Source organism: Micromonospora sp. NPDC051925 (genome assembly GCF_044548625.1).
Lineage (GTDB): Bacteria > Actinomycetota > Actinomycetes > Mycobacteriales > Micromonosporaceae > Micromonospora.
In genome coordinates this window covers 1-57,671 of record NZ_JBIUCH010000007.1, presented here as the reverse complement: position 1 = coordinate 57,671, position 57,671 = coordinate 1, and the positions used below count along the sequence as shown (strand labels likewise).

The 57,671-nt window shown below is 70.9% G+C and carries 43 protein-coding genes; 22 read left to right on the top strand and 21 right to left on the bottom strand.

Going from position 1 to position 57,671, the window contains the following annotated elements:
- The first annotated feature begins 97 nt into the window (after nucleotides 1–97).
- Nucleotides 98–4,189 carry an ATP-dependent RNA helicase HrpA gene (gene hrpA, locus ACIG87_RS11035; RefSeq protein ID WP_396850220.1) on the top strand — a complete coding sequence of 1,364 codons (4,092 nt, stop codon included), beginning with the start codon at nucleotides 98–100 and terminating at the stop codon, nucleotides 4,187–4,189.
- Between the two features lie 90 nt (nucleotides 4,190–4,279).
- Here hrpA and ACIG87_RS11030 read toward each other — a convergent pair whose 3' ends face one another.
- Nucleotides 4,280–5,212 carry a LysR family transcriptional regulator gene (locus tag ACIG87_RS11030; protein WP_396850218.1) on the bottom strand — a complete coding sequence of 311 codons (933 nt, stop codon included), beginning with the start codon at nucleotides 5,210–5,212 and terminating at the stop codon, nucleotides 4,280–4,282.
- A gap of 83 nt (nucleotides 5,213–5,295) precedes the next feature.
- On the opposite strand from ACIG87_RS11030, the gene ACIG87_RS11025 reads away from it, so the two are divergent.
- The 5 genes from ACIG87_RS11025 to ACIG87_RS11005 all read left to right on the top strand — a co-directional run bounded on the left by ACIG87_RS11025 (nucleotide 5,296) and on the right by ACIG87_RS11005 (nucleotide 11,275).
- The gene (locus ACIG87_RS11025) at nucleotides 5,296–5,979 is read left to right on the top strand and encodes a succinate dehydrogenase cytochrome b subunit (protein WP_396850554.1); all 684 of its coding nucleotides are present in this window, start codon (nucleotides 5,296–5,298) and stop codon (nucleotides 5,977–5,979) included.
- A 1-nt stretch (nucleotide 5,980) separates the two neighbouring features.
- Nucleotides 5,981–7,918 (top strand): fumarate reductase/succinate dehydrogenase flavoprotein subunit, encoded by a 1,938-nt coding sequence (locus ACIG87_RS11020; protein ID WP_396850217.1) that lies wholly within the window; start codon nucleotides 5,981–5,983, stop codon nucleotides 7,916–7,918.
- Nucleotides 7,915–8,676: a succinate dehydrogenase/fumarate reductase iron-sulfur subunit gene (locus ACIG87_RS11015; RefSeq protein WP_396850215.1), complete on the top strand. Its 762-nt coding sequence runs from the start codon at nucleotides 7,915–7,917 to the stop codon at nucleotides 8,674–8,676. Before ACIG87_RS11020 ends, ACIG87_RS11015 begins: the two co-directional genes overlap by 4 nt.
- 297 nt (nucleotides 8,677–8,973) lie before the next feature.
- Nucleotides 8,974–9,996, top strand: coding sequence for a serine hydrolase (locus ACIG87_RS11010; protein ID WP_396850213.1), 1,023 nt, complete (start codon nucleotides 8,974–8,976; stop codon nucleotides 9,994–9,996).
- A gap of 190 nt (nucleotides 9,997–10,186) precedes the next feature.
- Nucleotides 10,187–11,275, top strand: coding sequence for an MBL fold metallo-hydrolase (locus ACIG87_RS11005; protein ID WP_396850553.1), 1,089 nt, complete (start codon nucleotides 10,187–10,189; stop codon nucleotides 11,273–11,275).
- 132 nt (nucleotides 11,276–11,407) lie between these two features.
- On the opposite strand, the gene ACIG87_RS11000 is transcribed toward ACIG87_RS11005, so the two are convergent.
- Nucleotides 11,408–12,919: a deoxyguanosinetriphosphate triphosphohydrolase family protein gene (locus ACIG87_RS11000; protein WP_396850211.1), complete on the bottom strand. Its 1,512-nt coding sequence runs from the start codon at nucleotides 12,917–12,919 to the stop codon at nucleotides 11,408–11,410.
- A 214-nt stretch (nucleotides 12,920–13,133) separates the two neighbouring features.
- On the opposite strand from ACIG87_RS11000, the gene ACIG87_RS10995 reads away from it, so the two are divergent.
- Nucleotides 13,134–15,509, top strand: coding sequence for a Tex family protein (locus tag ACIG87_RS10995; protein WP_396850209.1), 2,376 nt, complete (start codon nucleotides 13,134–13,136; stop codon nucleotides 15,507–15,509).
- 191 nt (nucleotides 15,510–15,700) lie between these two features.
- Nucleotides 15,701–16,135, top strand: coding sequence for a hypothetical protein (locus ACIG87_RS10990; protein WP_396850207.1), 435 nt, complete (start codon nucleotides 15,701–15,703; stop codon nucleotides 16,133–16,135).
- On the opposite strand, the gene ACIG87_RS10985 is transcribed toward ACIG87_RS10990, so the two are convergent.
- Genes ACIG87_RS10985 through ACIG87_RS10975 form a run of 3 tightly spaced genes read right to left on the bottom strand, consistent with a single transcriptional unit; the run spans nucleotide 16,110 to nucleotide 19,047 of the window.
- Nucleotides 16,110–17,369: a glycosyltransferase family 4 protein gene (locus tag ACIG87_RS10985; RefSeq protein WP_396850205.1), complete on the bottom strand. Its 1,260-nt coding sequence runs from the start codon at nucleotides 17,367–17,369 to the stop codon at nucleotides 16,110–16,112. The two genes, ACIG87_RS10990 and ACIG87_RS10985, sit on opposite strands and share 26 nt — an antisense overlap.
- A gap of 5 nt (nucleotides 17,370–17,374) precedes the next feature.
- Nucleotides 17,375–18,301: an NAD-dependent epimerase/dehydratase family protein gene (locus tag ACIG87_RS10980; protein WP_396850203.1), complete on the bottom strand. Its 927-nt coding sequence runs from the start codon at nucleotides 18,299–18,301 to the stop codon at nucleotides 17,375–17,377.
- Complete coding sequence (locus ACIG87_RS10975) at nucleotides 18,298–19,047, bottom strand: sugar transferase (protein WP_396850201.1); 750 nt, start codon at nucleotides 19,045–19,047, stop codon at nucleotides 18,298–18,300. The genes ACIG87_RS10980 and ACIG87_RS10975 overlap by 4 nt, the downstream gene beginning before the upstream one ends.
- A gap of 223 nt (nucleotides 19,048–19,270) precedes the next feature.
- Between ACIG87_RS10975 and ACIG87_RS10970 the strand changes: the two genes are divergently transcribed.
- The 3 genes from ACIG87_RS10970 to ACIG87_RS10960 are packed head-to-tail and all read left to right on the top strand — an operon-like array spanning nucleotide 19,271 to nucleotide 22,851.
- Nucleotides 19,271–20,314, top strand: a complete 1,044-nt coding sequence (locus ACIG87_RS10970) for a polysaccharide biosynthesis protein (RefSeq protein ID WP_396850199.1) — start codon at nucleotides 19,271–19,273, stop codon at nucleotides 20,312–20,314.
- On the top strand, nucleotides 20,311–21,324 hold the full coding sequence (locus ACIG87_RS10965) for a dTDP-4-dehydrorhamnose reductase family protein (RefSeq protein ID WP_396850197.1): 1,014 nt from the start codon (nucleotides 20,311–20,313) through the stop codon (nucleotides 21,322–21,324). Before ACIG87_RS10970 ends, ACIG87_RS10965 begins: the two co-directional genes overlap by 4 nt.
- Before the next feature lie 54 nt (nucleotides 21,325–21,378).
- Nucleotides 21,379–22,851: an O-antigen ligase family protein gene (locus ACIG87_RS10960; RefSeq protein WP_396850196.1), complete on the top strand. Its 1,473-nt coding sequence runs from the start codon at nucleotides 21,379–21,381 to the stop codon at nucleotides 22,849–22,851.
- A 47-nt stretch (nucleotides 22,852–22,898) separates the two neighbouring features.
- On the opposite strand, the gene ACIG87_RS10955 is transcribed toward ACIG87_RS10960, so the two are convergent.
- The 4 genes from ACIG87_RS10955 to ACIG87_RS10940 form a co-directional block, all read right to left on the bottom strand.
- A complete protein-coding gene (locus ACIG87_RS10955; protein WP_396850194.1) occupies nucleotides 22,899–24,152 on the bottom strand; it encodes a glycosyltransferase in 1,254 nt (417 codons plus the stop codon).
- 5 nt (nucleotides 24,153–24,157) lie between these two features.
- The gene (locus tag ACIG87_RS10950; protein WP_396850192.1) at nucleotides 24,158–25,357 is read right to left on the bottom strand and encodes a glycosyltransferase; all 1,200 of its coding nucleotides are present in this window, start codon (nucleotides 25,355–25,357) and stop codon (nucleotides 24,158–24,160) included.
- Entirely contained in the window at nucleotides 25,354–26,661 is a 1,308-nt protein-coding gene (locus ACIG87_RS10945) for a lipopolysaccharide biosynthesis protein (RefSeq protein WP_396850191.1), read from the bottom strand. Before ACIG87_RS10945 ends, ACIG87_RS10950 begins: the two co-directional genes overlap by 4 nt.
- Before the next feature lie 89 nt (nucleotides 26,662–26,750).
- Nucleotides 26,751–27,707, bottom strand: coding sequence for an NAD-dependent epimerase/dehydratase family protein (locus ACIG87_RS10940; protein ID WP_396850189.1), 957 nt, complete (start codon nucleotides 27,705–27,707; stop codon nucleotides 26,751–26,753).
- A gap of 233 nt (nucleotides 27,708–27,940) precedes the next feature.
- On the opposite strand from ACIG87_RS10940, the gene ACIG87_RS10935 reads away from it, so the two are divergent.
- A complete protein-coding gene (locus ACIG87_RS10935) occupies nucleotides 27,941–29,971 on the top strand; it encodes a hypothetical protein (RefSeq protein WP_396850187.1) in 2,031 nt (676 codons plus the stop codon).
- A gap of 27 nt (nucleotides 29,972–29,998) precedes the next feature.
- Here the strand turns inward: ACIG87_RS10935 and ACIG87_RS10930 are convergent, their stop codons facing one another.
- Together ACIG87_RS10930 and ACIG87_RS10925 are read right to left on the bottom strand one after the other, a co-directional pair.
- On the bottom strand, nucleotides 29,999–30,517 hold the full coding sequence (locus tag ACIG87_RS10930) for an acyltransferase (protein ID WP_396850185.1): 519 nt from the start codon (nucleotides 30,515–30,517) through the stop codon (nucleotides 29,999–30,001).
- A gap of 138 nt (nucleotides 30,518–30,655) precedes the next feature.
- The gene (locus ACIG87_RS10925) at nucleotides 30,656–31,882 is read right to left on the bottom strand and encodes a glycosyltransferase (protein WP_396850183.1); all 1,227 of its coding nucleotides are present in this window, start codon (nucleotides 31,880–31,882) and stop codon (nucleotides 30,656–30,658) included.
- 236 nt (nucleotides 31,883–32,118) lie between these two features.
- Here ACIG87_RS10925 and ACIG87_RS10920 point away from each other — a divergent pair, with 236 nt between their 5' ends.
- Entirely contained in the window at nucleotides 32,119–32,850 is a 732-nt protein-coding gene (locus ACIG87_RS10920) for an acetyltransferase (RefSeq protein WP_396850182.1), read from the top strand.
- On the opposite strand, the gene wecB is transcribed toward ACIG87_RS10920, so the two are convergent.
- Nucleotides 32,779–33,903: a non-hydrolyzing UDP-N-acetylglucosamine 2-epimerase gene (gene wecB, locus ACIG87_RS10915; protein WP_396850180.1), complete on the bottom strand. Its 1,125-nt coding sequence runs from the start codon at nucleotides 33,901–33,903 to the stop codon at nucleotides 32,779–32,781. The two genes, ACIG87_RS10920 and wecB, sit on opposite strands and share 72 nt — an antisense overlap.
- A 48-nt stretch (nucleotides 33,904–33,951) precedes the next feature.
- The gene (locus ACIG87_RS10910) at nucleotides 33,952–35,142 is read right to left on the bottom strand and encodes a glycosyltransferase (RefSeq protein ID WP_396850178.1); all 1,191 of its coding nucleotides are present in this window, start codon (nucleotides 35,140–35,142) and stop codon (nucleotides 33,952–33,954) included.
- A gap of 232 nt (nucleotides 35,143–35,374) precedes the next feature.
- On the opposite strand from ACIG87_RS10910, the gene gmd reads away from it, so the two are divergent.
- The 3 genes from gmd to ACIG87_RS10895 are packed head-to-tail and all read left to right on the top strand — an operon-like array spanning nucleotide 35,375 to nucleotide 38,708.
- A complete protein-coding gene (gene gmd, locus ACIG87_RS10905) occupies nucleotides 35,375–36,388 on the top strand; it encodes a GDP-mannose 4,6-dehydratase (RefSeq protein WP_396850176.1) in 1,014 nt (337 codons plus the stop codon).
- Nucleotides 36,385–37,587, top strand: a complete 1,203-nt coding sequence (locus ACIG87_RS10900; protein WP_396850174.1) for a glycosyltransferase — start codon at nucleotides 36,385–36,387, stop codon at nucleotides 37,585–37,587. The genes gmd and ACIG87_RS10900 overlap by 4 nt, the downstream gene beginning before the upstream one ends.
- The gene (locus ACIG87_RS10895; protein WP_396850173.1) at nucleotides 37,584–38,708 is read left to right on the top strand and encodes a DegT/DnrJ/EryC1/StrS family aminotransferase; all 1,125 of its coding nucleotides are present in this window, start codon (nucleotides 37,584–37,586) and stop codon (nucleotides 38,706–38,708) included. Before ACIG87_RS10900 ends, ACIG87_RS10895 begins: the two co-directional genes overlap by 4 nt.
- Before the next feature lie 45 nt (nucleotides 38,709–38,753).
- Here ACIG87_RS10895 and ACIG87_RS10890 read toward each other — a convergent pair whose 3' ends face one another.
- The 4 genes from ACIG87_RS10890 to glgC all read right to left on the bottom strand — a co-directional run bounded on the left by ACIG87_RS10890 (nucleotide 38,754) and on the right by glgC (nucleotide 44,435).
- Complete coding sequence (locus ACIG87_RS10890) at nucleotides 38,754–39,926, bottom strand: hypothetical protein (RefSeq protein ID WP_396850171.1); 1,173 nt, start codon at nucleotides 39,924–39,926, stop codon at nucleotides 38,754–38,756.
- Between the two features lie 140 nt (nucleotides 39,927–40,066).
- Nucleotides 40,067–41,344 carry a hypothetical protein gene (locus ACIG87_RS10885; RefSeq protein ID WP_396850170.1) on the bottom strand — a complete coding sequence of 426 codons (1,278 nt, stop codon included), beginning with the start codon at nucleotides 41,342–41,344 and terminating at the stop codon, nucleotides 40,067–40,069.
- A 153-nt stretch (nucleotides 41,345–41,497) separates the two neighbouring features.
- Nucleotides 41,498–43,135 carry a phosphoglucomutase (alpha-D-glucose-1,6-bisphosphate-dependent) gene (gene pgm, locus ACIG87_RS10880; RefSeq protein ID WP_396850168.1) on the bottom strand — a complete coding sequence of 546 codons (1,638 nt, stop codon included), beginning with the start codon at nucleotides 43,133–43,135 and terminating at the stop codon, nucleotides 41,498–41,500.
- A 67-nt stretch (nucleotides 43,136–43,202) separates the two neighbouring features.
- Nucleotides 43,203–44,435 carry a glucose-1-phosphate adenylyltransferase gene (gene glgC, locus ACIG87_RS10875; protein WP_396850167.1) on the bottom strand — a complete coding sequence of 411 codons (1,233 nt, stop codon included), beginning with the start codon at nucleotides 44,433–44,435 and terminating at the stop codon, nucleotides 43,203–43,205.
- Nucleotides 44,436–44,530: 95 nt separating this feature from the next.
- Here glgC and glgA point away from each other — a divergent pair, with 95 nt between their 5' ends.
- The gene (gene glgA, locus ACIG87_RS10870; RefSeq protein WP_396850165.1) at nucleotides 44,531–45,733 is read left to right on the top strand and encodes a glycogen synthase; all 1,203 of its coding nucleotides are present in this window, start codon (nucleotides 44,531–44,533) and stop codon (nucleotides 45,731–45,733) included.
- Between the two features lie 109 nt (nucleotides 45,734–45,842).
- On the opposite strand, the gene ACIG87_RS10865 is transcribed toward glgA, so the two are convergent.
- Entirely contained in the window at nucleotides 45,843–47,003 is a 1,161-nt protein-coding gene (locus tag ACIG87_RS10865; protein WP_396850164.1) for a helix-turn-helix domain-containing protein, read from the bottom strand.
- Between the two features lie 16 nt (nucleotides 47,004–47,019).
- Nucleotides 47,020–47,217, bottom strand: a complete 198-nt coding sequence (locus ACIG87_RS10860) for a hypothetical protein (RefSeq protein ID WP_396850162.1) — start codon at nucleotides 47,215–47,217, stop codon at nucleotides 47,020–47,022.
- 201 nt (nucleotides 47,218–47,418) lie between these two features.
- Here ACIG87_RS10860 and ACIG87_RS10855 point away from each other — a divergent pair, with 201 nt between their 5' ends.
- Nucleotides 47,419–47,646, top strand: coding sequence for a winged helix-turn-helix domain-containing protein (locus tag ACIG87_RS10855; protein WP_396850160.1), 228 nt, complete (start codon nucleotides 47,419–47,421; stop codon nucleotides 47,644–47,646).
- Between the two features lie 507 nt (nucleotides 47,647–48,153).
- Here the strand turns inward: ACIG87_RS10855 and ACIG87_RS10850 are convergent.
- Nucleotides 48,154–48,609, bottom strand: a complete 456-nt coding sequence (locus tag ACIG87_RS10850; RefSeq protein ID WP_396850159.1) for a type II toxin-antitoxin system VapC family toxin — start codon at nucleotides 48,607–48,609, stop codon at nucleotides 48,154–48,156.
- Nucleotides 48,599–48,838 (bottom strand): AbrB/MazE/SpoVT family DNA-binding domain-containing protein, encoded by a 240-nt coding sequence (locus ACIG87_RS10845; RefSeq protein ID WP_396850157.1) that lies wholly within the window; start codon nucleotides 48,836–48,838, stop codon nucleotides 48,599–48,601. The genes ACIG87_RS10850 and ACIG87_RS10845 overlap by 11 nt, the downstream gene beginning before the upstream one ends.
- A gap of 120 nt (nucleotides 48,839–48,958) precedes the next feature.
- On the opposite strand from ACIG87_RS10845, the gene ACIG87_RS10840 reads away from it, so the two are divergent.
- The 4 genes from ACIG87_RS10840 (at nucleotide 48,959) to ACIG87_RS10825 (ending at nucleotide 57,578) form a co-directional block, all read left to right on the top strand.
- Entirely contained in the window at nucleotides 48,959–51,034 is a 2,076-nt protein-coding gene (locus ACIG87_RS10840; RefSeq protein ID WP_396850155.1) for a maltotransferase domain-containing protein, read from the top strand.
- Nucleotides 51,022–53,124 (top strand): 1,4-alpha-glucan branching protein GlgB, encoded by a 2,103-nt coding sequence (gene glgB / locus ACIG87_RS10835; protein ID WP_396850154.1) that lies wholly within the window; start codon nucleotides 51,022–51,024, stop codon nucleotides 53,122–53,124. The genes ACIG87_RS10840 and glgB overlap by 13 nt, the downstream gene beginning before the upstream one ends.
- A 534-nt stretch (nucleotides 53,125–53,658) precedes the next feature.
- Nucleotides 53,659–54,156: a hypothetical protein gene (locus ACIG87_RS10830; RefSeq protein ID WP_396850152.1), complete on the top strand. Its 498-nt coding sequence runs from the start codon at nucleotides 53,659–53,661 to the stop codon at nucleotides 54,154–54,156.
- 554 nt (nucleotides 54,157–54,710) lie between these two features.
- A complete protein-coding gene (locus ACIG87_RS10825) occupies nucleotides 54,711–57,578 on the top strand; it encodes an ABC transporter permease (RefSeq protein ID WP_396850151.1) in 2,868 nt (955 codons plus the stop codon).
- Nucleotides 57,579–57,671 lie beyond the last annotated feature (93 nt).

Genomic DNA, 57,671 nt, shown 5'->3' with positions numbered 1-57,671 from the left:
TTCCCGGGCAGCGCTCCGGCGCGGTGACCTGCGTGCGGTCTCTCGGGGCGTAACCCGGGAGCGGTCCGGCGGCGGGCTGCCTATCCTTGGCGACGACATGCAGAATCCAGCCGCATCCGATCCCGCCGACGCCGTGACCGCCGACGCCGCATCCGATCCCGCCGCATCCACCGACGCCGTGACCGTCCGTGAGCTGCACCGCCGGCTCATCCCGCTGATGTTCCGCGACCAGCGCCGCCTCCAGCGCCGGCTGGACGGGGTACGCAAGCTGCGGAACCCGCAGCGGCGCGACGCGACGCTGGCCGAGATCGCCGAGGACGTGTCCCGGGCGGAGGCGCGGCTGGCCACCCGGCGGGCCGCCGTGCCGACGATCACGTACCCGGCGCAGTTGCCGGTCAGCGAGCGGCGTGACGACATCGCCGCCGCGATCCGCGACCACCAGGTGGTGATCGTGGCCGGCGAGACCGGCTCCGGCAAGACCACCCAACTGCCCAAGATCTGCCTGGAGCTGGGGCGCGGGATCACCGGGCTGATCGGGCACACCCAGCCGCGCCGGCTCGCCGCCCGGACGGTCGCCGACCGGATCGCCGAGGAGCTGGGCACCGAGCTGGGCGACGTGGTCGGCTACAAGGTGCGCTTCACCGACCAGGTGAGCGACCGCAGCCTGGTCAAGCTGATGACCGACGGCATCCTGCTGGCCGAGTTGCAGACCGACCGGATGCTGCGCCAGTACGACACGTTGATCATCGACGAGGCGCACGAGCGCAGCCTCAACATCGACTTCATCCTCGGCTACCTGCGGCAGCTACTCCCCCGCCGTCCCGACCTCAAGGTGATCATCACCTCGGCGACCATCGAGACCGGCCGGTTCGCCGAGCACTTCGCCGACGCCGACGGCCGGCCCGCGCCGATCGTCGAGGTCTCCGGGCGGACGTACCCGGTCGAGGTGCGGTACCGGCCGCTGGTCGAGGTCGCCGAGGGTGACGACACCGAGGGTGACGACGAGGAGAACGTCCGCGACCAGATCCAGGCGATCGGCGACGCGGTCGAGGAGCTGGCCGCCGAGGGGCCGGGCGACATCCTGGTCTTCCTCAGCGGCGAACGGGAGATCCGGGACACCGCCGAGGCGCTCGGCAAGCTGACCCAGTCGAAACGTTCCCTGCTCGGCACCGAGATCCTGCCGCTGTACGCCCGGCTCTCCGCCGCCGAGCAGCACCGGGTGTTCGCCGCGCACCCCGGACGCCGGGTGGTGCTGGCCACCAACGTCGCGGAGACCTCGCTCACCGTCCCCGGCATCAAGTACGTGGTGGACCCGGGATCGGCCCGGATCTCCCGCTACTCCAGCCGGCTGAAGGTGCAGCGGCTGCCCATCGAGCCGGTCTCCCAGGCGTCGGCCAACCAGCGCAAGGGCCGCTGCGGCCGGACCTCGGACGGCATCTGCATCCGGCTCTACGACGAGTCCGACTTCCTGTCCCGGCCGGAGTTCACCGACCCGGAGATCCTGCGTACGAACCTCGCCTCGGTCATCCTCCAGATGACCTCGATCGGGCTCGGTGACCTCGCCGCGTTCCCGTTCATCGACCCGCCGGACCGGCGCAACATCACCGACGGGGTCAACCTGCTGCACGAGCTGGGCGCGTTGGACCCGACCGAGGCCGACCCGGCCAAGCGGCTCACCCCGCTCGGCCGCCGGCTGGCCCAGCTCCCGGTCGACCCCCGGCTGGCCCGGATGGTGCTGGAGGGCGAACGCAACGGCTGCGCCACCGAGGTGCTGGTGATCGCCGCCGCACTGTCGATCCAGGACCCCCGGGAGCGGCCGGCGGAGAAGCAGGCCCAGGCCGACCAGGCGCACGCCCGGTTCGCCGACCGGGAGTCCGACTTCGTGTCGTTCCTCAACCTCTGGCGCTACCTGCGCGAGCAGCAACGGGAGCTGTCGTCCAGCGCGTTCCGCCGGATGTGCAGGGCGGAATACCTCAACTACCTGCGGGTCCGCGAGTGGCAGGACATCGTCGCCCAGCTGCGCCAGGTGCTGCGTACCCCCGAGGGGGGTGACGGGCGGCGGGGTCGGCGCGGCGCGACGGAGGCCCCGGCCGACGGTGGCCGGCGCGGTCCGGCCGCCGACCTGCCGGAGGAGATCGACACCCCGAAGGTGCACCAGTCGCTGCTGCCCGGCCTGCTGTCGCACATCGGGCTCAAGGACGCGCAGAAACACGAGTACCTGGGCGCCCGGGGGGCGAAGTTCGCGGTCTTCCCCGGTTCGGCGCTGTTCCGCAAGCCGCCGCGCTGGGTGATGGCCGCCGAGCTGGTGGAGACCTCCCGGCTGTGGGGGCGGGTCGCCGGGCGGGTCGAGCCGGAGTGGGTGGAGCCGCTGGCCCAGCACCTGGTCAAGCGCAGCTACAGCGAGCCGCACTGGGAGAAGAAGCAGGCCGCCGTGCTGGCCTACGAGAAGGTCACCCTGTACGGCGTCCCGCTGGTCACCTCCCGCAAGGTCAACTTCGGTCGGATCGACCCGGTGCTGAGCCGGGAGCTGTTCATCCGGCACGCCCTGGTCGAGGGTGACTGGCAGACCCACCATCAGTTCTGGCGGGACAACCGCAAGCTGCTCACCGAGATCGAGGAATTGGAGAACCGGGCCCGCCGCCGGGACATCCTGGTCGACGACGAGAGCATCTTCGCCTTCTACGACCAGCGCATCCCCGCCGACGTGGTCTCGGGGCGGCATTTCGACGCCTGGTGGAAGCAGACCCGCCGGGAGCAGCCCGACCTGCTCACCTTCACGAGGGAACTACTGGTCAACGCCGGGCGCGGCGGGGTCGACGAGGCCGACTTCCCGGACGAGTGGCGGGCCGACGGGGTGACCCTGCCGCTGACGTACACCTTCGACCCGACCGCGCCCACCGACGGCGTCACCGTCGACATCCCGCTGCCGTTGCTCAACCAGGTGCCGGCGGAGAGCTTCGACTGGCAGGTGCCGGGCCTGCGCGAGGAGTTGGTGATCGCGCTGATCCGGTCGCTGCCCAAGCCGATCCGGCGCAACTTCGTCCCGGTCCCGGACTACGCCCGTGCCGCCCTGGCGGCGATCACCCCCGGCGAGGAGCCGCTGCTGGACGCGCTGACCCGGCAGCTGCGCCGGATGACCGGGGTGACCGTCCCCCGGGAGGCGTGGGAGCCGGGCCGGCTGCCGCCGCACCTGCGGGTGACGTTCCGGGTGATCGGCGACGCGGACAAACCGGTCGCCGAGGGCAAGGACCTGCCGGCCCTGCAACGCCAGCTCCGCCAGGAGGTACGCCAGGTGGTGGCCGCCGCCGCGCCCGAGGTGGCCCGCGCCGGGCTCACCGAGTGGAGCATCGGCACCCTGCCCCGCACCATCGAACAGGTGCGGGCCGGGTACGCGGTGACCGCGTACCCGGCCCTGGTGGACGAGGGCACGACGGTCGGGGTGAAGGTCTTCGACTCCGAGGCCGAGCAGGCCGCCGCGCACTGGGCGGGCACCCGTCGGCTGCTGCGGTTGACCGTGCCGTCACCGGCGAAGTTCCTCCAGGGGCGGCTGAGCAACGAGGCGAAGCTGGCGTTGAGCCGCAACCCGCACGGCGGGGTGCAGCAGCTCATCGCGGACGCCGCCGGGGCCGCCATCGACAAGCTGATCGCCGACGCGGGCGGCCCCGCCTGGGACGCGGACGGCTTCGCCGCGCTACGCGAACGGGTCCGTGCCGACCTGGTCGACACGGTGGTCGAGGTGATGGGCCGGGTCCGCCAGGTGCTCGCCGCGGCGTACGCGGTGGAGCAGCGACTCGGCGCGACCCGCAACCTGGCCGTGGTGGCCGCCCTCGCCGACCTGCGCCAGCAGCTCACCGGCCTGGTGCACGACGGCTTCGTCACCGAGGCCGGTTACGCCCGCCTGCCCGACCTGCTGCGCTACCTGACCGCGATGGAACGCCGGCTGGACCGGTTGGCCGCCAACCCGCAGCGGGACAAGTCCCAGCAGGACCGGATCGCCACGGTGCAGAAGGAGTACCAGGACCTGCTGGCCGCCCTGCCCCCGGCCCGCCGCGCCTCGGCCCCGGTGCGGCAGATCCGCTGGATGATCGAGGAGCTCCGGGTGAACGTCTTCGCCCAGGCCCTGGGCACCCCCTACCCGGTGTCCGAACAACGCATCTACCGGGCCATGGACGACGCCGAAGCCCGCTGACATCCGCTGCCCTGCCCACCTCGGCGGGTTCGCCCTGACGCCGATCTCGCGGCCCACGGGCGGACGCCGCCGTGCCGACGACCCTGCGGGTCACGGGAGGGGTTCCACACCCGGGGGGAGGTCGCTGGTGGTGGTGGCCGCCTGCACGTAGTCGAGGAGGATGCGGCGCAGCTCGCGGCCGGCGTGGGTGGGGACCACGTCCCGGCGGCGGGCCACCGCGATGGTACGGCGGACGCCGGGCGGGGCGAGTCGGGTGACCCGGATGCCGGGGCGGCGGCTGACCACGATGCCCGGCACCAGGGCGATGCCCAGTCCGGCCTCGACGAAGCTGAGCACCGCGTCCATCTCGCCGCCGTCGACCGAGAAGGTGGGCTCGAAACCGGCCTCCCGACATGCCTGGATGGTGGCGTCGCGCAGGTCGTAGCCCTCGCGGAACATCACCAGCGGTTGATCGCGCAGGTCGGTGATCCGCAGCTCGCCGCTGCCCGACGCGGCGGGCAGCGGGTCCACCGAGGCGACCACCAGGCTCTCCCGCAGGATCGGGTCGACCCGCAGCCCGGGGTCGGCGCCCTGGGCCGGCATGATGATCAGGGCGAGGTCGAGGTCACCGCGCAGCAGGTCACGCACCAGGTCCTGGGAGCCCCCCTCCTCGACCCGCAGGTCGACGGCGGGGTGGGCGTCGCGGAACCGGCGCAGCACCGGCGGGGCCAGCGAGGTGGCCAGGCTGGGGGTGGCCCCGAGCCGGACCCGGCCCCGGCGCAGGCCGACCAGCTCCTGCACCTCCCGGGTGGCGGTCTCGACGTCGGCCAGGATCCGCTTGGCCAGCGGCAGCAGCACCTCACCGGCGGCGGTGAGGGTGATGTTGCCCCTTACCCGCTCGAACAACGGGGCACCGAGGTCGGTCTCCAGGGCGTGAACTTGCTTACTCAACGATGGTTGGGTGATGCCGACGATGTCGGCGGCTTGGGTGAAATGTCGTACTTCGGCCACCGCAACGAAGTACTTCAGCTGATGGAGCTGCATCTACATAGCTTATGGCTATCGAGACTGCGAGGTCGATGCATTGGACGACTGATCAGTGGCCTCCTAGCGTCGGTCAGGTGGTAATCACGAAAACTCGGTCGCCCATCCGCTCGAACGTCGGCCTGAAGGCCGTCATGGCGGTGACGGGCATCCTGCTGGTGCTGTTCCTCGTCGCCCACATGCTCGGCAACCTGAAGATCTTCACCGGCGCCGAGGCGTTCAACCACTACGCGCACTGGCTGCGTGACCTGGGCACGCCGCTGCTGGCCCCCGGCTGGTACCTGTGGCTGCAACGCGGTGTGCTGCTGCTCGCCCTCGTCGGCCACATCTGGGCGGCCACCGTGCTGGCGGTCCGCGCCCGCGCCGCCCGTCCGGTCCGGTACGCCCACCGCAGAAAGGTCCAGGGCAGCTACGCCGCCCGCACCATGCGCTGGGGCGGGGTGATCATCTTTCTCTTCGTGGTCTACCACATCCTGGACCTGACCACCGGTCACCTGAACCCGGTCGGCGACCCGGCCCGGCCGCAGGCCAACGTGGTCGCCGACTTCGCACCGGAGCGCTGGTACGTGACGCTCTTCTACACCCTCGCGGTGGTCGCCCTCGGCTTCCACCTGCGGCACGGGCTGTTCAGCGCCGTGCGCAGCCTCGGCCAGCAGACCCCGGCGGGCGAGCGACGGGCGCGCGGCGTGGCGCTGGTCGGGGCGGTCACGCTGACCGTCGGCTACCTGGTGGTTCCGTTCGCCGTACTCACCGGATTGGTGTCCTGACATGGATCTCTTCACCGAGGGCGACCCGATCGCCGACACGAAGGCACCCGACGGCCCGGTCGAGAAGCGCTGGGAGACCCGCCGCTTCGAGGCCAAGCTGGTCAACCCGGCCAACCGCCGGAAGATGACCGTGATCGTGGTGGGCACCGGCCTGGCCGGCGGCTCCGCCGCCGCCACGCTCGCCGAGCAGGGCTACCAGGTCAGGAGCTACTGCTACCAGGACAGCCCGCGCCGGGCGCACTCGATCGCCGCCCAGGGTGGCATCAACGCCGCCAAGAACTACCGCAACGACGGCGACTCGGTGCACCGGCTCTTCTACGACACGGTCAAGGGCGGCGACTTCCGGTCCCGCGAGTCGAACGTGCACCGGCTGGCCGAGGTGTCGGTCAACATCATCGACCAGTGCGTCGCCCAGGGCGTCCCGTTCGCCCGCGAGTACGGCGGCCTGCTGGACACCCGCTCCTTCGGCGGCGCGCAGGTCCAGCGCACCTTCTACGCCCGGGGCCAGACCGGCCAGCAACTGCTGCTCGGCGCGTACCAGGCGTTGGAGCGGCAGATCGGCCTGGGCAACGTGGAGATGAACACCCGGCACGAGATGCTGGAGCTGGTGATCGTCGACGGCAGGGCCCGGGGCATCGTGGTCCGGGACCTGGTCACCGGCGAGATCAGCACCGAGATGGCCGACGCGGTGGTGCTCGCCTCCGGCGGCTACGGCAACGTCTTCTACCTCTCCACCAACGCCAAGGGCTGCAACGTCACCGCCACCTGGCGGGCGCACCGCAAGGGCGCGTACTTCGCCAACCCCTGCTACACGCAGATCCACCCGACCTGCATCCCGGTCTCCGGCGACCACCAGTCGAAGCTGACCCTGATGAGCGAGTCGCTGCGCAACGACGGCCGGGTCTGGGTGCCGAAGACCAAGGACGACGACCGCGCGCCGCGGGACATTCCCGAGGACGAGCGGGACTACTACCTGGAGCGGATCTACCCCTCCTTCGGCAACCTGGTCCCCCGGGACATCGCCTCCCGGGCGGCCAAGAACGTCTGCGACGAGGGCCGGGGCGTCGGGCCGACCAAGCTCGGCGTCTACCTCGACTTCGCCGACGCGATCGACCGGCTCGGCCGCAAGGCCATCGAGGCCAAGTACGGCAACCTGTTCGAGATGTACGAGCGGATCACCGGTGAGGACCCGTACCAGGTGCCGATGCGGATCTACCCGGCCGTGCACTACACGATGGGTGGCCTCTGGGTCGACTACGACCTCCAGTCGACGATCCCCGGCCTGTTCGTGATCGGCGAGGCGAACTTCTCCGACCACGGCGCGAACCGGCTCGGCGCGTCCGCGCTGATGCAGGGCCTGGCCGACGGCTACTTCGTGCTGCCCAGCACCATCGCCCACTATCTGGCGTCCGGGCCGCTGGAGAAGGTCGACGCCAGCCACCCGGCAGCGGTCGAGGCCCGCCGCGACGTCACCGACCGGATCAACCGGCTGTTGGCGGTCGACGGCGACCGGACGGTGGACTCGTTCCACCGGGAGCTGGGCCAGATCATGTGGGAGCACTGCGGCATGGAGCGCTCCGAGGCCGGGCTACGCAAGGCGATCGACGAGATCCGGGCGCTGCGCGAGCAGTTCTGGCAGCGGGTCAAGGTGCCGGGCGACGGCGAGGGGCTCAACCAGTCGCTGGAGAAGGCCGGCCGGGTGGCCGACTTCTTCGAGCTGGCCGAGCTGATGTGCGTCGACGCCCTGCACCGCGAGGAGTCCTGCGGCGGCCACTTCCGGGCCGAGCACCAGACCCCGGACGGCGAGGCGCAGCGCGACGACGACCGGTTCGCCTACGTGGCGGCCTGGGAGTACACCGGCACCGGTGAGCCGGCCGTGCTGCACAAGGAAGACCTGAAGTTCGAGTACGTCCACCCCACGCAGCGGAGCTACAAGTGAACCTGACCCTGCGCATCTGGCGTCAGTCCGGCCCCCAGGACAAGGGTCGGATGGTGACCTACCCGGTCGACGACGTCTCCCCCGACATGTCGTTCCTGGAGATGCTCGACGTGCTCAACGAGCGGCTGATCCTCGCCGGGGAGGAGCCGGTCGCGTTCGACCACGACTGCCGCGAGGGCATCTGCGGCATGTGCGGTCTGATGATCAACGGGGACGCGCACGGGCCGCAGCGCGGCACCACCGCCTGCCAGCTGCACATGCGGCAGTTCTCCGACGGCGAGACGATCGACATCGAGCCGTGGCGGGCCCGCGCCTTCCCGGTGATCAAGGACCTGGTGGTCAACCGGAACGCCTTCGACCAGATCATCGCGGCCGGTGGCTACATCACCGCGCCGACCGGCAGCGCCCCCGAGGCGCACGCCGCCCCGGTGGCCAAGGCCAACGCCGACGCCGCCTTCGAGTCGGCCGCCTGCATCGGCTGCGGCGCCTGCGTGGCGGCCTGCCCGAACGGCTCGGGGATGCTCTTCACCGCCGCCAAGGTCACCCAGCTCTCGCTGCTGCCGCAGGGGCAGCCGGAGCGCTACACCCGGGTGATCGGCATGGTCGACGCGCACGACGAGGCCGGTTTCGGCGGCTGCACCAACGCCGGTGAGTGCACCGCGGTCTGCCCCAAGGGCATCCCGCTGAACACCATCGGCCGGCTCAACCGGGACTACCTCGCCGCGACCGCCAAGCGCGGCGACACCCCGGGTTCCTGAGACCGCCGTCCCACCCCGACCGTCCGACCGACCGCCGCACCCCCGCCCGGGTCGCGGCGGTCGGCGTCTTTCCGGGTACGCCGACACCCGGCGGCCCCTCCCCGGTGCACCGACGGCGGGTTGCCGCGATCGGGCACGCCGATGGGGATCGACCTGCCGAATCAATCTACGGCTCGGTCCCCGGCGGCAGGCCGAGTGCCTGCGAGCCTGCGGGCGATGAGCAGGCCCACGCGGATCGATCCACTCACCTAGAGTGGTGGGTCGGAGACATTCGGTCCCACCACTCGACGGAGAGACATGACCACCAGGGTGAACCGCAGGACCGCGTTGGGACTCGGAACGGTCGCCACGGCCGGGGCGGCGCTCGTCGGCGGCACACCGGCCGCCGCCGCTGACCGGCCGGGCCGGTCCGCGCCCGCCGCCGCGCGCCCGGAACTCGTCGCCCCGAAGATCGCTGCGGCGTTCCACCGGGAGAAGACGCTCACCGGTGGGAACTGGCAGGCGCACATCAGCCTGGAGAACGGTGCCAGTCCGCTGGTCGCGGTCTCCGAGTCGGCCGACCGGCGGGTCGAGGCGTACAGCGTCAACAAGATCGCGGTGGCCGTGGCGGTGCTCGACAGGATCGACCGTGGGTTGCTCACCCTCGACCAGCGGGTCGACGTCCCCGCCTCGATCGTGGTCCCCGGCGGCGACGGCATCTTCGTCCTGGACACCGCGTACCCCAGTTCGGTGACCCTCGGCCACGTGCTGGCCAACCTGCTCACCGTCTCCGACGACACCGCCTCGCGGCTCTGCGGCCTGGTCTGCCCGGCCGCCGAGATCAACAGGACCCTGGTCGCCAAGGGCTTCCCCAACACCCAGGTGCAGCCGTTGGCCGACCCGAACCGCTTCTACCTCGGCACCAGCACCGCCCGGGAGACCCACGCGCTGCTGCGCGCCCTGGTCGCCGGCACGCTGCTCTCGCCGTCGTCGACCGCCCTCGTGCTCAGGCTGCTGCGCGCCCCGGTCGCGTTCACCGACGGCATCCGGCGCACCATGTCCTCGGCGGAGCGGGCCCGGGTCGCCACCAAGGCGGGCTGGTTCGTCGACGCCCGGCACGAGGCCGGTGTGATCTTCGACGCCGCCGGGGCGGCCGTGCTGACCTACGTGCTCTTCGCCGACGGCCAGGCCGACCCGGACAACTTCGGCGCCACCCACCCGGTGGTGCAGGCCCGCGCCCGGCTCGGTCGGTTCTTCCTGGACGCCACCGCGCAGCTGGGCGGTGCCGCCGACGCCCCCCGCCACCGGGTGGCCCGGCAGCGCCCCAGCAACGGCGGCTGACCACCCCCCCCCTGCCGTCCGCCCGGCCGGTCCGCCGCCCGACGGGCCGAGGGCCGGCATGGGCGGGCCGGCCCGTCGGTGACTACCGTGTACTGCGGGACACCGGCGAGGGGGACGAAGCATGCGGGAACCAGCGGAGCGAACGGTCGAGCGAACGGTCGAGCGGACGCTCGGCGGGCGGCTGTGGCGGATGGCGGGACTGGCCGCGGTCGCCGGCCTGGCGTGGACGGCGCGGGACGTGCCGGCGGCGCTGGGTGGCCGGCTGACCGGGGCACGCGCGGAACGGGCGGCCCGCTCCGCGCAGTTCCGCGACGGCACCTTCCACAACCGGGTCGCGATCCGCACCATGCCGGGCGGCGACTCCGGCCGCAACCTGCTCCGGGAGCTGCTCTTCGGCAAGCAGCGCCGCCGTCCGACCGCTCCGGTCCCGCTGCTGCGGCCGACCGCCGCCCCGGCCACCGGCGTCGCGGATGAGCTGAACATCGTCTGGTACGGCCACGCCTCGGCGCTGATCGAGATCGAGGGGCAGCGGGTCCTGATCGACCCGGTGTGGAGCGACCGCTGCTCCCCGTCCGCCGCCGTCGGGCCGAAGCGGCTGCACGAGCCGCCGGTACGTCTCGACGAGCTGCCCACCGTCGACGCGATCCTGATCTCCCACGACCACTACGACCACCTCGACATGGCCACCGTCCGGGAGCTGGTCCGACGGCAGTCCGCGCCGTTCCTGGTGCCGCTGGGTGTCGGCGCGCACCTCGACCGGTGGGGTGTGCCGGCCGACCGGATCATCGAGCTGGACTGGTCGGAGCGGCACCGGGTCGGCGGCCTGGAGATCATCGCCACCGCCGCCCAGCACTTCTCCGGCCGGGGGCTGCGCCGCGACGGCACGCTCTGGAGCTCCTGGGTGGTCGCCGGGGCGCACCGGAAGGTCTTCTACACCGGCGACTCGGGCTACTTCGACGGGTACGCCGAGATCGGCGCCGAGCACGGGCCGTTCGACGCGACGTTGATGCAGATCGGCGCGTACGACCGGGCTTGGCCGGGCATCCACATGTTCCCGGAGGAGGCGGTCGCGGCCCACCTCGACCTGCGCGGCGACCTCCTCGTCCCGGTGCACTGGGCGACGTTCAACCTGGCCCTGCACGACTGGTCCGAGCCGGTGGACCGGCTCTGGGCCGAGGCCAAGGCCCGCGACGTCCGGCTGGCGGTGCCCCGCCCCGGCGAGCGGGTGGTGGTGGCCGACGCACCACCGGTCGACGGCTGGTGGCAGACGATCGCCTGACCCGCTGCCGGCCGGCCGCGTCCCGTTCGGGCGGCCGGCCGGCCCGCAACCAGCCGCAACCACCCGACCGAACGACCGGCCGCGAAGATCAGCACCCGGTGGCTGTTCATCCCCGGCACCTTCCCCACGCCGTCAGAGGACGAAGGCGTCGGTCCAGAGCGCGCCGGAACGGCCGGAGAGCGCGTCCAGCATCGCCACCGCCTGCCCGTCGGTGAGTTGGGCGACGAAGTCGACGATCGCCCGGCCACGGGCCCGGCCGATCCGGTCCGGGGTGCGCGGATGCAGCTCCGCCTCGGCCAGCTCGACCAGGTCGTGCAACCGGCGTGGCAGCCGGGACTCCTCCTCGGGGTCGAGCAGCCATTCCCACAGCGCCTCGACCAGCGTGCCGAGCAGCCGGGCCTGGCCCCGCTGGTGCAGCGCCAGGTCGGGTCGGGCCAGCACGAACCGGTGGTGGACGAACTTGAGCACCTGCACCTCGTGCCACTGCGCCTTCGCCAGCAGCACGTGGCCGGAGCGCACGTCCGGATCGGCGGTCACCGTGATCGCGTCGACCAGCCGGGTGGTCCACCGGGCCGAGAACCGGGCCACGTACTGCTCGGCCTCGATCGAGCCGTCGAACGGCAGGGCCAGCAGCCCGTCCACCAACTCCTCGCGGACGTGTTCGACGGCGGCGGCGAACGCCTCGTCGTCGGCGATCCAGCCGTCCTTGCGGTGTAGCTGGCGGCGGAGGACCTCGATCGCCGAGCCGGGCCGGCGGGCCGCGCTGGTCAGCGCCGCACCGGTGATCGCCCGCAGGTGCCCGCCCTCGCGCTGCCAGGCCATCAGCTCGGCGGCGACGGCGCCCTGCTGGAGCACCCCGACCCGGTAGAAGTCCTCCACGTCGTGGATGGCGTACGCGATGTCGTCGGCGGTGTCCATCACCGACGCCTCGACGGTCTGCTGCCAGTCGGCGATCCGCCCGGCGAACGGCTCCCGGGCCTGCCGCAGATCGGCCAGCTCGGTGCGGTACGCGCCGAACTTCAGCGAGCCGCTGTCCGGGTCGTCCGGTGGGGCGGCGGCACCCCGAGGTGCCGGGCGCAGGTGCCGGGGGTGTGGATCGGGGTGGTCCAGCCGGGTCCACGGGTACTTCAGCAGGGCCGCCCGCACCGCGGCGGTCAGGTCGAGACCGGTGGTGGCCGCGCCGCGGATCTCGGTGCTGGTGACGATCCGGTACGACTGCGCGTTGCCCTCGAAGCCGTCGGTCAGTCCCAGCCGCTGCCGGGCCAGCCGGTCCAGCACCCGCTCCCCCAGGTGCCCGAAGGGCGGGTGGCCGAGGTCGTGGGCGAGCGCGGCGGCCTCCACCACGTCCGGGTCGCAGCCGCCCAACTTCTCCAGCACGTCCCGGTGCGTGGGATCGGCGGCCAGCCGCTCGGCGATCGCCCGCGCCACCTGGGCGACCTTGAGGCTGTGGGTCAGCCGGTTGTGTACCAGCAACCCGGAACCACCCGGGCTGATCACCTGGGTCACGCCGTTGAGCCGGGAGAAGAAGGGTGAGGCGACGATCCGGTCCCGGTCGGCCCGGAACGGGCTGGCAGCCAGGTCGCCGAGCGCCCGGGCGCTGCCGCCGAAGAGCCGCCGGGCCCGGGGATCAGCTGGTTGTTCCATGATCGCCACGCTAGCGCAGCGGGCCCCCCGACAGCGGCGGCTCGGCCGGCCGACCAGCTCGGCCAGCCAGCCAGCTCGGCCAGCCCGTCAGGTCGCCGGCCCCCCGAGGTCGCCGGTGGGCTGGACCGGGGTCGGCACGGGCGGGGGTGACGAGCGGTGTCGGCCCCGGGCGGCAGAATACAACCGGAACCCACAGCGAAGGCGGATGAAGATCGTGACCCAGTCTGTCCATCAGCGGATCGCCGACGAGCTCGGCGTGGCCGAGCGCCAGGTGCGGGCGGCCGTGGAGCTGCTCGACGGCGGCTCGACCGTGCCGTTCATCGCCCGCTACCGCAAGGAGGCCACCGGCCTGCTCGACGACGCCCAGCTGCGCACCCTGGAGGAGCGGCTGCGTTACCTGCGTGAGCTGGACGAGCGGCGGGCCGCGGTGCTGGAGTCGATCCGCAGCCAGGGCAAGTTGGACGAGGCGTTGGAAGCGCAGATCATGGCGGCCGACTCCAAGTCCCGGTTGGAGGACATCTACCTGCCCTACAAGCCGAAGCGGCGGACCAGGGCGCAGATCGCCCGCGAGGCCGGCTTGGAGCCACTGGCCGAGACGCTGCTCGGCGACCCGACCCGGGAGCCGAAGGAGACCGCCGCCGGGTTCGTCGACGCCGAGCGCGGGGTGGCCGACGCCGCCGCCGCGCTGGAGGGGGCGCGGGCCATCCTCATCGAGCGGTTCGCCGAGGACGCCGACCTGATCGGCACGCTGCGCGAGCAGATGTGGTCGCGGGGCCGGCTGGTCTCCCGGGTACGTGACGGGCAGCAGGCCGCCGGAGCCAAGTTCGCCGACTACTTCGACTTCGCCGAGCCGTACCCGAAGTTGCCCTCGCACCGGATCCTGGCGATGTTCCGGGGCGAGAAGGAGGGTGTGCTCGACCTGACCATGGCCCCGGAGACCGAGGACGTCCCGGATACCGGCCCGACCCGGTACGAGGCGGCCGTCGCCGGCCGGTTCGGCGTCAGCGACCACGGGCGGCCCGCCGACCGGTGGCTGGCCGACACGGTGCGCTGGGCCTGGCGTACCCGGATCCTCATCCACCTCGGCGCGGACCTGCGGATGCGGTTGTGGCAGGCGGCCGAGGAGGAGGCCGTCCGGGTCTTCGCGATGAACCTGCGCGACCTGCTGCTCGCCGCGCCCGCCGGCACCCGGCCCACCATGGGTCTCGACCCGGGCCTGCGGACCGGTGTGAAGGTGGCGGTGGTGGACGCCACCGGCAAGGTGGTCGCCACCGACACGATCTACCCGCACGAGCCGCGCCGGCAGTGGGACGCCTCGATCGACATTCTGGCGAAGCTGGCCGAGGCGCACGGGGTGGAGCTGGTGGCGATCGGCAACGGCACCGCCAGCCGGGAGACCGACAAGCTCGCCGGTGAGCTGATCAAGCGGCACCCGCAGCTCGGCCTGACCAAGGTGATGGTCTCCGAGGCCGGCGCGTCGGTCTACTCGGCGTCCGCGTACGCCTCGCAGGAGCTGCCCGGCCTGGATGTGTCGCTGCGCGGCGCGGTCTCCATCGCCCGCCGCCTCCAGGATCCGCTGGCCGAGCTGGTCAAGATCGATCCACGTTCGATCGGGGTCGGCCAGTACCAGCACGACCTGTCCGAGGTGAAGCTGTCCCGCTCGCTGGACGCGGTGGTGGAAGACTGCGTCAACGGGGTCGGGGTGGACGTGAACACCGCTTCCGCGCCGCTGCTCACCCGGGTCTCCGGCATCGGTGCCGGGCTGGCCGAGAACATCGTGCTGCACCGGGATGCCAACGGGCCGTTCCGCACCCGGGCGGAGCTGAAGAAGGTGGCCCGGCTCGGGCCGAAGGCGTTCGAGCAGTGCGCCGGCTTCCTGCGTATCCCCGGCGGCGCCGACCCGCTCGACTCGTCAAGCGTGCACCCGGAGGCGTACCCGGTGGTGCGCCGGATCCTCGCCAGCACCGGGCAGGATCTGCGCTCGCTGATCGGGAAGTCGGCGATCCTGCGCGGGCTGCGGGCCACCGACTACGTCGACGACACCTTCGGCCTGCCCACCGTCACCGACATCATCGCCGAGCTGGAAAAGCCGGGCCGCGACCCGCGACCGGAGTTCCGGACCGCCACCTTCGTCGAGGGGGTGGAGAAGATCGGCGACCTGACCCCGGGCATGGTGCTGGAGGGCGTGGTCACCAACGTGGCGGCGTTCGGCGCGTTCGTCGACGTCGGGGTGCACCAGGACGGGCTGGTGCACGTCTCGGCGTTGTCGCACACCTTCGTCAAGGATCCGCGCGACGTGGTGAAGTCCGGCGACGTGGTACGGGTCAAGGTGCTCGACGTGGACGTGCCGCGCAAGCGGATCTCGCTGACCCTGCGGCTGGACGACGAGGCGGAGCCAGGTGCCGGGCGCGGCGGTGGCCGTGCCGACACCGACCGGCAGAACCGGGGCGACCAGGGACGAGCCAGCCGGAGCGACCGCGGCCGGGGCGGCCAGGGACGAGGCGGGCAGGGACGTCAGGGTCGCGCCGGCGCGGACAGGCCCGCCGATAGCGCGATGGCCGACGCCCTGCGCCGGGCCGGCCTGCTCTGACGGAATCGCCCGATGCCTGGGGCCTCGGTCCGCCCGGCCCGAGCCTGGTACGGAACGGCACTTCTCAGTGCCGTTCCGTACCAGACGCCTGCTGCTCGTGGTGCCCCGGTCAGGAACCGGCGTGTAGCGAGCGACGCGGCGGGCCTGGGTGGGGTGCCTGATGACGGCCTTGACCGGCGTACCGTCGGGTGATGGTTATGGACGACGGCGCGGACTGGCGCGAGGCGCGACGGCACGCGGTGCACGCGCACGCCGCCGCCGACGAGCGACTCCGGCAGGCGGAACAGGCAGAGGCTGCGGGGCTGGTCCGCGCGTTCGTCGCCGAGGCACAACACCGGGGACTCGCCACCACCCGCCTGGCCGCCCTGTCGTACGACGGGCGGCACCGCTACCGGACCCGACTGCACGGTTGGTACGTCGACCGGGCACAGCGCCGGGCGATCGACCTGGCAGGACGTTTCCACCTGCTGACCGTGCCGGCCAGCCTGCGCTCGTTGCTGTTCGGCGCAACCCCCGAGCCGTCTCCGCCGCCGCTGGTGATCGGCCGTGGTGGCCGTGACGGCGAATCCCTGCCGCTGGAGGTGTTGCTCCGCCGCCGCCTCAGCGCGGGCGACGACTGGCCCTGAACCTGCGGCTCTCCACCATCTCGTGCAGGGCCTGCTCGACCCGGTCGGCACCGGCGGTAACGGAGAAGACCTGGTCGTAGTACGCCCGACCGGCCTGGCCGAGAAGATCCAGCTTCTCCCGGCCAAGGTCGCAGATCTCCCGAAGGGCATCGGCGATCGAGTCGGGGTCACCGGGCCGGGCCGTGATCCCCGCACCGCTGCTGATCGCCACGGCGGCGGCGTCCCCCTCTGCGGCGACCAGCAGCGCACGCCCGGCGGCCAGGGTCGCCTGCACCTTGCTCGGCATCGTGTACGCGGACATGCCACCGCGCCGCAGGCTCACGTAGTGCGCGTCCCCGGTGGCCATCAGCGCGGGCATCCGGTCCCGGGGCAGTTGCCCGAGAAAACGGACACTTGTCGCCCCCACCGCCTCGGCCCGACGGCGCAACCGCTCCTCGGTGGTGCCGGAGCCGGCGATCAGGCAGACCAACCGCGGATCACCGGTACGGGCGCAGGCATCGATCAGCGAGTCGAGCCCCTGCGCCTCACCGAGCGCACCGGCGTACACCAGCACCACCTGGTCCGCGCGGAGACCCAACTCCGCACGCAGGTCCGCAGCGCGGATACGCAGCGTCTCGTCCGCCCACATCGGAATGTGCACGAGCTTCTCCCTCGGCACGCCCCGGCCGGCGAGCAGATCAGCGGCACCGGGTGAGACGTGGGCGACCCGCGCGGCGCTTCGGTACATCGCGCCGCACCAGGCCGCCATCCCCCGCTCGATCGTCCGCGGCACCCGGCCGGTGCCGAGAAAGCCGCTCGCCACCACGCTGTCCGGCCACAGGTCCAGTACGTGCAGCAGCACCGGTACCCGCTGCGCATACCGGGCGAACCACATCGGCAGGGCGACGCTGATCGGCGAGTTCCCGACCCAGAGTGCGTCCAGGCCCCGCAGCGCCGGAGTGCCGGAGACCAGCGCGGAGACCGCGAAGGAGCCGTAGTTCGCCACCCGACCCAGCGCGGAGCGGTCATGGCTGGGATACAGCGCCACCCGGCGGATCCGAGCCGCACCGTCGGTCTCGTCGAAGCAACGGGCCATCCGGTAGCCGGGCACCAGCCGGCCGGTCGGATAGTTCGGGAAACCGGTGAGCACCTGGACCTCGTGCCCTCGGCCGGCGAGAGCCCTGGCGAGCATCCCCGGCAGCGCCGCAGGCCCCGGTTCCGGGTCGAACCACTGGGTGAGCAGGCCGATCCGCATCGCCCTCACCTCGCCGCCACGCCGGCGACCCGGCGAGCGGGCCACTCACCGTCGGCCTGCCACAGCGTGTTCAGCGACTCGTTCAGGTCGTACGCCGGAGCCCAGCCGAGCACCCGGTGAGCACGGTCGATGTCGGCGCACATCCAGGGCACCGCGGCGGATCGGGCGGCGTCCGGCGTGAAGCCTCCGTGCCGGATCTCACCGGTGAAGCCGGCCACGTCGGCCAGCAGTCGGACGACGTCGCGCGTCGCCACCGCTCGTCCGCTACCCACGTTGAAGACCCGCTGCGGACCCGCCGGGCACCGCGCTGCGGCCAGCACCGCCGCCGCGATGTCCCGCACGTCGACGAAGTCCCGATACGTGTCGTGCAGCCCCAGTGCGATGTCGGTCGCGCCGCCGGCCGCCGCCGAGCTGACCATCGCGGTCACCCGAGACAGGATGTTGCCCGGTCGCATCCCCGGTCCGACCGGATTGAAGACCCGCAGCACGATCGTGTCGAGGCGGCCGGCTTCGCCCGCGAACTCCGCCAGGCGGGTCGCGGCGAGGTGACTGAGCCCGTACTCGCTCACGGGTGCGGCCGGTTGCTCCTCCCCGACGGTGAGGCCGTGCGGCACGGCACCGTACTCTGCCGCCGAGCCGATCCGGATCAGCCGCGCCCCGGGGGCGGCGGCGGCCACCGCCTCGATCAGTTTCGCGGTCGTCACGACATGCGCCTGCACGAAGTCTGCGCCGGAACCGACGATCTGCCCCGCCGCGGTCACCACCACGTCCGGCCGCTCCCGGGCGACCAGCGCGATCAGTGCCGGCAGGTCCATCCGGACCAGGTCGCACTCCGCACGGGTGGGCGACCGGACGATGGTGTGGCCGACCAGCACGGAGCGGATATGGCGGCCCAGGAATCCGCCGGCGCCGAGCAGCAGTACCCGGTTCATCGGCGGGGCGCGGCATCCTGGCCGCCCGTCGGCGACGGCACGGGGGGCTGGTCGTTGCCGGTGAACTCGTGCCAGGTGGCCGCGCCGGGGGCCGAGATCCCCTGTCGGCTGAGCACCACCCAGACGGTGGCCAGGAAGATCTTCAGGTCCAGCAAGAAGGATCGTCGGTCGACGTAGTCGACGTCGTACGTGAACTTCGCCTCCCAGCTGAGCGCGTTGCGCCCACGCACCTGGGCAAGCCCGGTGATGCCCGGCCGCACCTCGTGCCGGCGGGCCTGCTCGGGGCTGTAGAGGCCGAGGTAACGCACGAGGTGCGGACGGGGGCCGACCACGCTCATCTCGCCACGCAGCACGTTCCAGAACTCCGGCAGTTCGTCGAGGCTGCTCGCCCTAAGCCACCGCCCCACCCTGGTGAGGCGCTGCGCGTCGGTCACCAGTCCCCGGTCCGGCTCGGGATGGCGCATGGTGCGGAACTTCACCACCTCGAACAGTTCGCCGTGCAGGCCGGGGCGGGTGTGCCGGAACAACACAGGTCGGCCATGCGTCACCAGCACCACCACGGCGACCAGGGCCAACAGGGGTGCCCCGACGGTCAGGACGAAGAGCGCGCCGAGCACGTCGAGGAGCCGCTTCCAGCGGTCGTACGGTCGCCGGGTCGTCGGGGTGGCCGAGGCGGCTCCCCGTCCGGCCGCCGGGCCGGAGGCACCGGCGCGCGTCTGCGCCGTGTGGACAGCAACTTTGGGCATGAAACACACCTATCACCTTTGCGGCGGACGACTCGCGCTTTCACATTCGCCACCCCGGGCGGGTCGACAATGGAGAGCGCGGAGCACCTCGCGGAACGTGAAACGTGACCGTTCCTCCCTTTACCGCAAAGCGCGCACGGTCTCGTTATTGCAACAGTATGGTCACCTTTGACGAGAACGCGATTCCCGAGGATGGTCCGCCGGGAAACAGGCAGGAGGAGATATGCTTTCCTCGCTTTCGGACAGGCGTTTCCTGATCACCGGGGGCACCGGGTCGTTCGGCCAGACGATGGTGTCCCGACTGCTCGACGCCGGTGCCGCCGAGGTGCGGGTCCTCAGCCGTGACGAGTCGAAGCAGGACGCCATGCGGCACCGCCTCGGCAATGACCGGGTCCGCTACTACGTCGGCGACGTCCGGGACTACGACAGCGTGCTGAAGGCCGCTCGGGGAATGGAGTTCGTCTTCCACGCTGCGGCTCTCAAGCAGGTGCCCTCCTGTGAGTTCTTCCCGCTTGAGGCGGTCCGCACCAATGTGCTCGGCAGCGCGAACGTGGTGGACGCCTGCGAGCGTGTCGGCGTGGAGACGCTGGTCCTGCTGAGCACCGACAAGGCCGTCTATCCGGTCAACGCGATGGGCATGACCAAGGCGCTGATGGAGAAGGTGGCGCAGGCGCACTCCCGCAACAACGCGGCGGCCCGGACCCGGGTCTGCTGTGTGCGCTACGGCAATGTGATGTACTCGCGCGGATCGGTGATTCCGCTGTTCATCGACCAGATCCTCCGGGGCGGGCTGCCGACGGTCACCGATCCGTCGATGACCCGTTTCCTGATGTCCCTGCCCGAGTCGGTCGAGCTGGTGGAACACGCGTTCACCTTCGGCCAGCCCGGGGACGTCTTCATCCGCAAGGCCGACGCCTGCACCATCGGCGACCTGGCCACGGCGCTGTGCAACCTGTTCGGAGTGCCGGCGAAGTTCAACGTGCTCGGCATCCGACACGGGGAGAAGCTCTACGAGACCCTGGCCAGTCGTGAGGAACTCGCGTTCGCCGAGGATCTCGGCGACTTCCTCCGGGTGCCGGTGGACAGCCGTGACCTCAACTACTCCCTCTACTTCGAGGAGGGTGACGTCGAGCACGGCCGCCTCGCCGACTTCCACTCGCACAACGCCCGCCGGCTGTCCGTACCCGAGATCGAGGCGCTGTTGATGACGCTGCCCGAGGTGCGCACGCAGGTCGAGGCCGCCGCAGCGGCCGTGGTGACGACATGAGCACGGCCGCCGACGCCGCTCGCCCCGACCGGGTGCCCCGCCGGCGCAGCGACCACCAGGCGGATCAGCGGGGCGACCGCCGGGGGGACCAGCGCCCGGCACGACGGGTTCTCGTCGTCGGCGTCACCGGCATGCTCGGCCACGCCGTGCTGCGCGAACTCGGCGACGATCCGGATCTCGACGTCCACGGTCTCGCCCGCAACATCGACGACCGGGCGGAGTGGTTCCCACCGCACCTGCTCGCCCGCATCGTCCCTGCGGTGGACGTGACCCGGTTCGGTCGCGTCCGGCAACTCGTGGACGAACTGCGGCCGGATGTCGTCGTCAACTGTGTGGGCGTCATCAAGCAACGGCCGGACGTGCAGGACGCGGTGCCCACGGTCACCCTCAACGCGCTGTTCCCGCACCTGCTCGCCGACGCGTGCGCCCAGCTGGGCAGCAGGCTCGTCCACGTCAGCACCGACTGCGTGTTCTCCGGCCGACGGGGCGGCTACCTGGAGGACGACCTGCCCGACCCGCCCGACCTATACGGGCGGTCCAAACTGCTGGGTGAGGCGACGGGGGTCTCGGCGCTGACGCTGCGTACCTCGATCGTCGGACACGAGCTGACCACGAACCGTTCCCTGGTGGACTGGTTCCTCTCCCAGCGAGGTCAGGTTCGGGGCTTCACCAGGGCCATCTACAGCGGAGTGACGACCGTGGAGTTCGCCCGACTGCTCCGGACGGTGATCCTGCCCCGCGAGGAGCTGTGCGGGCTGTACCACGTCGCCGCCGCACCGATCTCGAAGTACGACCTGCTCCGACTGGTCGCCGAGGTGTACGGGTGGTCCGGTGACCTGGTGCCGGACGATGAGTTCACCTGCGACCGTTCGATGCGCGCGGACGCCCTTGCCCGGGCGACCGGCTACCGTCCGCCGAGCTGGCCGGACATGATCGGGGCGATGCACGACGCCCGGGCCCGGTGGGCGCTCGATCAGGCTCGGCCCGGCCGGCAGACCGTGCCGTTCTGACGGACCAACGACCACCGCCGGCGCTGCCGGCCCGCCGGAGTCAAAGGACAGCACGTGGGGAACCGAGTGGGTCAACTGACCCCGATCATCGGGGCAGTCGTCATCGTGGTGGTCACCACCATCGTCAGCGTCAACATTCCACTGATCGCGGCCGGCGCGGTGGTGCTGTTTCCTCCACTGCTGTTCGCGCTCGCGCGGCAGGTGGACGGCTGGCGATGGCTGCTCGGCCTGACCATGACGCTACTGCTCTGCGCCTCGTCCAAGCTGCCCGACCTGGTCGATGCCAGCTTCTATGCCAGATACGTGGCGGTCGCCGCCCTGGTCGTCTGGGCGCTGTGCACGCCGAGCCGGACGGTGTTCCGGATCGACCCGTGGACCCGCCTCCTCATCGGCGCGCTCTGGGCGACGGGGGGTCTCGCCACGCTGAGCTTCGCCTGGTCGGTGGTACCGCTGGAGACCCTCCAGCGCGGCATCGCGTTGCTCCTGCTGGCCGCGCTGGTGCACGTACTGTTGCGGTTCCGCTGGCCGGCTCGGGCGGTCATGATGGCCGACCTCCGCGTGGTCTACCTGGTCCTGAGCGCCTCCGCCCTGGTCAGCCTCGGTCTCGGGCTCACCGACGGCACTCTCCTTGCCGCGCTGTCCCGCACCGAGCGGTTCGAGGGCCTCTACAACAATCCCAACATGCTCGGCGTCGTCTGTGCCCTGACCATCCCGTTGGGCTGGACTGTCTACCGGCAGTCCCGACGACGCGCGGAGCTGCTCGGCGTGGTGCCGGTCACCGCCTGTCTCCTGCTCTCCCAATCCCGCACCGGGCTGATCGCCGTGCTCGTCGGTGCCCTCTGGATCGTGCTGCGCCACGGGCTCGGCCGGCTGGCCCGGCTGACCGCGGGGCTGACCGCGGGGCTACTGGTGGCCTACCTGTTCAACCTGCTGCCGGTCATCTTCGCGGCACCCTGGATGCAGCAGTTCGTGCTGCGCTTCACCGATCCCGCCGGCGGCGACCTGTCCAACGGCCGGACGGAGATGTGGCGGGCGACTGTCGACCTGTGGTGGCAGAACCGCCCCGCACTGGGCTTCGGGTACGCGTCCCGGAATCACCTGGTCTCCCTCGCCGGTCTCGACGAGTCATTCGGGCCAGGGGTCAGTGTGGTGCACAACAGCTATCTGCAACTGCTGCTGGAGCTGGGCCTCGCTGTGGTGCCAACGCTGCTGCTGCTGCTCCTGGCCGTCGGCCGGGTCGTGCTGCGGGCACCGGTGCGCCGGGCCAACTCGGGGCTGGTCTGGCTCGTCGTCACCGGCCTGCTGATCCAGATCACCGAGTCGGCCATCTTCGGCACGGGACAGGCGTACCCGTACGTGTTCTGGTCCGTGGTCGCCGGTGTCCTGCTGCACCTGCCCGAGGATCAGGCCCACGCCGGTCGGGACGCCGCCGACCGCACCGAGCCGTCCGACGCCGAACCGCACCCGGAACGGATCAGCGGCCTGGTGGACGACCTGCCGCGCCGGCCGTCCCCGGTGCTGCGCTGAGATCCGGGGGGTGGGCGGGCCGTCCGCCTCCCCTCGGATCGCGCTGCTCAGCTGCGGTCGTCGGCTACCACGAAGGCACTGACCCGGTCCCGCCAGGCCCGGTGGTCGAACGACTCGCAGGCCCTCGACCGCGCGGCCCGGCTCATCGCCCTCCACTCCTCGTCCCGGAGCCGCAACGCGCGCTCGATCGCCCACCGCACGTCGTCCGGCCCGTTGCCGTCGAGCACCAGCCCCTCGACGCCGTCGTGCACGTAGGCGGCCAGGTCGCTGGTGTGGTTGAGCAACACCGGGCAGCCGGCGGCGAGACTCTCCGGCACCTTGGACGGGAAACCGTTGGCCGCGTACCCCCCGGTGGGGCGGACCAGCATCGAGAAGTGCGACTCCGAGAGCAGTGCCAGCACGGTGGCCCGGGAGACGCGACCAAGGAACCGCACGTCAGCCGACAGCCCGTCCAGCACCGCGACGTCGAGGTCCGAGCGAGTGGCAGCGTCGTCCCGGGTGATCCCGGCGATGGTGAGGCTGACCCGTCGCTGTTGGTCCGGCGTGAGTCGGCTGATCCCGCGCACGATCACGTCCAACATGTCCTTACGTCCGGGGGTGCCGGCGTACAGCAGACGCAGGCCGGCGGAGAGCGGGGGCGGTTGCGCCGCCCGAAACTCGTCGCAGTCCACTTGCGGCGGCACCACCAGCACCTCCAGCCCGTGCCCCGAGAGGTAGTCGGCCAACGTGGTGGAGACCGCCGTGGCCCGATGGACCAGCCGGGTGGCCAGGAAGGTAGACCAGCGGTGCCGGACGAAGTACGGGATGAGCCAGCCGTGCCGGAACTGACGCCGGTCGTGGCGCTCGCTGGCGTCCACCACCACCGGGCAGCGCAGCACGAGACGCAGGACCGTCCAGTTGCCGAGGGTCATCAGCGCCATCGGTAGCAACACCACGCTGACGTCGCCTGGGCGCACACCCTGCCGCCGGATGGCCCGCAGCACCCGAATCGGCCGAGCCAGCCGGGCCGGCATCCGAGTGAGCCGGTGCAGGCCACGGACCCGCATGGTGACCAGGTCGACGCCGGCTACGTCGGGCAGCCGGGCCGGGAAGGCCACCTCACAGGGCCAGTCGTTGACGACAAGCGTGCACGCACCGTCGGGCGCGGCGGACCGGGCGAGTTGCAGCAGACGATTGGAGGTGGCGTCCCCGTGCGGAAAGGCGTACGCGCCGACGAGCAGCGGACGGGGCCGGTCGGCCCGCCCGGGCGATCCGCCGTCCGGCCGGGGCCGCGGGCCGACGACCAGGGTCTGATCGTTCATCTCTCTCACCGTTCCGAGCCGACCGGTGGTCGGCTGCTCTCTCGTGATGCCCGTTCCTGCCCCGGGCGGACCGATGCCCACCGTCGGTAGATCTCCAGGTAGATGCTGGCCGCCGTGTCGATGGCGAAGACGCTGCGCGTGAAACGCTCAGCGGCCACCGAGGCGGCGGTCGTCGCGGTGTACGCCGCCGCCGCACCGACCGCACGTGCCCACACCTGCGGTGCGGCTTCGACATCGACGATCGTCACGCCGGGCAGCCGCTCGCCGATGAAGCGCACGCCCGGCAGGTCGGCGGCCACCGTGCCGACGCCCAACGCGACCGGCTCCAGCACTCCCCCCGGTAGCCCTTCCAGGCGAGAGGGGTGGACCACCACGTCGGCCTGTCGCAACAGCCCACCCACGTCGTCACGCGGGCCCAACAGGTGCACCCGGTCGCCGAGCCCGGCGGCAACCGCCGCCGCCCGGACGCGGTCGTCGTCCGCCCTGTCGCCCGGGCCGACGAGCACGGCGTGCGCCTGCACGCCCCGGTCACGCAGGGCAGCCAGGATCGGCGGCAGGAGCCAACGGCGCTTGTCCGGTGAGGCCCGACCGACGGTCACGCACACCAGATCCGCCGCTCCCGCACCGATCAGCGCCCGCAGATCGTCGGAGCTGGGCCGACGGAGCCGGTCCAGGTCGAGCCCGTTGAGAACCACCCGGCAGCGGGGGTCGTCGGGCCAGGCGGGGTCGTAGCCGAAAGTGAGCGAGCTGGGCGAGACGCCGAGGATGTCGGTGGCGAAGAAGCGCAGCAGCCTCCCGCTGATCCACCGGTAGGCCCGGCGACGGGGGTTCCGGTGCTGATTGTCGTCCCCCCGGAAGTGCGCGACGCGTCCGGACACACCGCGCAGCGCGCCGAACGCGAGCAGCACGCCGGAGAAGTTGGCGCAGTCGACGTGCAGCACGTCCGGCCGCAGTTGCCCGATCAGACGCAGGAACCGGACGGCGAACCGCAGGTCGAGTGGCAACGCGGTGACCGTGCCGCCGTGTCGGATGACCACGTCGGCCAGGGGGCCCGGCCCGACCTCGTCGCTGAGCGTCACCAGGTGCACCTCGACGCCGGCTGCGGACAGCCGGGGCAGCAGCTCCGCCGTACGCACCTCGGTGCCGCCGAAGTTCAGCTCGCCGACGACCCGCAGCACCCGCAATCGGCCGGCGTACCCGGTCATGACGGGCCGTACCGGGCGACTGCGCGCCAGTACCCCAGCAGCGCAGCCGGCACCATCGTGAGCAGGTACGCGACGCAGGCCGCCGCAGGCAGGCCGGCCAGGCCGAACTGCCGCAGTCCCCAGATCTTGAGCACGGTCGCCAGCAGCAGGAACAAGGCCCAGCCGACGAACTGCGGCCGGAGCAGGCCGATGCTGTTCTGCACCATGATCAGCGGGGAGGTGATCGCCACCAGAAAGGACCAGCTCGCCAGCCCGACGAGGACCGGGAGCCGGATCGTCGAGCGGTCGACGCCACCGACCCAGAGTTCGATCAGCCGGTGTCCGTAGCCGACCAGCACCACTCCGGCCGCCCCCACGACCAACCCGTACAGCAGCACCATGCGGCGGGTGTTGCGGCGTACCCAGGCCACCTCGCCCCGCGCCAGGGCAGCGCCGTTGACCGGCCACACCGTCATGCCCACCAGCCCGACGAAGATCCACAGGACGCCGAACAGCTTCCCCACGACCGCGTAGTGCGCCGCCGTCGCGAGCCCCAAGATGTTCGCGATCAGCGGGTTGTCCACGTTCAGCGCGATCGATGACATCGTGGTGAGCGCGAAGAACTGCAGGCCCAGCCGGAGCAGGCCGACGACGGTGGCCCTGTGCACGAGTCGCGGCCCCGGCCTGTCGGCAGGGTCGGAGGACCAGAAGTAGGTCACGGTGTTGAGCAGGTTGGTCACCGGCACGGCCAGCACCGCGCCAGCGATGACCGTCAGCGGTCCCCAACCGGCAGCGATGGCCACGAGCACGACGGCCATCGCGGCCAGGGCTCCGGCCGACTGCCAGACGTTGCTCTGCACCATCTCACCGCGGGCGTACTGAACCCGCTGGATCAGCGAGAGCGGCATGTTGACCGCGAAGGAGCCGAAGCAGATCAGGACCAGGGTGGGGGCCTGCGCGGCGACGGCCGGGTCACGGACGGCGAACAGTTCGGCCCAGGGCACCACGGGAGTGACCACCACGAGAGCAGCCAGCAGCAGCACCGCGACCACGCCGAGGGTGGCGAAGGCGCTGGAGACCTCCCTGGCCTGTTGGCGGGGATCGCCGGTCAGCTGACTGAGCCGGGTGAGCAGCCCGTTGCCCAGCCCCAGATCGGCGAACCAGGCCATCCCGGTGAGAGCGGTGATCGCCATCCACAGGCCGTACCGCTGGTCACCGAGGTACCGGAAGCAGGCGGGGGTGATGACCAGCGGTGCGGCCAGGCCGATACCCTTCGCCACCATCGCGGTGGCGATGCCCACCGTGACGGTACGGTCCCGATCCACCGCCGGGGCCGGTGCCGGTGCCGGTGCCGTCATCCCGGCCGGCGAGGCGGCGACGAACGGCCCCGGTTCTACCCGACTCGCGGCCCGGGTCACCGCAGCGTGGCAGGTACGACGCCCAGTCGCCCCGCCATCCACTCGCCCGTCGCCCGCAGCCCCTGCGGGCGGGCGACCGGCGTCACGTCCGGAAACAGGTGCCGCAGGGTGGCGTTGTCCGCCAACGAGTGCGGGACGTCTCCGGTACGCGGCGGCGCGTGTTCGCGGGAGATCGGCCGCCCGAACAGCTCCTCCAGTTCGTCGAGGACCTGGAGGAGACTGGCCCGGGCACCGAAGGCGAGGTTGACCGGATGCGGATGGTGCACCCGGCGACGGAGCGCGTCGAGGATGACCTCGCAGACCGTGCCGACGTAGGTGAAGTCGCGGGACTGGGTGCCGTCGCCGTGCACCAGCACCGGTTCGCCGCGCAGGGCGGCGTGCACGAACCGGGGAATGACGGCCGCGTACGCGTGATCGTGCCGCTGCCCGGGGCCGAAGACGTTGAAGAACCGGAAGGCCAACGTCGGCAGCCCGAACGACGCCTGGTGAGCCAGGGCGTACGCCTCGGTGGCGAGCTTGCTGGCCGCGTAGGGGCTCATCGGGCGGGTCCAGCTCAGCTCCACCTTGGGCAACGCCGGGTTCATGCCGTACACCGAGGAGGAGGAGGCGACGAGCACGTGTCCGACGTCCTGCCGGCGGGCCGCCTCCAGCACCATCAGAGTGCCGGTGGCGTTCGCGTGATGGGAGGCGAGTGGGTCGCGCAGTGAGCGGGGAACGCTGGGCAGCGCGGCCAGGTGGACCACCGCCTCCTGCCCGGCCATCGCCGTGTCCAGGGCGAGCGGGTCCAGGATCGAGCCCTCGATGAGGTCGACGTCCAGCCCGTCGAGGTTGCTCCGCAGCCCGATCGAGAAGTCGTCGAGGACGCTCACCTCCTTGACGGCAGGCTCGGCCAGTGCGGCGCGGGCCAGGTTGGACCCGATGAAGCCGGCACCACCGGTGATCAGAACGCGCATGAAAACCCCCCGGAATACGCACGATCACCTGTACATCGAACGAGCGCGCAGGGCGTTACGGCGACGACGGAGATTCACCTGTTCAGGACACCCGCACCGGCCGGCTGGTTGGCTGGCCGACATCCACCGAACGGCCTGCGGTGCTGTCCGAGAACCGACGGAGAACCGCCGTGAGCTGCGTAAACGCGCACAGTGACAGCAGCAATCACGGGTTCGCGGTGGAGGTGTGCAGGATGCCCGAACTGATCGTCTACCGGTCCAACGCCCTGATGTCCATCAGGTCACGCTTCGATGCCACCCGGGACGTGGTCATGCCCGCCAACCTCGCGTACGCGGAGAGCATGGTCGGTCTGTGGCACTCCGGTCTTCCCCAGGTCGCCCTGGTGCCCTCGACCGCGACCGACGCCCAGGTCTGGCCGGTCATGTCGGCCGTCGGCACCCGTGTCCATGACACCTCGGACGACAACTGTCCGATCAACACCGGCTGGTCGTACGTCGGCGGCAACCACGGTTACAACGTCGGCAACCAGATCGCCGTGGCCAACCACGGCAAGACCACCGCCGACGTGGGCTCGCAGTGGAGCGACGGGGCCCGCATCTTCACCCTGCTGGCGGTGACCAACGCCAACAGCCTGCTCTTCGGCAACCCGTACACGGTGGTGGACGGTATCGCCCAGGGTGCCCGGGTCAGGCCGGCCGCGCCGCTCACCCACGCCTCGGGGGCGACAAACCGGACCACCGTGCCGATCACCGACCTCACCCCGGACGTGCAGATCCGCCCGGCCACCCACTCCCACACGGTGGTCGTCGAACTCGACGGCCGGCCGTTGCCCGACGGTCGGTCGACCGGGCAGGAGCTGGTGATCCGGGAGTCCTACGTCATCCCCTCCTACCAGGGGATGATCGACACCGCCAGGGCGAACATCGGCACCCCGATCGCCACGATCATGCCGCAGCTCCCCTCCCTGTGCCGCATCTCGAACCTCTATCGATGGTCGCCCGGCGGCAGCCTGACCGTCGCGCAGACGGTCACCGCGCTGACCCGGTTCACCCTCAACGCGGGGGTCACCCAGTGCGGGCCGTTGACCCCGGTGGCCGGGGGCAGCCGCCGGCAGTTCATGCCGAACGTGGGGGTGGCCGGCGGCCTGAACTGGTCCGTCTGGGCGAACATCGACACCCTGACCGCGCTCACCGACTTCACCCCGGCGACGCTCCGGAACCCGCTGATGCCGGCGAGCAGCATGACCCAGTGGGTGGTCAGCGGCGGTGGGATGCAGCAGTGGGGCATCGCCGTCGGATTGCTGCCGGTCGCGGACGGGGCCCCCGAGATCCGGGTCCGGTACACCACGGCCAAGGGCTGGTTCATCAGCTCCAGCCTGAAGAAGAACTACCCGCAACTGGTGTGGGGTCGCACCCTGGCCGCCGGGGAGTCGGTGACCGGCACCGCCTACCGCCGCTACCTGGCGCCGCCCTCGACCGCCACCGAGATCGTGGTGTCCGACGGCGGCGCGGACTTCGTGGTGATCGAACGGGTCGACACCGTGGCCCAGGCCGAGATGGCGGCGCCGCAGCTGTTCCACCGGCTGCTGGTCCCGGTCGGTCCGACGAACCTCAGCGTGCCGGATCGGGTCACCGTCGACGGAATCCCGTACAGCGTGCCGGTCTCCCCCGGGTACGGAATGTGGCGCGCGGAACCCGACCAGGCCGGTTCGGGACCGTTGCCGGGGGCGACCGGGCCCCGGGGCAGTTACTTCCTCACGCTGTCCGGCCCGACCCAGAACCGCACCTACACCGGCACCTACCAGCGGCTGCTGCTGCACCCGGTCCATCTGGCCGAGCCCACCCCGATCGACCGGGTCTGCGTGGAGGTCACCGTGGCGGGCACCGGCGTGCTGCGGCACGGCGTGTACGCCCACGATCCGGCCACCGGTCGTCCCGCCGTCCTCGGCCCGATCGCCGACTTCGGCAGCGTCGCCGTCACCTCCCCTGGGGTGAAGGAGTCCGTGCTGAGTGCTCCCGTGGTGCTGCCCGCCGGCTGGCACTGGTACGGGCACGTGTGGCAGACCAACGGCACCACCCCGCCCACGTTGCGGGCCAGCGGCGTCAGCGCCGCCACCACGCTGAACCTCGGCGGCAGCGCGGCGGCGATGACCGGGGACCGGTTCGGCTACGAGGTGACCGGGACGACCGGTGCGCTGGGGGCGATCACGATCGCCGGAGTGCACCAGTTCCCTCCGCCGCAGGTGGCGTACCGGCGGGCCTGAACCGGGCGGCACCGTCCCGACCTGCCCTCAGCCGGTGGTGACGCCGTAGATCCGCTTCATCGCCTCGTGTTTCGCCGGGACGGGGAGGTGCCCGATGCCCAGCGACTTGGCCCGCAGCCGCTCCAGGTACTCGTCGGTGGTGCGCAACGGCCGTGCCGGCACCCCGGCGGCGACGGTGTTGTCCGGGATGTCCCGGGTGACGACCGAACCGGCTCCGATGACGCACCGGTTACCGATGGTGACGCCGGCCAGGATCATCGAGCGCATGCCGATGTAGACGTCGTCGCCGATGGTGATCGGTGCGGTCCAGTCGAGATCCGGATAGTCCTTGCGCAGGATCAACGTGCCACCGTCGTGGGTGACGAACTGCACCTCGGAGGTGATGTAGACGTTGTCGCCGATGGTGATCAGCCACGGTTCCGAGCCGAACATCGCCCGGTTGACGCCATAGAACCTGACCCGTCCGGTCAGGTTCACCCCCAGGGACCGGACGAACGCCTCAGGGTCACGAGACGCGGCCAGGTGGTCCCGTACTCGCCGGGCCATCGTACGAACGCGACTGGGCACTGGCGGTCCTTGATCGCAGGGATACGGCAACTGACGACCGACCCGCGTACGCCGGCCCGGTCACTGGGCCAACGACTCGGCTCCGTCCACGGTGACGGGTCTCCCGCCCCGGACGCATCAGCGACAGAACTGGCGGGCGTGGTCCAGCACGTTGCGCTCCCGGTTGCGCTGCCGCCAGCACCGGTACCGCCGCCCGGCCGTCTCCTTCGCCTCGGCCCGCTCGCCGGCCGATCGGCCGGCGAGCAGGTCGAGAACCCGGCTGAGGCCGGCCGCGGTCGCCGGCCGGACCACCTCCCCACCGGTGTCGACGATCAGCTCGCTGAACGGCGTCTCGTCCGAACAGATGACCGGGCAGCCGGACGCCAGACTCTCCAGGATCACGTGGCCGAAGTTCTCGCCGAGGGTCGGAAAGAGAAAGGCGTCGTATCGACGGAACGTCGGCATGACGTCCGCCGCCTCGAGTTCGCCGAGGTATCGGACCCGGACGTGACCCGGCATGGCCGCGATGATCCGCTGGCACCGCAACCAGTAGTGCGTGTCCTCCCGGGGGCCGAAGATGTCAAAATCCACCGGACGGGTGGTGCCGGCCACCGCCTCCAGGGCCAAGGACAGGTTCTTCATCGGCGAGATCCGGCCGACGAAGACCAACCGCAGCGGCCCGTCGTGCGCGACGACCGGCGGGGCCGGGAGCGCCGGGATCGGGCTCTCGTTGCCGTTCACCATCACCTGCGCCCACGGCATGTTCGCCTGGATCTGCTTCTCCTCCAGCCAACTGCATGCCTGCCAGCGCACCTGGAGCCGGCGTAGCAGCGGTGCCCACACCGCCAGGAAGAGGCGTTTCTTGGGTGCCTTGATCGCCAGGGCACCGGGCGACAGCTCGCCGCGCGGGGCGACCAGGATGGCCCCGACGCGCACCAGGCGCAGCCCCACCGCCAGGATCGACAGCACCGAGAACAGCGACCAGATGCTGTTGACGTAGAGCAGGTCGACCGGGCGGGAACGGATGTGCCGGATCAGCCGGACCCAGTGCCGTGGCGCGTACGGATCGAGATAAAAGACGGCGGAGCGGTCGTCGCGCCGCAGTAGTCGTCCGGACAGCCCGGGGTAGGGTGCAGGCGAGTGGAGATCCCGGTCCCGGGTGATCAGGGTGACGTCGAGATCCCCCGGGAGGGTGTCCAGGATGTACCGCAGGGAACGGATCGGGCCACCGCCACGGAAGCCCGGCTCGAACACGCCCGCAGTCGCGACCACCCGGTAGTTGCCCACGGCACCGCTGGTCCGGAACGATCGGCGCGTCGTCGCGGCGGAGTCGTCGCGGGGGAGCGTCCTTGTCAGTCTCTTCACTATCGGCCCACCTTCACCGTGCCGTCCGGAGATCGGCACCCCCATATGAGTCTCTGGAACGCATGGACAGCGATGAGAGCACCGGCACCCGCCGGGCGCAGCCCGCACCGGATGCCGGGGCCGGCGGAACGGGCGCGCTCGTGGCCCGCGGCGTCGCACCCACCGAAACACCGGTGCCGCGACAGGGCCCAGGGGCGGGGCGCGACGGGCATTCTCCGTAGCCGAGGGAGCAACGGTTGACCACCGACGTAGTGATCGTAGGCGTGGGCGGGATGGGCCGTGAGATATACGGCGTAATTCGGTTGCTGAACGCCCGAGCGGACGACGACGGGGCCCGGTGGCAGGTTCTCGGCTTCGTCGACGACTACCCCACCGAGCCCAACGTGGAGCTGGTGCGGCGTCTCGGGGTTCCTTTCCTCGGTCCGACCCGCCGGCTGGCTGGGCTGTCGTCCACCACCCGGGTGGCGCTGGGCGTGGGACACCCGCGGCTGCGCCGCGAGACAGACCACGTCCTCACCCGGTACGGCCTGCCCGCCGCCACGGTGGTGCATCCGGCGGCGGAGATCGGCCCGGACTGTGTCTTCCAGGAGGGTCTGTTCGCAGCCGGCGGTGCCAGGGTGACGACGAACGTGGTGCTGGGACGCCATGTGCACCTCAATCAGAACTGCACCGTGGGCCACGACGCCGTCCTCGGTGACCATGTCTCGGTCAACCCGCTCGCGGCGGTCTCCGGCAACTGCCGACTGGGCGACGGCGTCATGGTGGGCACCACCGCCGCCGTCCTGCCGAGACTGACGGTCGGCCGGGACGCCGTCGTGGGCGCGGGAGCGTGTGTGACCCGGGACGTCCCGGCGGGCACGGTGGTCACGGGCGTGCCCGCCCGGCCGGTGGCTCGGTCATCGGCGGATGCCCGCCCAGTCGTGATGCCGGCGCACGGTCGAGAGGATGAAGTCGACCACCCGGCGTGACGTGTCCCGGACCTGGTAGTCGAGCGGGCACGCGACCGCACCGGCCGCCACCTGGGCCGCCACGGCCCGCACGCCCTCCACCACACCGGCCGGGTCCAGACCCGTCATCACGATCGCCCCGGAGTCGAGCGCCTCGGGACGCTCGATGGACTCCCGGAGGGTCACCGCCGGGAACCCGAGAATCGCCGCCTCCTCGCTGACGGTGCCGCTGTCGGACAGCGTGCACCGGGCGTGCCGTTGCAGGGTGACGTAGTCGAAGAAGCCGAACGGCTCGTGAAAGGTGATGCCCTCCAGGAGCGTGCCGTCGACGGCGAGCGCCTCCAGGCGCTTGCGGGTACGCGGGTGGGTGGAGACCAGCAGCGGCAGTCGCCACTCGTCCCGCACCGCGCAGAGGCAGTCCAGCAGCCGGCGGAGTCGGTCCGGGTGGTCGACGTTCTCCTCCCGGTGCGCGCTGACGACGAAGTAGCCGCCCGGTTCGAGTTCGAGCTGCGCCAGGATGGTGGACCGCTCGATCTGCGGCTGGTAGTGGCCGAGCACCTCGCGCATGGGCGAGCCGGTGTGCAGGATACGGCGGGGATGCAGCCCTTCGGCGAGCAGGTTGCGCCGGGCGTGCTCGGAGTAGACCAGGTTGAAGTCGGCGACATGGTCCACCAGCCGGCGGTTGGTCTCCTCCGGGACGTTCAGGTCGAAGCAGCGGTTGCCCGCCTCCATGTGGTAGACGGGAACCTTCATCCGTCGCGCCATCAGCGCCGCGATGGCGCTGTTGGTGTCGCCGAGCACCAGCAGCGCGTCCGGGCGCAGCTCACCGATCGCCTTCTCGGTGCCGACCAGAACTGCGCCGAGCAGGCTGCCGAGCGACCGGGTGTCGGCCCGCAGGAAGCGATCGGGCGGCCGTACGCCCAGCTCGGTGAAGAAGATGTCGGACAACGCGGGATCCCAGTTCTGTCCCGTGTGCACCAACGTGTGTTCCACGGTCCGGTCCAACATGTCGATCACCCGGGACAGGCGGATGATCTCCGGCCTGGTCCCGACGACGGTCATCACCCGGGTCACTGGACGCCTCCTAGTAGCCGATGGTGGGGTTTCGGGCGGGGTGGCCGGTCAGGACGACCGGCCCTGTGGGGGCACCCGGCACACCGGGTCGTTGATCGCCTGCCACGCCTGGTCGAGGACGCTCACCCGTGGCCGCTTGGCCCGCCACCGGCGGTAGGCGTCCCCCGCCGCCACCCGGGCCGCCTGCCGCTGCTCGGGCGAGGCGACGGCGACCTGGTTGACCAGCGCGCCCAACGCCGCCGGGGTCAGCTCGGTGAGGACCTGCCCGCCGCCGTCGCGCAGCACGACCGTCCACGGCGTGCGATCCGAGCAGACCACCGGGCAGCACGCCGCCAGACTCTCCGCGATCGCGTTGCCGAAGTTCTCACCCCGGGTCGGCAGGACGAACGCGTCGTATCGCGAGAAGGTCTCGCCGACCTGCTCCGGACGCAACTCCCCCCGGTAGCTGACCACGGACGGGTCCGGCAGGGCGACGCGCAGTTCCTCACAGCGCTGCCAGTACTTCGGATCCTCCACCGGACCGTAGATGTCGAGCCGCACCCGGGCCGGCACGTGGGCGAGTGCGGCGAGCAGCAGGTCGAGGTTCTTCATCGGTGATATCCGCCCGATGAAGACCAGTCGCGCGTGATCGGTCGCCGGCAACTCGGCCGGAGCGCAGCGCGGCTCCGGGCCGCTGGCGATCGCGACGACCCCGATCCGCGCCCGGGGCAGCACCCGCCGGATGTCGGCGGCCTCCAGCGGCGTGGTGGCATGCCACAGCACCCTGGGCCCCCGTAGCATCCATCGCCAGCCCACCAGGAACATCCGCTTACGGGCCCGGTGCAGGCCCAGAGCGGCAGCACCGAACTCACCCCGGGGCGCCACCAGAATGCGATCCACCCGCAGCAGGCCGAGCCGGGCCGCGACGATGGGCAGAATCGAGAAGGTCGACCACACGCTGTTCACGTAGAGCAGGTCGAATCGCGCCCCTCGCAGGGAACGCCAGAGCATCCGCCAGTGCGCCGGGTGTCGGACACCGAGGTAGAAGATGTTCGTCCGGCCACGCCGCACCCAGGTGCCGGAGAGACCGGAATAGGAATCGCCGGAGCCGAGGTCACGGTCGCGGGTCAGCAGGGTCGTGGAGACGTCGGCACTGGCCATGTCGAGCACGTCGGAGACGGAACGGACGGGCCCGCCGGCCCGCCAGCCGGGACTGAAGTAGCTCGCGGTGACAAGAACCCGGAACCTCCCCCTGTCCACACTCGCCGACCGTCCTCTGACTTCCGCCACGGGGGTGGTGTCGCTGGCCATCCTCGCTCCTCAGCTCAAGACGTAGGACTGAGTGGGCCAACGAGCGAACATCCATTCAGTGACTGAGAATCGCAATTTTCACAAAACCATCGGACACTGCATGAAAACTGATGATCGCCGACCCGGATTTCGGTATAAGGAAGTCGCGGAAACAACCTCCGACACAGCACGAGAGGATCCCATGTCGCGAGTGGCACTCATATCCGGCACCACCGGTCAGGACGGCAGCTATCTGGCGGAGCTCCTGCTCGGCAAGGGATACACGGTGCACGGGATAAAGCGAAGATCGTCCTCGTTCAACACCGAGCGGATCGACCGCATCGACGTCCACCCCCGCAGTGACGACGCACGCCTGTTCCTCCACTACAGCGACCTGTCCGACCCGGCCTCGTTGACCTCGCTGATCCGCGACATCCGGCCCGACGAGATCTACAACCTCGGCGCGCAGAGCCACGTGCGCGTCTCCTTCGACATCCCGGGTTACACGGCGGACGTGACCGGGCTCGGCGCTCTCCGAATGCTGGACGCGGCGCGGGCAGCCGACATCGACTGCCGCTTCTACCAGGCGTCCTCCTCGGAGATGTTCGGCTCCACCCCGCCCCCGCAGCGCGAGGAGACCCCGTTCCATCCCCGCAGCCCGTACGCGTGCGCCAAGGTCTACGCCTTCTGGTCGGCGGTCAACTACCGCGAGTCGTGGGACATGTTCTGTGTCAACGGCATCCTGTTCAACCACGAGAGCCCTCGGCGGGGCGAGAACTTCGTGACCCGCAAGGTCACCCGTGCGGTGGCCAGAATCGAGGCCGGCATCCAGGACAAGCTCTACCTGGGCAACCTCGACGCGGTCCGGGACTGGGGTTACGCCCCGGAGTACGTCGAGGCGATGTGGCTGGCCCTCCAGCAGGACACCCCGGAGGACTACGTAGTGGCCACCGGGGAGGGGCACAGCGTGCGCGAATTCGTCGAGGCCGCCTTCGACCGGGTCGGGCTGGACTGGCAGCGGTACGTGGAGATCGACCCCGCCTACTTCCGGCCGGCCGAGGTCGACGCGCTCATCGGCGACTACTCGAAGGCACGGCATCGCCTGGGCTGGGCACCGAAGACGCTGTTCAGCGACCTGGTACGGGTGATGGTGGACGCCGACCGTCAACTCCTCGAAGACGAACGGATGGGACGTCTCGTTCGGGTGGACCGATGAGGATCACCGTCGACGCCACCCCGATCCGCCCCGGCCACGCCGCCGGGGTCGAAGCCTTCACCTACGGCCTGCTGACCGGCATGGCAGCAGACACCTCCTGCGAACTGCGGGTGAACGTCCTGCGTGGCACCCTGGGCCAGTGGCGTGACCAGGTGCCCGCCGGGCAGTTCGGCTGGACCGAGGTCGCCCAACCACTACGCTCGGACACCGCTCCCGGGCAGCTGCTGCGGCGCTGGACACCGACGCGGGTCCGCGACTCCGTCGCCGTCCGAAGGGCGGTCAACGCGGTCCGGCAGCGCTCGGTCCCCCGGCAGCGGGGGTCGGACGTCACGCTGTACCCGTTCCACAGCGCGCCGATCGGTCCCGGCCCGTCGGTCGTCGTCGTGCACGACCTCCGGCACCTGCACGCCGCCTTCCACGCCCCCGGCTTCGCCGCCGTGGTCAGGGAGAACATGGCTCTCGCGTCCGCGGTCGTGGTCACCTGGCCCCATCCGTACCGGGAGACCCTGCGGCTGTTCCCCGAGGCGGCGGAGCGGACCGCGCTCATCCCGACTCCGACGTTCCAGCCCGCGCCCGCACACGCCTCCGCGCGGCCCGAACCGGGTCTGCTGGTCTACCCGTCCTCCACCGCGACCCACAAGAACCACGCGACGCTGCTGGAGGCGATGGCGTTGCTCCCGCAGTGCCGGCTGATCTGTCCCGGCCCGTTGGTCGAGCCCGAGGCCAGCCGCCTGCTCGCCCGCGCCGCGCTGCCAGATCTGCGGGGCAGGGTGTCCTTTCCCGGCTTCGTCACCCTCGACGAGCTGAACGCCATCTACGCCCGCGCCGACGCCGTGGTGATCCCGTCGCTCTGGGAAGCGGCGAGCGGGGCGATGCTGGAGGCGTTCAGCTGGGGACTGCCCGTCGCCTGCGCCGACGCCGAGCCGTTGCTGGCCCAACTGGAGTTCACCGGTGCCGAGGCGACGGTCTTCCGGTCCGAGGAGCCGGCCTCCCTGGCCGAGGCGGTCCAGCGGCTGCTGGACGACCGGGCCCACTACGCCGCCGCCGCGTGGCACGCGAACGGCCGGTTGGCCACCCGCACCTGGGAGGCCGCCGGAGGCGACTACCTCGACGTGCTGCGCTGGGTGGCACACGGACGACCGGGGCCGATGCCACGGTCCGCCTTCGCCTCCGAGCTCAACGGGGAGGAAGCATCATGAGCATGGTGGAAGACCGCTATCCGGTGGCCCGACCGAGTCTCACCGAACATGAGGAACGGTACGTCCTCGACGCCCTGAGAAGTGGATGGGTCTCCTCCCAGGGCCCCTATCTGAACGACTTCGAGAGCCGTTTCGCCAAGCGGTGCGCCGCCGGGACGGCGGTGGCGACCGCGAACGGCACGGTCGCCCTGCACCTGGTCCTCGCCGCCGCCGGTATCGGTCCGGGCGACGAGGTCATCGTTCCCGCCCTGACCTATGTGGCGACCGCCAACGCCGTCGCGTACTGCGGAGCCCGCGCCGTCTGTGTGGACGTCCTGCCGCAGAGCTGGTGTGTCGACCCCGCCGCGGTCCGGGCCGCGATAGGCCCCCGCACCCGGGCGGTCATCGCCGTCGACCTGTACGGCCATCCCGCCGACTACCCCGCCCTGCGTACGCTCTGCCAGCAGCACGGCCTGCTCCTGGTGGCCGACGCCGCGGAGTCCTTCGGCGCCACTGTCGACGGACACCCCACCGGTTCGCTGGCCGACGCCACCACCTTCTCCTTCTTCGGCAACAAGGTGATCACCGCAGGTGAGGGCGGCTGTGTGACCACCTCCGACAGCGGGCTGGCCGACCGGATGCGCCTGTTACGCAACCAGGGAATGGACCCGCAACGGCGGTACTACTTCCCCGTGTTGGGCTACAACTACCGGATGACCAACCTGTCGGCCGCGCTGCTCTGCGCCCAGCTCGACCGGGCCGACGAAATCATCGCCAAGCGAGACGCGGTGATCGCCGGCTACGAGGCCCAGTTGGCCGACGAGCCGGCGTTGTCGGCGCAGCCGGTGGTCGCCGGCATCCGCCGCGCACCGTGGATGGCCGCCTTCCTGGTCGGGGCCGAGGGGGACGCCACCTCCCGGGACGCGGTGGCCCAGGCACTCGATCGACTCGGCGTGGAGACCCGGCCCTTCTTCGTGCCGATCCCCGACCTGCCCGCGCACCATGATCCGACGGCGCACTGCCCAGTGACCGTCGACCTGAGCCGGCGCGGCATCAACCTGCCCACGTACGCCGAACTGACCGAGCCGGCGGTCAAGGCGGTGGTGGAGCGTGTGCGCGCCGCCCTGGCGACCATCGCCTGAGGTGAGTCCGCCCCCGCCCGATGCACCCGCCGGGCAGGGGCGGACTCACCTCGGCCGGGTCACGTCGGCCAGGTCGCGGACGGGGTCTCGCGGTGGAGTCACACGTGCCTGGTCCGCCTCACGTCCGCGCAGCAGCAGGAGGTAGCTGCCTCCCCAGGCGACGGCGCTCACCAGGGCGAGCACCGCGAATGCGCCAGCCGCACCGACGGCACCGAACAGGACTGCTGCGGCGACGACCACGGGCACGCGCAGCCCGCCCAACAGGACACCGAGCAGGATCGCCCGCCGGCTCGCCTGCTCCACCCGCAGCCCGGCGAAGCCGACGGCAGCCGGCACCGAGAGCAGGCTCTCCAAAGCCAGCAACACCAGCAGACTGCGGGCGAGTTCCCAGTTGACGCCCAGCAGCGCCGTCCCGACCGGGTCGGGCAGGAGGGCGACCGCGATCGTCATCGGCAGGACGCCGGCAGCCACCAGCATCGTGAGCCGAACGGCCGCCCTGGTCCGCACCGCGCGGGACTCGGTGCGGCTGCGGGCCAACTGCGGCAGGATCAGCGTGGCGGCGGTCGACAGGACCAGGTTCACCGGCCCCAACAGGGTTCTTCCGGCGCTCAACGCGCCGACCACCGAGGTGCCCGCGAAGGCGGCCAGTGCGGTCAGCGACAGTTGCGCCGATCCGGTGGTCAGCAGGAACTGCGTGCCGAACCCCACCGAGACGCGGCTCTCCGCCCGACCGACGCGCCAGCCGGGCCGCACCGGGTACCGGCGGTGGAGTGCGACGACCACGCCGATCAGCCCACCACCGAACGCCCAGAGGGCGAACACGTACGGCGCGTCGATCAGCCGGAGCAGGCCGGCCAGCGCGGCGCAGCCGGTCACCGCCGCCCAGGCGGCCTCCTGGGCCAGGGCCCCGGACGGGGTGCCGACGCCGACGGCGATCGCCTTGGTGTAGTCGTAGAGCACCAGACCGGGCAGGGCAAGGCCCGCGAACACCAGGTAGGAGGAGCCGTACGCGATCCCCGCGAGGCCGAGCGCGAGGCCGCTGACCGTGCCGAGCAGGATGGCCCGCCGGGCGGCGGGGGCGGCCCCGGTGCCGGCCGCCAGGGTCGAGTCGGTCACCATGCTGCGGACCAGCCCGGAGCCGAGAATGTAGAACGAGAAGGCCAGGGCGAACTGGCCCACCCCGCCGATCGACTCCAGCCGGGTGACGGTGATCGCCAACGAAAGGTTGCCACCACTGGACAGACCCCCGACGAGCAGGGCAAGCAGCGCCCGGCGTCCGGGCCAAGGGACGCCCCTGCGGCCGGCCACGCGAGAGCGGACCCGAGCGGTCACTGGACGGCACCCACCGGTAGTAGCACCTACTGCTCCCGCGCGGCGGGGAGGCTGCGGGTCAGCCACAGCAGGATGAAGACCGTCATCGCCGACACCACGTGCTGCAGGAACCCGATCATCGAGTCGGGGTAGGTGCCGGACCAGAGCAACGCGTCGGAGAACACCAGGCAGACCAGACTCAACCGGGCCGGGCCGGGCCGGCCCCGCCAGCGCAGCAACAGCGCCACGAACCCGGCCCAGAAGGCGTGCACGGCCACCACCCCGACGGGACCGTCGAAGAACCAGATGTTGCCCAGCAACAGGAAGTTGGAGGCCGACGTCCGGCTACCGCCGAGGTACTGGTTGATCTGTTGCCCGGTCGTCAGAGCCGGCCGATCGGGGTCCAAAATCCGTGGCACCAGCCCGTACCTGAGGTAGTCGACGCCCTTGGGCTGACCGAGGTCGACGGGAACCTCCGTGTCCGCGACGGCCGTCAGTTGCCGGTCCAGGCGCATCCGGTCCGTCGCGGTGACGGCGTCGTCCACCGCGACGCCCTGGTCCTGCCGTATCCCGTTGCGGTAGTCGAACATGGCCGGCCACAGCAGGACCAACATCAGCGTGCCGATCATCAGGTACCGCAACCGGAACACGCCGCAGACCACCCCGGCGGTCACCGCAAAGAAGACGAAGGCGATCAGTGGCGCCGTGAGGGCGGTCAGCACGGTGACGACAGCCTTGGTGACGACGAGCGCGCCCAGCCAGCCGTACAGCTTCGCCCTGGACAGGCGGCCACCGAGGTAGCTGGCGACCAGCAGCGCGAACCCGAGCGCCGCCCAACCGGAGAACAACTTGGTCAGCGCCACCATCGGCGTGTCGGACAGCTCCCCGGAGATCTGCGCGACGAGGTTCCCCTCCCCGAGGTACGCCCCCAGCAGGTCGGCCGCGATGCTGATCAGCACGACCAGGCGGGCCACCGGATAGATCCGGGGGTACCGGGCGGTCGCCTGGCGCATGCCGCGCCGCCACCGTGGATCGGGACGCCCGAGAAGCAGGCAGGCCGTCTCCACGGAGACGCTGCCCAGCAGCGCCAGGCCCACCACGAGCATGATGAAACCGGTTTGCGGGTTGTGATTGAGCACCGCCATCGGCAGGATGAGCAGCGCGTACGGGGCGAGCACCAGGAAGCTGACGGGATAGCAGCGCAGTAGCCCACCGACCGGTTCCCGCTGGCGTTCCGACGGCGTCGCGCCGACCGGACGCGCGGCCCGGGGCTCGACGACGTCGATCCCGAATCCAGGGTCGGTGACCGCCCTAGACCAGGTCATCGTCCGCCCCCTCCCCGTTTTCGGTCGCCTCATTCGCAACGAGCGAGGCGAGGTCCACGAAACGCTCCGGGGGAGAAACTCCGGGCAACCGGGAGGGAGCACGGCGTGCGCCCCGTCCGGTGGCCGGACGGGGCGCACGGGGAGCCTCCGGAACTACGCCAGCACGGCGTCGACGAGAGCCTTCGCCTCCTCCTGGATGCGGGCCAGGTGCTCCGGCCCCTGGAACGACTCCGCGTAGATCTTGTAGACGTCCTCGGTCCCCGACGGCCGGGCGGCGAACCAGCCCGACTCGGTGGTCACCTTCAGCCCGCCGATCGCCGCGCCGTTGCCCGGGGCACTGGTGAGCGTCGCGGTGATCGGCTCGCCGGCCAGCTCGGTGGCGGTGACCTGCTCCGGGGAGAGCTTGCCGAGCACCGCCTTCTGCGCCCGGCTGGCCGGGGCGTCGATCCGCGCGTACGCGGGGGCGCCGAAGCGCTCGGTCAACGCCGCGTAGTGCTCGCTCGGAGTCCGACCGGTCGTGGCGATGATCTCGGCGGCGAGCAGGCAGAGCAGGATGCCGTCCTTGTCGGTGGTCCAGGTGCTGCCGTCGCGGCGCAGGAAGGACGCCCCGGCGCTCTCCTCGCCGCCGAAGCCGACCGTGCCGTCGAGCAGCCCGGGTACGAACCACTTGAAGCCGACCGGCACCTCCAGCAGCGGGCGGCCCAGGTCGGCGGCGATCCGGTCGATCATCGAGGAGGAGACCAGCGTCTTGCCCACGGCCGCCGCCGGACCCCACTGCGACCGGGTCCGGAACAGGTGGCCGATCGCCACCGCCAGGTAGTGGTTGGGGTTCATCAATCCGCCGTCGGGGGTGACGATGCCGTGTCGGTCGGCGTCCGCGTCGTTGCCGGTGGAGACCTGGAACCGGTCCCGGGCGGCGATCAGCGACGCCATCGCGTTCGGTGACGAGCAGTCCATCCGGATCTTGCCGTCGCCGTCCAGGGTCATGAACCGCCAGGTCGGGTCGACCAGCGGGTTGATCACGGTCAGGTCGAGGCGGTGCCGCTCGGCGATCTCACCCCAGTAGCCGACGCTGGCCCCGCCGAGCGGGTCGGCGCCGATGCGTACCCCGGCGTCGCGGATCGCGTCGATGTCCAGCACGGCGGGCAGGTCGTCGACGTAGCGGGCGAGGAAGTCGTACGTGCCGGTGGTGTCGGCGGCGCGGGCCCGCGCGTACGGGATGCGCTTGACCTCCTTGAGCCCGGCGGCCAGGATCGCGTTCGCCCGGTCCTGGATCCACTTCGTGACGTCGGTGTCGGCGGGCCCGCCGTTGGTCGGGTTGTACTTGAAGCCGCCGTCGTCGGGCGGGTTGTGCGACGGGGTGATCACGATGCCGTCGGCGAGCCCGTCGGTGCGACCCCGGTTGTGGGTGAGCACCGCGTGCGACAACGCCGGGGTGGGGGTGTAGCCGTCGCGGCTGTCCCGCAGCACGGTGACGTCGTTGGCGGCGAGCACCTCCAGCGCGTCGACCTCGGCGGGGGCGGAGAGCGCGTGGGTGTCCCGGGCCAGGAAGAGCGGCCCGGTCAGGCCCTGCTCCCGGCGGTAGTCGCAGAGCGCCTGGGTGACGGCGAGGATGTGGTCGGAGTTGAACGCGTTACGCAGCGAGGACCCCCGGTGGCCGGAGGTGCCGAAGGAAACCTGCTGCGCCGGGTCGTCCGGGTCCGGGTGCTCGGCGTAGTAGGCGGTCACCAGCCGGGGCACGTCGACCAGGTCGGCGGGCTCGGCGGGCTGTCCGGCACGGGGGTGGGCCACTGCGGGAACCTCCTCGATGGTACGGGTGGGTGCACTGTTTCCCGGCGGTGGCCGGGTCACACCCGGCTCAGGGCTCGACGCGCTGGCCCTTGCCGATGACGACGATGCCGTTGTCGGAGACGGTGTAGCGCTGCCGGTCCTTCTCCAGGTCGACGCCGATCTCCGCGCCCTCGGGCACGAAGACGTTCTTGTCGAGGATGGCATTGCGGACCACCGCGTGCCGGCCGATCTCGACGCCCTCCATCAGCACCGCGCCGTCGACGTGCGCCCAGGAGTGCACCTTGACCTTCGGCGAGACGACGGAGTTCTCCACCAGCGAACCGGAGACCACCGCGCCCGGCGAGATCATCGAGCCGACCGCCCGGCCGACCCGCTCGCCCCACTGGTGGACGAACTTCGCCGGCGGGTACGGCGGCTGGTCGGTGTAGATGGGCCAGTCGAAGTTGTAGAGGTTGAACACCGGGTGCACGTTGATCAGATCCATGTGGGCGTCGTAGAACGAGTCGAGCGTCCCCACGTCCCGCCAGTAGCCCCGGTCCCGGTCGGTGCTGCCGGGCACCTCGTTGTCCTGGAAGTCGTAGACGTTTGCCTCGCCCCGCTCGACAAGCATCGGGATGATGCTGCCGCCCATGTCGTGCTTGCTGGTCTTGTCGGCGGCGTCCCGCTCGACGGCCTCGCAGAGGGCCCGGGTGGTGAAGACGTAGTTGCCCATCGAGGCGTAGATCTGGTCGGGGGCGTCGGGCAGGCCGACCGCGTCGGTGGGCTTCTCCCGGAAGGCACGGATCCGCTTGCCGTCCTCGCCGACCTCGATCACGCCGAACTGGTCGGCCATCGACAGCGGCTGCCGGATGCCGGCCACGGTGACCGCCGCGCCGGAGGCGATGTGGTCGTCGACCATCTGCCGGGGGTCCATCCGGTAGATGTGGTCGGCGCCGAAGACGATCACGTGCTCCGGTTGCTCGTCGTTGATCAGGTTGAAGCTCTGGTAGATCGCGTCGGCGGAGCCGGCGAACCACCACGGGCCACGGCGCTGCTGTGCCGGCACCGGCGTGACGTAGTTGCCGAGCAACGTCGACATCCGCCAGGTCTTGGTGATGTGCCGGTCCAGTGAGTGGGACTTGTACTGGGTCAGCACGACGATCTTGAGAAAGCCGGCGTTCGCCAGGTTGGACAGGACGAAATCGACCATGCGGTACATCCCGCCGAACGGGACGGCCGGTTTGGCCCGATCCGCGGTGAGCGGCATGAGGCGCTTGCCCTCTCCGCCGGCCAGGACGATCGCGAGCACCTTGGCAGCCATGACCAGACGCTATCCATCCCGCTGCGACTTCACCACTCGTACGGACACAGTTCCGCGACCGGTGCGCGGCGGCTTTCTGCACTAGGGTGCCGGGCATGACCGACTCCGCCCCGCTACGTGTTGACCTGCTCACCCGGGAGTACCCGCCGGAGGTGTACGGCGGCGCCGGGGTGCACGTCGAGTACCTGGCCCGGGAACTACGCCGGCTCGCCGACGTACGCGTGCACTGTTTCGGCGCGACGCGCGACGAGCCGGGGGTCACCGCGTACCCCGAACCGACCGGCCTGGCCGGCGCGAACGCCGCGCTGCGCACCATGGGCGTCGACCTGGAGATGGCCGCCGGTTGCGCCGGCACCGACGTGGTGCACAGCCACACCTGGTACGCCAACCTGGCCGGACACACCGCGAAGCTGCTGCACGGGGTGCCGCACGTGGTGACCGCGCACAGCCTGGAGCCGCTGCGCCCGTGGAAGGCCGAGCAGCTCGGCGGCGGCTACGCACTCTCCTCCTGGTGCGAGCGGACGGCCATGGAATCCGCCGACGCGATCGTCGCGGTCAGCGCGGGGATGCGGCGCGACGTGCTGACCGCCTACCCGGCGGTGAACCCGGACCGGGTCCGGGTGGTCTACAACGGCATCGACACCACGCAGTACGCCCCGGACCACGGCACCGACGTGCTGGACCGGCTCGGCATCGACCCGACCCGCCCGAGCGTGGTGTACGTGGGGCGGATCACCCGGCAGAAGGGCCTGCCGTACCTGCTGCGGGCGGCCCGGGAACTGCCCCCTGACACCCAACTCGTGCTGCTCGCCGGCGCCCCGGACACCCCGGAGATCGCCGCCGAGGTCCAGGAGCTGGTGGCCGAGCTGCGGGCCAAGCGTTCCGGGGTGGTCTGGGTGGCCGAGATGCTGCCCAAGCCCGAGGTGATCCAGGTGCTCACCCACGCCACGATCTTCGTCTGCCCCTCGGTGTACGAGCCGATGGGCATCGTCAACCTGGAGGCGATGGCCTGCGAGACGGCGGTGGTGGCGACCGCCACCGGCGGCATCCCCGAGGTGGTCGCCGACGGCGAGACCGGTCTGCTGGTGCCGATCGAGCAGGCCGGTGACGGCAGCGGCACCCCGCTGGACCCGGAGCGGTTCGTGGCCGACCTGGGCGCGACGATGAACGAGCTGCTGACCGACCCGAAGCGCACCGAGGCGTTCGGTCTCGCCGGCCGGCAGCGCGCCGTCGAGCACTTCTCCTGGGACGCGATCGCCGTCCAGACGATGGACTTGTACCGCTCGCTGCTGGGGTGAGCACGGGCGGCGGCTCCCCGGCCAGCGGTGAGGACGACCGGCGGTGGCTCACGGTACGCGTCTGCGCCGGCCACCGTCGTTGACGTAGCGGGTAGAGGACTACCCGCCGTCAGGTGACGTGGAGGGTGGCGGCGAGGCGGGCCAGGCCGGGCGGGGCGGCGGCGGAGCGGGCCACCACGGCGACCAGGTGCCGTACCGTCGGCCGGTCGTGTACCTCGGTGCGCGCGGTGCGTTCCGCCTCCAGCACCGCCCGACCGGCCCGGGACATGTCGCCGGCCTGGGCGTACGCACGGGCCACGTCGAGCAGGTACGCGGCCCGGTGCTCGGCCGGCAGCAACCGCCACTCGTCGCCGGCCACCAGCCGCTCGTGGCGTACCGTCGCCGCCGTGACCTCGCCGAGGGCGGCCTCGGCGACCACCCGCGCGGCCTCGACCGCCGCTCCCCCGCCCTCGCCCCCGCCCTCACGGGCGGCCCGCCCGGCCCGGTCGAGCAGGTCCCGGGCACCGCGTCCGTCACCCTGACCGGCGGCGGCCAGGCCGGCCTGGAGCAGCAGCGTCCCGAGCAGGGCCGGATCGGCCGACGGATCGTCACCGGGCCGCAGCGGCACCAGGCGGTGGGCGGCGACGGCGGCGACCTCCATCGCGGACCGACGCCGGCCCCCGTGGCGCAATGCCTGGGCCAACGGCACGGCGGCGGCTGCGGCCACCCACGGGTCCTTGGTGACCTGCGCGGCAGCCACCGCCCGGTCGGCCGCCAACCAGGCCACCTCCCGCTGGTCCACCTTGAGCAGCGCCAGGGCGACCAGGCCGTACCCGCGCGCCAGCAGGGCGTCGGTCGTCCGCCCCGGCCGGGTGGCCCGCGCCGCGCGGACGGCGTCGACCAGGCCGGGCAGCAGGGCGAGCAACTCCGGGTACCGGGCATGGCGGTAGCTCTGCTCGGCGTGGTCGAGGCGGGCGCGCAGCTCCGCGACCTCGGGCGGCCGGGCCGACGCCTCGACGTGGTACCGGGCCAGGGCCGCCAGCACCGGATCGACGCCGGCAGCGACGGTGTCGGGCCGCTCCGACTCCCCCGCGAGCAGCACCTCCAGGTCGATGCGGAGCGTCTCGGCGACCAGCCGGAGGTTGGACACCTGCTCCAGCCGGCGCACCCCGCGCTCGACCTTGTCGACCCAGCTCTTCGACTTGCCGAGGTGATCGGCGAACTGCTGCTGGGTCATGTTGCGCCGGACCCGCCACTGGGCGACCCGCCGGCCCACCGGCAGCTCGTTCACCGCCGGCCCGTCCCGCTCATCCGAAGACCCCGACCACGAGCAGCACGAATACGACCAGCGCGACCGTGGGGCCGTAGCCGTACTGCCGCCGGCTGAGCGGCGCACGGGCCGCGCGGGGTGGGCAGGGCACCCGGTCGCCGTCGGGTTGCGGCGGCCGTGCCCCCGGCACCGGGTACGCCGCCGGCAGCGGCCCGTCATGCGGACGCTCGTCCATCTGTGCCTCCTGGGTAGGGATGCAGTCCAGAACGGGGCGGAATGGCAAGGGACCATCCCGCCCCGGGACGGGGGTACTCCGCTGCTGACGAGAGGACCTCCAAGGCCAACTTAGAGTGCAGTGAGTACAGAGTCAACACATGATTCACAGCATGTCGTGCGGAGTGGCATGCTCAGAGGGCTGACGAGAGGCGGCCCCACCATGCCCAGGCAACCGCTGTATGAGCAGGTCATCGACGACGTGATCCGCTCGGTCCGGTCCGGTGCCCTACAGCCGGGTGCCAAGCTGCCGTCCATCGCCGAACTGTGTGATCAGTACCAAGCCAGTGCGACGCCGATCCGGTTGGCTCTGCGAATCCTGGATGAGCGGGGCTGGATCGAGGTGCACCAGGGCAAGGGATCGTTCGTGGCGTCGAAACCGCCCGCATAGCAACCGCCCGCATAGCGCGGCGAACACTGTTGGCCACCCGACGGGCTATCCGACGCCCGGGAGCCGACCGGAGCGGTTAACTGCGACCGGGCCGGAGGGACAAGACATCCGATCGCGTCCTACAGAGCTGATGACGTAAACGACTCGGCATCAGGATGATCCGTTCACGTCATCAGCTCGACAGGACCCGCACCAGAGTCACAGCCCCAGCAAGGCAGCCGGCAGGTGGAGGGTGAGCGGGACGGCTGGATCCTGGTCGCGGCGCGCTGGCCCGAGCGCGTCCGCGAATGGATGCCCGGGAAACTGGCGGCGCTCGACGACCCACGGATGGCGGAAGCCGCCGACCTGATGGCCTGCCTGGCCGACCAGGCACACGCCTCCGAGCAGGCCGACGACGATCTACCGCACGACCTGATGGATGCGCTCGCCGTCGAGTACGGCCCCGGGTGGCACGGCTACGGGGCCTGCTGCGGGCACCGGGTCCGCCTCGCGGCGGGGGCAGAGTCGTCAGGGGTCGGGCGAGATCAGGGTCAGCTTGGGGAAGTAGGTGCGGTAGCGGGCACCATCGCGCGTCAACAGACGGTAGCGACAGACCGCAGCATGGGCACCGATGTAGAAGTCGGCGATGGGGGAGCGCTTCGCGCCGCCGTACGACCGGTACCGCAGGTACGCCTTGCCGGCCAGGAACCCGGCGGCGTAGGGCAGTTCCTCGCGGAGGAAGTCAGCGGCGGGAAGGGCCTCGTCGAGCGCCTCGATGGCCGGGAAACGCACCGACACCTCGGCGTACACGATCGGGTTGATCACGAGGACCCCGGCGTCCCGGGCGGCGGCCAGGGCCGCTGCCGACCAGTCGGCCCACTTCGGGTCGTCGGTGAAGATGTCGAGCAGCACGTTCGTGTCGACAAGCGTGGCGGCAGCGTCGTCATCACGATCCGGGACAGCCCTGACGTGTTCACTCGCCACGGAGCAGTTCCATCAACTCGTCGGTGGAAAGGCCCTCGACCGCGCCCGCTCCCCCACGGCCGCGCATGTGGCGCACGAGGCGCTGGCCCCGGGTCTCCGCGTCGGCGACCCGGACGATGCGCAGCGCTCCTCCCTCCTCCACGACGTCCACCTCGTCGCCCTCGTGCAGGTTGTGGCGCGCACGCAGCCCCGCAGGAATCGTGACCTGGCCCTTGCTGTTCAGTTTCACCGAAAACCTCCTGACACGTATCAGCCATGATACGTGTCAGGAGGAGGAACCGGGGTCGTCCACGGGTGGCGGGACCGGCCGGGCCGAGCGCGAGGGGATCTCGCACAGTAGGTTGATCGGGTGAGCGGACGGTTCCCGATCGAAGACGTCTCCCCCGTGGTCGCCTGCGGTCGCTACCCGGCCAAGGCGGTGGTCGACGAGGTGGTGCCGGTGTCGGCGCGCGCCTACCGGGAGGGGCACGACGCGCTGGGCTGCAACGTGGTCTGGCGCGGCCCCGACGGCGCGGCCCGCCCGTTCACCCGGATGCGTCCGGGCGAACCGGGGCAGGACCGCTGGCACGCCACCATCCGGCCGGACGCGGTCGGCGAGTGGTCCTTCACCGTCGAGGCGTTCCAGGACCCGTACCTGACCTGGCACAACGCGGTGACCAAGAAGGTCGCCGCCGGGCAGGGGCCGGCCGAGCTGGCCAACGACCTGGCCGAGGGCGTACGGGTGCTGACGGCAGCGGCGGAGCTGGTGCCCGCCGCCGACCGCGAACGGGTCGAGGCGGCGGTGGCCGCGCTGCGCGAGACGAAGACCGACCTGCCCCGGCGGGTCGCCCCGGCCCTCGACCTGGCCGACCTGCTCTGGGCGTACCCGGTGCGCGAGCTGGTCACCACGGGCGCGGAGCACCGGCTCTGGGTGGACCGCCCCCGGGCGCTCTTCTCCGCCTGGTACGAGTTCTTCCCCCGCTCCGAGGGGGCGGTCCCGGCCACCGTCGACGCGCCGGCCCGCTCGGGCACCTTCGCCACCGCCGTCGACCGGCTGCCCGGGGTCGCGGCGATGGGCTTCGACGTGCTCTACCTACCGCCGATCCACCCGATCGGCCGGGTCAACCGCAAGGGCCGCAACAACGCGCTCACCGCCGGCCCCGACGACGTCGGCTCGCCGTGGGCGATCGGCGCGGCCGAGGGCGGCCACGACGCCATCCACCCCGACCTGGGTACGCCGGCCGACTTCCGTGACTTCGTCGCCGCCGCCGCCGAGCAGGGCCTCGAGGTGGCGATGGACCTGGCGTTGCAGTGCGCCCCCGACCACCCGTGGGTCACCGAGCACCCGGAATGGTTCACCACCCGCGCCGACGGCAGCATCGCGTACGCGGAGAACCCGCCGAAGAAGTACCAGGACATCTACCCGGTCAACTTCGACAACGACCCCGAGGGCATCCGGGCCGAGGTGCTGCGGGTGGTCCGGCACTGGATCGGCGAGGGCATCCGGATCTTCCGGGTGGACAACCCGCACACCAAGCCGTTCGACTTCTGGCACTGGCTGATCGCCGAGGTCAAGCGGACCGACCCGGACGTGTTGTTCCTGGCCGAGGCGTTCACCCGGCCGGCGATCATGCACGGGCTGGGCAAGATCGGCTTCACCCAGTCGTACACCTATTTCACCTGGCGGACGACGGCCGCCGAGATGCGCGAGTACTGCGAGGAACTGGTCGCCTCGGTCGACTGGATGCGACCGAACTTCTGGCCCAACACGCCCGACATCCTGCACTCCTCGTTGCAGCACGGCGGTCCGCCGATGTTCAAGATCCGGGCGGTGCTGGCCGCGCTGCTGAGCCCTTCCTGGGGCATCTACGCCGGCTACGAGCTGTTCGAGCACGTCGCCCGCCCCGGTGCGGAGGAGTACCTGGACAACGAGAAGTACGAGCTGCGCCCCCGGGACTGGGCCGGCGCGCAGGCGCACGGCCGGTCGCTCGCCCCGTTCGTCGCCACCCTCAACCGGGTCCGCCGGGAGCACCCGGCCCTGCACCGGCTGCGCAACCTGGTCTTCCACGACATCGACAACCCGGCGCTGCTCTGCTGGTCGAAGCGTGACCCGGACACCGGCGACACGGTCATCGTGGTCTGCTCGTTCGACTCGCACACGGTGCAGTGGGGCAACACCACACTGGACCTGCCGGCGCTGGGCTTCGACTGGCACGAGCGGTTCACCGTGCACGACGAGCTGACCGGGGCCAGCTACGAGTGGGGGCAGCGCAACGCGGTACGGCTCGACCCGTACCTGCAACCCGCGCACGTGCTGACGATCCGCCGCCCGGCCGCACCCACCCCCGAGAACGACCAGCCGGCCGGCGACACCACGGTCAGCAGCACCCCGAACGGCAGCACCCCGACCGACCCCGCCTCGAAGGACACCCGATGGACCAGCTGATCGCCGGCGCGACGCACGACCCGCACGCCCTGCTCGGCGCGCACCCCGCCGACGGGTGGACCACGATCCGCACCATGCGACGGGGTGCCGGTGACGTGACGCTACGCGTCGGCGACGACCGGCACCCGATGAAGCGGGTGCACGACGTCGGCATCTTCGAGGCCCGCGTCGAGGGCACCGTGCTCGACTACCGGGTCGAGGTCGACGGTTGGGTCACCGACGACCCGTACCGCCACCTGCCGACCCTCGGCGAGCTGGACCTTCACCTGATCGGCGAGGGCCGGCACGAGCGGCTCTGGGAGGCGCTCGGTGCGCGGGTCCTCGACGGCGGGGTCGCCTTCTCGGTCTGGGCGCCGAACGCCCGTGGCGTCCGGGTGATCGGCGACTTCGTCGGCTGGGGCCCGGACGACGGCTGGCCGATGCGCTGCCTCGGGTCCAGCGGCGTCTGGGAGATCCTCGTGCCCGACGCACCGGTCGGGGCCCGCTACAAGTACCGCATCCTCGGCGCGGACGGGCAGTGGCGGGACAAGGCCGACCCGCTGGCCGCCTACGCCGAGGTGCCGCCGGCCACCGCCTCGGTGGTGCACCGGTCCCGCTACGAGTGGTCCGACGCGCTCTGGCTGGAGCGCCGGGCCCGCCGGCAGCCGCACCAGGAACCGATGAGCGTGTACGAGGTGCACCTCGGCTCGTGGCGGCCCGGCCTCGGCTACCGGGAGCTGGCCGAACAGCTCACCGCGTACGTGACCGAGATGGGCTTCACCCACGTGGAGTTCCTGCCGGTGATGGAGCACCCGTTCGGCGGTTCCTGGGGTTACCAGGTCACCGGCTACTACGCGCCCACCTCCCGGTTCGGCGACCCGGACGACTTCCGGCACCTGGTGGACCGGCTGCACGCCGCCGGCATCGGGGTGCTGCTCGACTGGGTGCCCGCGCACTTCCCCAAGGACGAGTGGGCCCTCGCCCGCTTCGACGGCACCCCGCTCTACGAGCACCCCGACCCGCGTCGCGGCGAGCACCCCGACTGGGGCACGTACGTCTTCGACTTCGGCCGCCGGGAGGTGCGCAACTTCCTGGTCGCCAACGCGCTCTACTGGTGCGACGAGTTCCACGTCGACGGCCTGCGGGTGGACGCGGTCGCCTCGATGCTCTACCTGGACTACTCCCGCCCCGAGGGGCAGTGGCTGCCCAACCAGCACGGCGGCCGGGAGAACCTGGAGGCGATCGCCTTCATGCAGGAGGTCAACGCCACCGTCTACAAGCACCATGCCGGGGTGGTGATGATCGCCGAGGAGTCCACCGCCTGGCCCGGGGTGACCCGACCCACCGCCGACGGCGGGCTCGGCTTCGGCTTCAAGTGGAACATGGGCTGGATGCACGACACCCTGCTCTACACCGCGAAGGACCCGATCTACCGGCAGCACCACCACCATCAGCTCACCTTCTCCCTGGCGTACGCCTGGAGCGAGAACTACGTGCTGCCGATCAGCCACGACGAGGTGGTGCACGGCAAGGGGTCGCTGGCCGGCAAGATGCCCGGCGACACCTGGCAGCGGCTGGCCAACGAGCGGGCGTTGCTGGCGTACATGTGGGCGCACCCGGGCAAGCAACTGCTCTTCATGGGCTGCGAGCTGGGCGACGACCGGGAGTGGAGCGAGGAACGGGGCCTGGACTGGTACCTGCTGCACGACCCGGCTCGGGCCGGGGTGCAACGGCTGGTCGCCGACCTCAACGCCGCCTACCGGGACACCCCCGCGCTGTGGGCGCAGGACACCGACCCGGCCGGGTTCCGCTGGATCGCCGGGGACGACGTCGCCAACAACACGGTCTCGTTCGTCCGGATCGCCCCGGACGGCGCGACCCTGGTCTGCGTGGCGAACTTCTCCGCGAGCCCGCTGGAGGACTACCGGGTCGGCCTGCCGGCCGCCGGCACCTGGACCGAGGTGATCAACACCGACGCCCACCACTACGGCGGCTCCGGGGTGGGCAACCTCGGCGCGGTGCACGCCCAGGACGTCCCCTGGCACGGGCTACCGGCCTCGGTGGCGCTGCGGGTGCCCCCGCTCGGCGTGCTCTGGCTCCGCCGAAGCTGACGTCCCGCCGCACGCGGCGTCGGTCAGTGCGGACCATCGACAGCATGATCCTGGGCCATGGCTGGTCCCGGCACCAAGAATCCCGGAAGTAATCCGGCCGTTTGTGGTCTGAAGTAGAGATGGCCGCGTCCGAAGGCGGAGACGACGCGCCTCCGAGTGCGCTGAGCCGTCTCTGGAAGCCAGCGTCAGGTGGCCCAAGAGTCCATGTTGGGACGCTGGTGGTCGGCCAATACCCGAAACCAGGGTCGACCACCAATAGCAGAACCATGACTTAACCGCCACCGATATCGCGAGTGCGCGCTACTTCCGACAAAGGGCAGCAGGAGTGCTTCGATGTGCGGGCGACCATCGATATCTTGGTCGGCGCTTGGCCGTGAGCAGGTGGCCTCGGGCGACCATAGGCGTGCTTGATCCGCCCCGTGCACACGGGACGAGGAAGAGTGCGGCCGCGGTGTCCCACGAACGAATCTCTGGAGGATCTGAGTGAGAACAGTCCCAATGCTACGCCCTGCGGCAGGAGCAGCGATCGCGAGCATGGTCGCCACTACACTGTTCGCCGTACCCGGCACGGCGCAGGCCGCACCGAAGGACCCGGAGCAGGGAGCTGCCGCCTGCCCCACCGAGCACGTCTACAGTTCCGTCTCCAACCAGGGCCAGGTCCACTACCGAGTGGGGCCGGGATACCAGAACTACAACGGCACCAACAGCACGGCCACGGTCAAGCTGACGGCGACGGTTGCTGGCACCGTCAGCTACTCGCTGTCGTCGACGGCGAACGTCAAGGTAGACGTCATCGTCGCCGGGGTCGAGGGGTCTCTCGGCGTCAACGTCACCACGTCCCTCACCGCATCGGTGGTCAACGAGATCTCCGTCTCCGCCCGCCCGAAGACCTATGTCTACGGTGACTACGGAGTCTGGCGGCAAAAGTCCAAGGGCCTGTACGAGATCATGCAACAGTCCTGCAACGTGAACTCGTCCTGGATCACCTCGTACATGCCGGCCCGCGTCGGCTGGAATGTTTGGGGCGGCTAATCATTGACGGAGTGTCACCGGTCCGGCGGACCGGTGACACTCCCCGTCCGTCGCCCACCCGGGAGTTGACAAAGATGTTGGTCCAATCAATCCGTGCCACCGTGGCAGCCGTGTCGGTCGTCGTGGCGACTACTGCCTGCCAGGCGTCATCCGGCCCCGCGCCATCTCCCTCCGTCGCCCCGTCCTCCACCACTGCTGGTGAGCGGTCTCCGCAGCACCAGCCACCCGACGTACCGGAACTCCCGTCACCCGGGTCGGGTCGGACTACGTTGGCAACGGTCAAGGCGCGTAGCGGCGGGGCTGCCGTTGCCACCGTGGAGGTCAACCCGGGTAGCCTTTGGATCTCATCCGACTGCACCGGTGGAGTGATGACGATCGTCATCGATCCGGGCGTCCGCCTTCCGGTCCAGTGCATCGGAAACGGCGTGACTCCGTCGGGGAATCGCATCGAGTATTCCACTAGCAAGATGCTCTCGATCCGCGTGGAAGCGCCTGAATTCGTACGGTGGAACATGCGTGTCGAGTTCGAAAGGTAGGACGGTGCCGTGCTACGGATGGCGCTGAACCAGTTGCGCGGGCGGGCAGGGCGCAGTGTGACAGTGTGGCTGGGCATCGTTCTCACCGCAGTGGGAATCCTACAACTGAACACCATTTCCACCATGACCCGACTCGACGCCGTCGGACAGGTGAACCAGCACGCCCGCCCCGCCTACGATATTCTTGTCCGGCCGACGAACTCCCGGCTACCCATCGAAAAATCTACGGGGTTGATCCGCCCCAACCATCTGTCCGGGCTCCACGGTGGCATCACCATCGATCAGTGGCAGACAATACGGAAGCTGCCGGGTGTCGAGGTCGCCGCGCCCGTCGCGATGATCGGCTATGCCTCCTCGGAGGGCCGGATCGACGTGGACCTCACGGATATGATCGACCGCTCGCGCACTCGACAGATCGTCAGGGCAACCCCGACCTGGGTGGCGGATGCTGAATTGACCAGGGTCACCGAGAAGAACCCGAGGTATGTGTACGTCACCAAACGTCCGGTCGCAGCGCCCGAGACGATGGGCGTGAGCGGCACGGACGGCCAGCAGACCTACCAGACACCGGACGGCACGCGCCTGACATATCAGCAATTATGGGACCTAGGCTGCAGCGACCGCCAAGTGCCCACCTTCTACCTGGAGCAACAGGAGAACGGCCAGTGGGAACCAATCTGCGGGACCTGGCAACTCAGCGGCAAGGACGCTACCTGGTTTGCCGAGAACCGCGAGGGCCAGGGATCGCTGTCGCTCTCCGGTTCCCGGTTCTCGGTTATCCAGGCCCTACAGGATGGCACGTATCTCAACTTCGCCGACGTTGTGGACCCTGCTCGCACCTCCGGGGACCGGGAGGAGGTACGACACGAACCAGTCCACTCGGACGGCCCCACTCTCAGCATCGTCTGGCCGATCTGGCTGCCGGTCGCAGCGGTCGACCCTAGTCAGGAGGCACATCTGGTAGACCTTGAGGGCGCAATAAGTACCGGTTCCTACCTGCCGCCGGCCGACGGCGTGGATTGCGCCGCATCGTCAGGTATCCCGGCCATCGCACCCGATCATATCGACCTCGACGAACACCTGTCCGTCAGCCTTGGACGATTGGAGGGTGAGCGATCGGTAGCGGGCCAGCGGCCATCGGACCTGACCGCCGCGCTGGCCAAGAGCAAGGTCAATCAGCCCGCGGATCGAACCTACTCAGTTGCCGATGCATACACGGCGGCCACCCGGGGGGCGTCGGCGTACACGAAACTTGACGTCGTCATCCAGGCTAGCGCTCCTGACTACGTCCGCCGGAACGACGGACGCCTGTCTCCTCGCTTCAAGCGAATCGACGCCGGAAGCTGGCGCACATCGGTCAGCCGCTACGGTGAGACCGCGATCGGCGCATCGGCGGGACAACCGGAGTTGGCCACGGACAACGGGTTTCGGGAATTGACCAACTCTGCCGAACGGGTCGCTTCCGACGCGGTCACTCCTCCGCGCGCACGATGGGTCGGCAGCTTCGCCCCCGACCGGATACGACGTTTCTCACCGCTCTCCGCAGTGCCACTTGAGACGTACCAGGCCATGCACGCCTCAGGCGCCGATGACGAATCCATCGCGAGGCTAAGGGGTGACACTCTACGCGCCAGCAGCAACCCCGCAGGCTACTCCGCAGCACCTGCCTCGATGCTCATCCCCCTCTCCATGGTCAACTGCGTCACTGACCGGGCAGATCCGGTCAGTGCCGTCCGCGTCCGGGTGCAAGACGTGACCGGTGTCGACCCAGTTTCGATGGAGAGGGTCAGAATCGTGGCCGAGGCCATCGGTGCCAGCACCGGCCTCCACGTCGACGTTACCCTCGGGGCATCGCCACAAGCGCAGACCGTGGTGCTGCCGGCGGGACAACACGGCCGCCCGGAACTGGTACTGAAGGAGTACTGGGTCAAGCCCGGCGCAGCCCTGACCGTCATCCGCGCGGTGGAACAGAAGAACATCCTATTCACCGCGATCGCAGGAACCGCAGGCATGCTCTTCCTACTCACGAACGCCCTTGCGGCCGCGCATGATCGCCGCCGTGATCTGAGCATCCTGGCCCGGTTCGGCTGGTCGCGGAAGGCCCGGCTGGCGCTGCTCGTCACCGAAACCGCGGTCCTGTCGGCAGGTGCCGGCCTCGCCGTGGCAGCCGTCCTTCTTGCATTACGGTTCGTGACAGCCCAGCCGATCGATTGGGCGCAGGCGGCAGGCGTGATCGCGATCGCCGCCGGGGTGAACTTCGTCGCGGCGGTCGGCACGATTGCCAGCACAGGCGACCCCAGTCTGGCAGCAAGCCGACGAAGCCGTCGATCCCGCCGCCAGCTACGGATCTGGACGATGGCAATCGATCACATCGTCGCCACCCCGGGCCGTGCGGCCGTCGCTATTGCAAGCTTCTCGGTGGCGGCAGCGGCTATGCTGATCACGGCGATCCTCGTCCAGTCTGCTGATCATGCCATGGTCGGTACCGTCCTGGGCGAAGCGATCACCCTCCGGGCTGGTCCGTCCGACCGCCTCATGATGATGATGGTCGGTGTGCTGTCGTTTGCATCGGTGACGGTCAGCCTGCGCCACGACTTCCGCGAGCGCACCCGACAGTTCGCACTCCTGCAGGCCACGGGGTGGCACCGGTGGTGCGTGGTACAACTCATCGCGCTCGAAGTCCTCGCGCTGGTTCTGGCGGCCACCATTCTTGGATGCGGAGCCGTGGCGCTGGGTCTGGTGCTGCTTCAAGGTAGCCTCCCGAGCTCAGCGGCCGTCCTGACACCTGCGGTCGTCGGCGCCACGATGGCGCTTGCCACCATCGGTGCGGGCGTCGCCGCACTCCCTCTCAGGGTCATGTCGGTAGCAGAGGCATTGCGGCAGTGACTGAGCCTTTCCGCGTAACGGGTCGTGGCGTTGGGTGATCAGGTTGTGCGGTTGTGCTCGACGTGCAGGAGTACGAGGGCCGCTGCGGTGATC

Excerpts from the sequence above, each read along its gene's own strand:
- hrpA (WP_396850220.1), top strand. The coding sequence starts at position 98 with ATGCAGAATCCAGCCGCATCCGATCCCGCCGACGCCGTGACCGCCGAC.
- ACIG87_RS11030 (WP_396850218.1), bottom strand. The coding sequence starts at position 5,212 with ATGCAGCTCCATCAGCTGAAGTACTTCGTTGCGGTGGCCGAAGTACGA.
- ACIG87_RS11020 (WP_396850217.1), top strand. The coding sequence starts at position 5,981 with ATGGATCTCTTCACCGAGGGCGACCCGATCGCCGACACGAAGGCACCC.
- ACIG87_RS11010 (WP_396850213.1), top strand. The coding sequence starts at position 8,974 with ATGACCACCAGGGTGAACCGCAGGACCGCGTTGGGACTCGGAACGGTC.
- ACIG87_RS11005 (WP_396850553.1), top strand. The coding sequence starts at position 10,187 with ATGGCGGGACTGGCCGCGGTCGCCGGCCTGGCGTGGACGGCGCGGGAC.
- ACIG87_RS11000 (WP_396850211.1), bottom strand. The coding sequence starts at position 12,919 with ATGGAACAACCAGCTGATCCCCGGGCCCGGCGGCTCTTCGGCGGCAGC.
- ACIG87_RS10990 (WP_396850207.1), top strand. The coding sequence starts at position 15,701 with ATGGTTATGGACGACGGCGCGGACTGGCGCGAGGCGCGACGGCACGCG.
- ACIG87_RS10985 (WP_396850205.1), bottom strand. The coding sequence starts at position 17,369 with ATGCGGATCGGCCTGCTCACCCAGTGGTTCGACCCGGAACCGGGGCCT.
- ACIG87_RS10980 (WP_396850203.1), bottom strand. The coding sequence starts at position 18,301 with ATGAACCGGGTACTGCTGCTCGGCGCCGGCGGATTCCTGGGCCGCCAT.
- ACIG87_RS10975 (WP_396850201.1), bottom strand. The coding sequence starts at position 19,047 with ATGCCCAAAGTTGCTGTCCACACGGCGCAGACGCGCGCCGGTGCCTCC.
- ACIG87_RS10970 (WP_396850199.1), top strand. The coding sequence starts at position 19,271 with ATGCTTTCCTCGCTTTCGGACAGGCGTTTCCTGATCACCGGGGGCACC.
- ACIG87_RS10965 (WP_396850197.1), top strand. The coding sequence starts at position 20,311 with ATGAGCACGGCCGCCGACGCCGCTCGCCCCGACCGGGTGCCCCGCCGG.
- ACIG87_RS10955 (WP_396850194.1), bottom strand. The coding sequence starts at position 24,152 with ATGAACGATCAGACCCTGGTCGTCGGCCCGCGGCCCCGGCCGGACGGC.
- ACIG87_RS10950 (WP_396850192.1), bottom strand. The coding sequence starts at position 25,357 with ATGACCGGGTACGCCGGCCGATTGCGGGTGCTGCGGGTCGTCGGCGAG.
- ACIG87_RS10940 (WP_396850189.1), bottom strand. The coding sequence starts at position 27,707 with ATGCGCGTTCTGATCACCGGTGGTGCCGGCTTCATCGGGTCCAACCTG.
- ACIG87_RS10935 (WP_396850187.1), top strand. The coding sequence starts at position 27,941 with ATGCCCGAACTGATCGTCTACCGGTCCAACGCCCTGATGTCCATCAGG.
- ACIG87_RS10930 (WP_396850185.1), bottom strand. The coding sequence starts at position 30,517 with ATGGCCCGGCGAGTACGGGACCACCTGGCCGCGTCTCGTGACCCTGAG.
- gmd (WP_396850176.1), top strand. The coding sequence starts at position 35,375 with ATGTCGCGAGTGGCACTCATATCCGGCACCACCGGTCAGGACGGCAGC.
- ACIG87_RS10900 (WP_396850174.1), top strand. The coding sequence starts at position 36,385 with ATGAGGATCACCGTCGACGCCACCCCGATCCGCCCCGGCCACGCCGCC.
- ACIG87_RS10895 (WP_396850173.1), top strand. The coding sequence starts at position 37,584 with ATGAGCATGGTGGAAGACCGCTATCCGGTGGCCCGACCGAGTCTCACC.
- ACIG87_RS10885 (WP_396850170.1), bottom strand. The coding sequence starts at position 41,344 with ATGACCTGGTCTAGGGCGGTCACCGACCCTGGATTCGGGATCGACGTC.
- glgC (WP_396850167.1), bottom strand. The coding sequence starts at position 44,435 with ATGGCTGCCAAGGTGCTCGCGATCGTCCTGGCCGGCGGAGAGGGCAAG.
- glgA (WP_396850165.1), top strand. The coding sequence starts at position 44,531 with ATGACCGACTCCGCCCCGCTACGTGTTGACCTGCTCACCCGGGAGTAC.
- ACIG87_RS10860 (WP_396850162.1), bottom strand. The coding sequence starts at position 47,217 with ATGGACGAGCGTCCGCATGACGGGCCGCTGCCGGCGGCGTACCCGGTG.
- ACIG87_RS10855 (WP_396850160.1), top strand. The coding sequence starts at position 47,419 with ATGCCCAGGCAACCGCTGTATGAGCAGGTCATCGACGACGTGATCCGC.
- glgB (WP_396850154.1), top strand. The coding sequence starts at position 51,022 with ATGGACCAGCTGATCGCCGGCGCGACGCACGACCCGCACGCCCTGCTC.
- ACIG87_RS10830 (WP_396850152.1), top strand. The coding sequence starts at position 53,659 with ATGGTCGCCACTACACTGTTCGCCGTACCCGGCACGGCGCAGGCCGCA.
- ACIG87_RS10825 (WP_396850151.1), top strand. The coding sequence starts at position 54,711 with ATGGCGCTGAACCAGTTGCGCGGGCGGGCAGGGCGCAGTGTGACAGTG.